This is a genomic window from Sphingobacterium sp. UGAL515B_05 (genome assembly GCF_033097525.1).
Classification (GTDB): Bacteria; Bacteroidota; Bacteroidia; order Sphingobacteriales; family Sphingobacteriaceae; genus Sphingobacterium.
In genome coordinates, this window is sequence record NZ_CP109907.1 from 2,710,562 (window position 1) to 2,768,232 (window position 57,671).

Annotated in this window: 49 protein-coding genes (1 of these 49 cut by a window edge); 20 read left to right on the top strand and 29 right to left on the bottom strand. The window is 38.3% G+C overall.

From position 1 onward, the window contains the following. Positions 1-148 precede the first annotated feature (148 nt). A complete protein-coding gene (locus OK025_RS10850; RefSeq protein WP_317669470.1) occupies positions 149-592 on the top strand; it encodes a MarR family transcriptional regulator in 444 nt (147 codons plus the stop codon). 102 nt (positions 593-694) lie between these two features. Here the strand turns inward: OK025_RS10850 and OK025_RS10855 are convergent, their stop codons facing one another. The 4 genes from OK025_RS10855 to OK025_RS10870 all read right to left on the bottom strand — a co-directional run bounded on the left by OK025_RS10855 (position 695) and on the right by OK025_RS10870 (position 6,085). Next, a complete protein-coding gene (locus tag OK025_RS10855) occupies positions 695-2,251 on the bottom strand; it encodes an FMN-binding glutamate synthase family protein (RefSeq protein ID WP_075994264.1) in 1,557 nt (518 codons plus the stop codon). 186 nt (positions 2,252-2,437) lie between these two features. Continuing rightward, complete coding sequence (locus tag OK025_RS10860; protein WP_317669471.1) at positions 2,438-3,199, bottom strand: Rossmann-like and DUF2520 domain-containing protein; 762 nt, start codon at positions 3,197-3,199, stop codon at positions 2,438-2,440. Further along, positions 3,199-5,658, bottom strand: a complete 2,460-nt coding sequence (locus OK025_RS10865) for a heme lyase CcmF/NrfE family subunit (protein WP_317669472.1) — start codon at positions 5,656-5,658, stop codon at positions 3,199-3,201. The genes OK025_RS10860 and OK025_RS10865 overlap by 1 nt, the downstream gene beginning before the upstream one ends. A 19-nt stretch (positions 5,659-5,677) precedes the next feature. Continuing rightward, entirely contained in the window at positions 5,678-6,085 is a 408-nt protein-coding gene (locus tag OK025_RS10870; protein ID WP_317669473.1) for a cytochrome c maturation protein CcmE, read from the bottom strand. A gap of 385 nt (positions 6,086-6,470) precedes the next feature. Here OK025_RS10870 and OK025_RS10875 point away from each other — a divergent pair, with 385 nt between their 5' ends. Next, the gene (locus tag OK025_RS10875) at positions 6,471-7,430 is read left to right on the top strand and encodes a lipid A deacylase LpxR family protein (RefSeq protein ID WP_317669474.1); all 960 of its coding nucleotides are present in this window, start codon (positions 6,471-6,473) and stop codon (positions 7,428-7,430) included. Between the two features lie 88 nt (positions 7,431-7,518). Here the strand turns inward: OK025_RS10875 and OK025_RS10880 are convergent, their stop codons facing one another. After that, complete coding sequence (locus OK025_RS10880; RefSeq protein WP_317669475.1) at positions 7,519-8,769, bottom strand: dicarboxylate/amino acid:cation symporter; 1,251 nt, start codon at positions 8,767-8,769, stop codon at positions 7,519-7,521. Between the two features lie 560 nt (positions 8,770-9,329). On the opposite strand from OK025_RS10880, the gene mnmD reads away from it, so the two are divergent. Further along, positions 9,330-10,001, top strand: a complete 672-nt coding sequence (mnmD, locus tag OK025_RS10885) for a tRNA (5-methylaminomethyl-2-thiouridine)(34)-methyltransferase MnmD (RefSeq protein ID WP_317669476.1) — start codon at positions 9,330-9,332, stop codon at positions 9,999-10,001. A 352-nt stretch (positions 10,002-10,353) separates the two neighbouring features. Here the strand turns inward: mnmD and OK025_RS10890 are convergent, their stop codons facing one another. From OK025_RS10890 to OK025_RS10905, 4 genes are all read right to left on the bottom strand, one after another. Further along, a complete protein-coding gene (locus OK025_RS10890; protein WP_317669477.1) occupies positions 10,354-11,043 on the bottom strand; it encodes an SMUG2 DNA glycosylase family protein in 690 nt (229 codons plus the stop codon). 103 nt (positions 11,044-11,146) lie between these two features. Then, the gene (locus OK025_RS10895; RefSeq protein ID WP_046672788.1) at positions 11,147-11,644 is read right to left on the bottom strand and encodes a peptidylprolyl isomerase; all 498 of its coding nucleotides are present in this window, start codon (positions 11,642-11,644) and stop codon (positions 11,147-11,149) included. A gap of 37 nt (positions 11,645-11,681) precedes the next feature. Further along, positions 11,682-13,682: a thioredoxin domain-containing protein gene (locus tag OK025_RS10900; RefSeq protein WP_317669478.1), complete on the bottom strand. Its 2,001-nt coding sequence runs from the start codon at positions 13,680-13,682 to the stop codon at positions 11,682-11,684. Positions 13,683-13,732: 50 nt separating this feature from the next. After that, positions 13,733-14,575 (bottom strand): hypothetical protein, encoded by an 843-nt coding sequence (locus OK025_RS10905; RefSeq protein WP_317669479.1) that lies wholly within the window; start codon positions 14,573-14,575, stop codon positions 13,733-13,735. Positions 14,576-14,766: 191 nt separating this feature from the next. Between OK025_RS10905 and OK025_RS10910 the strand changes: the two genes are divergently transcribed. The 7 genes from OK025_RS10910 to OK025_RS10940 all read left to right on the top strand — a co-directional run bounded on the left by OK025_RS10910 (position 14,767) and on the right by OK025_RS10940 (position 25,778). Then, positions 14,767-15,381 (top strand): RNA polymerase sigma-70 factor, encoded by a 615-nt coding sequence (locus OK025_RS10910; protein ID WP_317669480.1) that lies wholly within the window; start codon positions 14,767-14,769, stop codon positions 15,379-15,381. Positions 15,382-15,383: 2 nt separating this feature from the next. After that, positions 15,384-16,394, top strand: a complete 1,011-nt coding sequence (locus OK025_RS10915) for a FecR family protein (RefSeq protein ID WP_317669481.1) — start codon at positions 15,384-15,386, stop codon at positions 16,392-16,394. Positions 16,395-16,412: 18 nt separating this feature from the next. Next, entirely contained in the window at positions 16,413-18,983 is a 2,571-nt protein-coding gene (locus OK025_RS10920; protein WP_317669482.1) for a carboxypeptidase-like regulatory domain-containing protein, read from the top strand. Then, positions 18,980-19,807, top strand: a complete 828-nt coding sequence (locus tag OK025_RS10925; RefSeq protein ID WP_317669483.1) for a DUF4249 family protein — start codon at positions 18,980-18,982, stop codon at positions 19,805-19,807. The genes OK025_RS10920 and OK025_RS10925 overlap by 4 nt, the downstream gene beginning before the upstream one ends. Positions 19,808-20,049: 242 nt before the next feature. Then, entirely contained in the window at positions 20,050-20,607 is a 558-nt protein-coding gene (locus tag OK025_RS10930; RefSeq protein ID WP_317669484.1) for an AcvB/VirJ family lysyl-phosphatidylglycerol hydrolase, read from the top strand. A 67-nt stretch (positions 20,608-20,674) separates the two neighbouring features. Then, complete coding sequence (locus tag OK025_RS10935; RefSeq protein ID WP_317669485.1) at positions 20,675-23,179, top strand: DUF5686 and carboxypeptidase-like regulatory domain-containing protein; 2,505 nt, start codon at positions 20,675-20,677, stop codon at positions 23,177-23,179. 115 nt (positions 23,180-23,294) lie between these two features. Continuing rightward, the gene (locus OK025_RS10940; RefSeq protein WP_317669486.1) at positions 23,295-25,778 is read left to right on the top strand and encodes a flippase-like domain-containing protein; all 2,484 of its coding nucleotides are present in this window, start codon (positions 23,295-23,297) and stop codon (positions 25,776-25,778) included. A gap of 131 nt (positions 25,779-25,909) precedes the next feature. Here OK025_RS10940 and OK025_RS10945 read toward each other — a convergent pair whose 3' ends face one another. Continuing rightward, the gene (locus tag OK025_RS10945) at positions 25,910-26,401 is read right to left on the bottom strand and encodes a SixA phosphatase family protein (protein WP_317669487.1); all 492 of its coding nucleotides are present in this window, start codon (positions 26,399-26,401) and stop codon (positions 25,910-25,912) included. Positions 26,402-26,737: 336 nt separating this feature from the next. On the opposite strand from OK025_RS10945, the gene OK025_RS10950 reads away from it, so the two are divergent. Genes OK025_RS10950 through OK025_RS10965 form a run of 4 tightly spaced genes read left to right on the top strand, consistent with a single transcriptional unit; the run spans position 26,738 to position 31,511 of the window. Further along, positions 26,738-27,967 (top strand): hypothetical protein, encoded by a 1,230-nt coding sequence (locus OK025_RS10950; protein ID WP_317669488.1) that lies wholly within the window; start codon positions 26,738-26,740, stop codon positions 27,965-27,967. 52 nt (positions 27,968-28,019) lie between these two features. Further along, complete coding sequence (locus OK025_RS10955) at positions 28,020-29,078, top strand: glycosyltransferase family 2 protein (RefSeq protein ID WP_317669489.1); 1,059 nt, start codon at positions 28,020-28,022, stop codon at positions 29,076-29,078. Next, positions 29,075-30,331: a glycosyltransferase gene (locus tag OK025_RS10960; RefSeq protein WP_317669490.1), complete on the top strand. Its 1,257-nt coding sequence runs from the start codon at positions 29,075-29,077 to the stop codon at positions 30,329-30,331. Before OK025_RS10955 ends, OK025_RS10960 begins: the two co-directional genes overlap by 4 nt. Then, positions 30,324-31,511, top strand: a complete 1,188-nt coding sequence (locus tag OK025_RS10965) for a glycosyltransferase (RefSeq protein ID WP_317669491.1) — start codon at positions 30,324-30,326, stop codon at positions 31,509-31,511. The genes OK025_RS10960 and OK025_RS10965 overlap by 8 nt, the downstream gene beginning before the upstream one ends. A 67-nt stretch (positions 31,512-31,578) precedes the next feature. Here the strand turns inward: OK025_RS10965 and OK025_RS10970 are convergent, their stop codons facing one another. Together OK025_RS10970 and OK025_RS10975 are read right to left on the bottom strand one after the other, a co-directional pair. Next, entirely contained in the window at positions 31,579-32,874 is a 1,296-nt protein-coding gene (locus tag OK025_RS10970) for a glycosyltransferase (RefSeq protein WP_317669492.1), read from the bottom strand. Between the two features lie 463 nt (positions 32,875-33,337). Further along, positions 33,338-34,363 (bottom strand): hypothetical protein, encoded by a 1,026-nt coding sequence (locus OK025_RS10975; RefSeq protein WP_317669493.1) that lies wholly within the window; start codon positions 34,361-34,363, stop codon positions 33,338-33,340. 146 nt (positions 34,364-34,509) lie between these two features. Here OK025_RS10975 and OK025_RS10980 point away from each other — a divergent pair, with 146 nt between their 5' ends. Then, positions 34,510-35,508 (top strand): hypothetical protein, encoded by a 999-nt coding sequence (locus OK025_RS10980; protein WP_317669494.1) that lies wholly within the window; start codon positions 34,510-34,512, stop codon positions 35,506-35,508. A 26-nt stretch (positions 35,509-35,534) separates the two neighbouring features. On the opposite strand, the gene OK025_RS10985 is transcribed toward OK025_RS10980, so the two are convergent. Continuing rightward, the gene (locus OK025_RS10985; protein ID WP_317669495.1) at positions 35,535-36,548 is read right to left on the bottom strand and encodes a hypothetical protein; all 1,014 of its coding nucleotides are present in this window, start codon (positions 36,546-36,548) and stop codon (positions 35,535-35,537) included. Then, complete coding sequence (locus tag OK025_RS10990; RefSeq protein ID WP_317669496.1) at positions 36,545-37,300, bottom strand: glycosyltransferase family 2 protein; 756 nt, start codon at positions 37,298-37,300, stop codon at positions 36,545-36,547. Before OK025_RS10990 ends, OK025_RS10985 begins: the two co-directional genes overlap by 4 nt. A 356-nt stretch (positions 37,301-37,656) precedes the next feature. Here OK025_RS10990 and OK025_RS10995 point away from each other — a divergent pair, with 356 nt between their 5' ends. Further along, positions 37,657-38,322 (top strand): glycosyltransferase family 32 protein, encoded by a 666-nt coding sequence (locus OK025_RS10995; protein ID WP_317669497.1) that lies wholly within the window; start codon positions 37,657-37,659, stop codon positions 38,320-38,322. 30 nt (positions 38,323-38,352) lie between these two features. Then, the gene (locus OK025_RS11000) at positions 38,353-39,312 is read left to right on the top strand and encodes a glycosyl transferase family 90 (protein WP_317669498.1); all 960 of its coding nucleotides are present in this window, start codon (positions 38,353-38,355) and stop codon (positions 39,310-39,312) included. Here OK025_RS11000 and OK025_RS11005 read toward each other — a convergent pair. From OK025_RS11005 to OK025_RS11015, 3 genes are read right to left on the bottom strand one after another with little or no spacing between them, the layout of a single operon-like run. Continuing rightward, a complete protein-coding gene (locus OK025_RS11005) occupies positions 39,307-40,416 on the bottom strand; it encodes a glycosyltransferase family 1 protein (RefSeq protein ID WP_317669499.1) in 1,110 nt (369 codons plus the stop codon). The genes OK025_RS11000 and OK025_RS11005 overlap by 6 nt on opposite strands. Beyond that, complete coding sequence (locus OK025_RS11010) at positions 40,413-41,438, bottom strand: glycosyltransferase family 9 protein (protein ID WP_317669500.1); 1,026 nt, start codon at positions 41,436-41,438, stop codon at positions 40,413-40,415. The genes OK025_RS11005 and OK025_RS11010 overlap by 4 nt, the downstream gene beginning before the upstream one ends. 3 nt (positions 41,439-41,441) lie before the next feature. After that, complete coding sequence (locus OK025_RS11015; RefSeq protein ID WP_317669501.1) at positions 41,442-42,047, bottom strand: DUF4254 domain-containing protein; 606 nt, start codon at positions 42,045-42,047, stop codon at positions 41,442-41,444. A gap of 227 nt (positions 42,048-42,274) precedes the next feature. On the opposite strand from OK025_RS11015, the gene OK025_RS11020 reads away from it, so the two are divergent. Further along, positions 42,275-43,687, top strand: coding sequence for an MAC/perforin domain-containing protein (locus OK025_RS11020; RefSeq protein WP_317669502.1), 1,413 nt, complete (start codon positions 42,275-42,277; stop codon positions 43,685-43,687). Positions 43,688-43,956: 269 nt separating this feature from the next. Here OK025_RS11020 and OK025_RS26770 read toward each other — a convergent pair whose 3' ends face one another. The 12 genes from OK025_RS26770 to OK025_RS11075 all read right to left on the bottom strand — a co-directional run bounded on the left by OK025_RS26770 (position 43,957) and on the right by OK025_RS11075 (position 56,435). Then, a complete protein-coding gene (locus OK025_RS26770) occupies positions 43,957-44,058 on the bottom strand; it encodes a hypothetical protein (RefSeq protein ID WP_411567694.1) in 102 nt (33 codons plus the stop codon). A 289-nt stretch (positions 44,059-44,347) separates the two neighbouring features. Further along, positions 44,348-45,832: an NADH-quinone oxidoreductase subunit N gene (locus OK025_RS11025; protein ID WP_317669503.1), complete on the bottom strand. Its 1,485-nt coding sequence runs from the start codon at positions 45,830-45,832 to the stop codon at positions 44,348-44,350. Between the two features lie 6 nt (positions 45,833-45,838). Continuing rightward, on the bottom strand, positions 45,839-47,440 hold the full coding sequence (locus OK025_RS11030; RefSeq protein WP_317669504.1) for an NADH-quinone oxidoreductase subunit M: 1,602 nt from the start codon (positions 47,438-47,440) through the stop codon (positions 45,839-45,841). Positions 47,441-47,443: 3 nt separating this feature from the next. Then, the gene (locus OK025_RS11035) at positions 47,444-49,498 is read right to left on the bottom strand and encodes an NADH-quinone oxidoreductase subunit L (protein ID WP_317669505.1); all 2,055 of its coding nucleotides are present in this window, start codon (positions 49,496-49,498) and stop codon (positions 47,444-47,446) included. Positions 49,499-49,501: 3 nt separating this feature from the next. Next, positions 49,502-49,810, bottom strand: a complete 309-nt coding sequence (nuoK, locus tag OK025_RS11040; protein ID WP_046672767.1) for an NADH-quinone oxidoreductase subunit NuoK — start codon at positions 49,808-49,810, stop codon at positions 49,502-49,504. Further along, a complete protein-coding gene (locus OK025_RS11045; protein ID WP_317669506.1) occupies positions 49,807-50,352 on the bottom strand; it encodes an NADH-quinone oxidoreductase subunit J in 546 nt (181 codons plus the stop codon). The genes nuoK and OK025_RS11045 overlap by 4 nt, the downstream gene beginning before the upstream one ends. A gap of 3 nt (positions 50,353-50,355) precedes the next feature. Next, the gene (locus OK025_RS11050; protein ID WP_288066690.1) at positions 50,356-50,919 is read right to left on the bottom strand and encodes a NuoI/complex I 23 kDa subunit family protein; all 564 of its coding nucleotides are present in this window, start codon (positions 50,917-50,919) and stop codon (positions 50,356-50,358) included. A gap of 4 nt (positions 50,920-50,923) precedes the next feature. Beyond that, positions 50,924-51,997: an NADH-quinone oxidoreductase subunit NuoH gene (nuoH, locus tag OK025_RS11055; protein ID WP_317669507.1), complete on the bottom strand. Its 1,074-nt coding sequence runs from the start codon at positions 51,995-51,997 to the stop codon at positions 50,924-50,926. A gap of 250 nt (positions 51,998-52,247) precedes the next feature. Beyond that, positions 52,248-53,534: a citrate synthase gene (locus OK025_RS11060; protein WP_317669508.1), complete on the bottom strand. Its 1,287-nt coding sequence runs from the start codon at positions 53,532-53,534 to the stop codon at positions 52,248-52,250. Positions 53,535-53,724: 190 nt separating this feature from the next. Then, the gene (locus tag OK025_RS11065) at positions 53,725-53,970 is read right to left on the bottom strand and encodes a hypothetical protein (protein WP_317669509.1); all 246 of its coding nucleotides are present in this window, start codon (positions 53,968-53,970) and stop codon (positions 53,725-53,727) included. Between the two features lie 81 nt (positions 53,971-54,051). Next, on the bottom strand, positions 54,052-55,059 hold the full coding sequence (locus OK025_RS11070) for an SPFH domain-containing protein (protein ID WP_317669510.1): 1,008 nt from the start codon (positions 55,057-55,059) through the stop codon (positions 54,052-54,054). A gap of 5 nt (positions 55,060-55,064) precedes the next feature. Next, positions 55,065-56,435, bottom strand: coding sequence for a hypothetical protein (locus OK025_RS11075; RefSeq protein WP_317669511.1), 1,371 nt, complete (start codon positions 56,433-56,435; stop codon positions 55,065-55,067). 332 nt (positions 56,436-56,767) lie between these two features. Here OK025_RS11075 and OK025_RS11080 point away from each other — a divergent pair, with 332 nt between their 5' ends. Beyond that, on the top strand, positions 56,768-57,130 hold the full coding sequence (locus OK025_RS11080; RefSeq protein WP_209580554.1) for a BlaI/MecI/CopY family transcriptional regulator: 363 nt from the start codon (positions 56,768-56,770) through the stop codon (positions 57,128-57,130). Between the two features lie 4 nt (positions 57,131-57,134). Beyond that, positions 57,135-57,671, top strand: partial view of a TonB-dependent receptor plug domain-containing protein gene (locus OK025_RS11085; protein ID WP_317669512.1) — the 5' portion only. 1,788 nt of this gene lie beyond the right edge of the window; only the first 537 of its 2,325 coding nucleotides appear in the window; its start codon is at positions 57,135-57,137; its stop codon lies off the right edge, out of view.

Below are 57,671 nucleotides of genomic sequence, written 5' to 3' on the forward strand. Positions count from 1 at the left end.
TTGATAAAATTTTGTTTGAGACAGTTAGATTAAAGCGTAATTTAGGCTAACTATTAGCCAAAATACGTTTAGCTTTTTCTCAAATTATATGAAAGACGACGTTTTATTATTGCAATAAGTTGCGTAAACAACCATAACCATTATTCATATGTTAGACCAAGATTTAGTATCACAAGAGTATTTTTATAATTTCCTAACGGGAAAATACTCAATTGCAGTTATGCGGAGATTACAACGTAATCTCAAGGAGGCCGGGTTAAGCATTACTTCTGAACAATGGAGTATCATGTATAACCTGTGGGTAGAAGAGGGCCTAACCCAGCAGGAACTCGCTATTCGTACATTTCGAGATAAGCCGAGTGTCACGCGATTAATTAATAACCTTGAACGGGTAAATCTAGTGATCCGCGTCAATGATAAAAACGACAGAAGGTCCAATCTGATCTACTTAACAAAAACCGGACGAAAGATGAAGGATGAAGGAATGAAGCAGGCAAAAAATACCATTGAACAGGCTTTAGGGGGATTAGCCGACGATCAAATTGCCTTGTCAAATACCATTCTGCATCGCGTATTATTTAATTTGAAATAAAGATACTTAGTGGGGTTTATTTTATAAGGGAACTATCAGGGTATAAAAAAGGTCCCCTATGTATTCAACATAGGGGACCTTTTTTATATGAATTTCTAGCAGTTAATCTTCGAAAAGTTTGCTTTCGAAATCTGTATGGCTATTGACCAATTTACCTTCAGTTCCGAAATAGATTTCCTGAAAACTTAATGTACGGATAGCGTCTACCTTACGATAGAATTTATCAGCCGATACATCCGAAAGTGTTTTGAAACCACAAGCTTCCATAATTTCGACTGTAGCACGTAATGTGTTGCGGTGGAACTGAGCTACGCGTACATATTTATCATTTACGTCGAGCCCTTTGTATAAATGCGGCTGTTGCGTGGCAACTCCAACCGGACAAACGTCTTCATTACACTTAAGTGCTTGAATACAACCTAAAGCGAACATCATACCGCGAGCACTATAACATGCATCTGCGCCTAAGGCAATAACTTTTAAGATATCGAAACCCGTTACAATACGGCTGGATACGATAACTTTAACATGTTTTTTCAAACCAAAAGCAATCAAGGTTTTCGTTACAAATGCCAATGCATCGTATAGTGGCATTCCTAGGTTATCTGTAAACTCTAGTGGCGCAGCTCCTGTACCACCTTCTGATCCATCTACGGAGATAAAATCCGGGAAGATCTGCGTGTTTTGCATGGCGTGACAGATGTCGATAAACTCATGTTTATCGCCGATACAAATTTTGAAACCGATAGGCTTTCCACCCGATAGCTCGCGCAGCTGTTGTATGAAGTGCATCATTTCAGTCGGTGAGGAGAAAGCGCTATGTGCTGGAGGCGACATCACATCTGTTCCTGGAATGACGTGACGAATAGCCGCGACCTCAGGGGTGTTTTTTGCCGCTGGAAGGATACCCCCATGACCGGGTTTAGCACCTTGCGAAAGTTTCAATTCGACCATCTTCACGTTTTCACGATTGGATTTTTCTCGGAAAAGTTCCGGATCAAATTTTCCCTCCTTATTACGGCACCCAAAATAACCTGTACCCACCTGCCAGATTAAATCACCCCCATTGTTGTGGTAATCGCTGATTCCCCCTTCGCCGGTATTGTGTGCAAAGTTTTGAAGTGCAGCACCCTTATTTAATGCCGTTATCGCTGTTTTGCTCAATGCACCATAACTCATTGCCGAGATGTTGAACACACTTAAGCTATAAGGCTTTTTACAGGCTGCATTTCCAACAGTGGTGCGCAGGTCGTGGTTTTCGATATGGCAAGGGAAAACAGAGTGTGCAGCCCATTCGTTCCCGACTGCCTGTGGATCGGTCTGCATACCAAATGCTACAGTTTCACGTTGATTTTTTGCACGTTGGTATACGATCGAACGCTGTCTTCTGTTGAAAGGACGTCCATCCATATCCGATTCCCAAAAATATTGTCTCAACTCAGGACGGATAGATTCGAAGATATAGCGGAAATATCCAACTAAGGGATAATTGCGTAGGATGGCATGTTTGGTCTGGAAACTATGGTATAACGCAATCAATAGCAATGGAAATGGGATGATAAGCAGCCAAAACCAGCTTGATGTAAATATAAATCCAAATGATACAATGATTAAATTAATCACAATCATTATTGAAAGAATGAGTTTTCTAACTTCCATAGAAAATACGATTGTTTAGTTTTAATTCGCTATTTTAATGTTTAGCCCAACTGATTATTTTATTACTCAATTAGCATTCCAAAATGCGCTTTTGGACGAAGCAAATGTACTAAAGTTCCTGAAGTAAATGGATATATTTACCCCTTGGAGGTAAGTTTTGATAAGTTTATAACCGTTTCTAACAAACTATTTTCTTTTAGTAATCTCCTGCGACAAAAGTTGATAGATTTGCTGTAAATCTGGTTTATTGCTAATAAATTGCAAATGTTTTTGCATTGTTGTGCTGTCTTGTCGGATCGCTGGTCCTGTCTGAACTGTTATTGGAATATGATTTTGCACTTTTTCTGCCGTTTCCAGGATAATTGGTTTGATTAAATCAAAGGACAACTTGTTTTCTTCCAATAACTCATAAGCCATCTGATAGAGGATATTGGAGAAATTATTGACCATGACCGAGGCCAAGTGAATGGCTAAGCGTTGCGTTGAGTTACAATAGATACTCCGCGGTGCAAATGTCTGTGCGAGCTGAAGTAGCGCGGCACTATTTTCATCGGTGTTACCTTCAACACAAAGTGGGACGGTCGAGAAATCGACTGCTTTATTTTTGGACAGCGACTGTGGCGGATAGAGGACTCCTGTATTTTTAAATCTAGTCAGTACAGATATATCCGTTGCGCCCGAACAATGGATAACAATTCCTTTTAAATCTTTTGGTAGCGCTTCTACCAGCGATACAATGGCCTGATCGGTAACGGCAATGAGGTAAAGATCGGCATGTAGGTCTAGTTCAGATAGTTGGTCAATTGCTGGGCAATGAAGAGCAAAGGCCAATGCATCTGCATTGGCCTTTGTTTTACTGTAGATCTGAACGATATGCTGTCCTGTTTTTTGAAACTGTTGTCCAAAATGTGTAGCGGCATTACCGCTTCCTAAGATCACAATGTTCATTATTTAAGTGCTTTTCGTTTTTCCTCTTTATTTCTTCTCACAATGGACATGATAAAGCCGATGGTCATGACAATCGTTCCACACCAGAAAAAGTTGATGTATGGGAATTTAATGGCTTTAAATACCACCCATTTCTTTTCTGGAAGCGGCTTTTGATAAACCATGATTTCCAGTTTATCCTTGTCAGGTTTAATTCCCGTAAATCTGAATTTAAGTCCTTGTTCGTTGACATCTTTATTGAAGTCATAAACACCACCGTCTTTAATTAAGTAGATTGGTTGTACCTCATACTGTTTGTTGTCGGCCGAAAATACTTTTATTTTCAATCCAACCATGACATCACTAGGACCTTTTGGGATTTTCTCCAGGTGAGCCTCTTTGTTTAAGCCTTCAATGACATAATATCCATTGCGGTAGCGTAGGGTATCACCGATATTTACCTGATACGTTGCCGGCTCCTCATAGTCTTCGAAACCAGTTTTGTCTTCTGCCGGAACTTTCGCATGCGTTGCTTGGCTTTCAGCTGCAGCGGCGGTAATCAGCGTATAAACATCGTGCGTAACATAATGTTTGGTCGCAGGAGTACCAATCAAACCGCCCATTTTCGCGTTGTTTTGTGCAAAAGGTTGTAGCACAAAATGCTCCTTCACTTTACCTGTTTCTTCGTCGATCCGCTCGTATTTTATTTTATAAAACGTATTTGGAGCCACAATGCTATCACCGATATAGGTTATTTTGTATTCCCCCATTTGTACAGGTTCACCTTCGGTCAAGAATAAGTTGTCGCCAGGTTTCTCCACTTTGTCAAATCCCGATACAGCAATGTAACCTGTGTTGTTGACCGAGATGACCTCGTTGGTTGCTGCGGCCACCATGGCACCGATAAGTAATAATCCAAAGCCGATATGGGCTACCGAAGAGCCGGCCAGCTTCCATTTACCTTTGACAGCATCCCCCAATACGCGGATATTCGCCAAAATACAGAAAATACTTGCGAAGGTGATCAAAATATAGATCAGGTTGGTATAAGTCTTTGTAAAATAGACGACAGCAGCCGTTAGAATGAGAGACACAACTAACGATGCTACCGTGGAAGCCAAAAACTTGCGGCTATCGGTACGTTTGTATTTTAAGAATTGTGTAAATCCGGTTAAGATCATAACGATCACTGCAAAACCCGATTGCCACTTGTTATAATGTTGGATCGGATCCAAAGGTGGAGCTACCTTGGTGCCAAAGATCTTGTTGAACACTGGAATTGATGTTGAAGCAATGATCTGTGCACAGGCGACTGTCAATACCAAAGCGCCAATAAACATCCAGAATTCTCTTGAATAGATATCCTCATCCTTTTCTGTGATAGGCATCTCTTTCTTTTTGACCGTAAGAAATACCACCATGATAACCAAAAAGACAACATTGAATAAGATCAACTGTCCGCTCATTCCCAGATCGGTAAAGGAGTGTACAGAAGTCTCTCCAAGGACACCACTACGTGTCAGGTAAGATGCATAGATAACAAGTACAAAGCTGATCATCGCCAAAAATGTAGCGGTGAAATAAGAGTGACCTGAATTCTTGTAAGCAATCATGACGTGGACAGCAGCAATCAGGGTAAACCAAGGAATAATTGATGCATTTTCTACCGGATCCCATGCCCAGAAGCCACCGAAGTTAAGTGCTTCGTAAGCCCAGAATGACCCCATGATAATACCTGCACCTAAAATCATCACGGCAAATAAAGCCCAAGGAAGTGCTGCATTGATCCATTCTTTGTAACGTTTGGTCCAAAGAGCACCTGTTGCATAAGCAAAAGGAACGATCATTGACGCAAAGCCAAGGAACAGTGTTGGTGGGTGAATCACCATCCAGTAATTTTGAAGCAAAGGGTTCAAACCATTACCGTCGGTGATAAGTGAAAGATAATTAGCTTCTCTAAAGATCGGAATATCCATTGCTTCACGCAATAGAATAAACGGGGAGCTACCGATACGCAGACCGAATATTTCCACACCAATAATCATGGAAGCTAAGAATGCTTGACATAACATGACGAAAGTCATGACAGACGATTCCCAGCTTTTTGCTTTAAACAGCAAAACAGAACCCAATACTGTTTGCCAGAACATCCAGAGCCAAAAACTACCCTCCTGACCTTCCCAAAAACTGGAAATGATATAGTACGTAGGGAGTGTCTTGGACGAGTGTGCCCAAGCATAATTATATTCAAAAAGATGATTGTATATAATATAAAATAAAGTTGCACCAATCGCCACTACGGAGACCGCATTAGTCCAAAAGGCAATACGTGCAATTTTTTTCCATGAATTCTCTTCAGGGTATTTTGTTGCAAAAAAGTAACTGATAAAGGATAGAAGTGCAGCACCAAAAGAAAGTACAATAAAAAATTGTCCGATCTGCCCTGGCAGCAGGTGCTCACCAACGTAATTAACGTCCATTGAAAATTGATTTTACGAATTAATTATTGAAAGCAGTAGCATTGATCTCGGTGACGACCGATTTATCGTTATATTTTGACGGACATTTCATCAATATCTTACTTGCCCTAAACACATTTCCGTCCATTTTTCCTGTCAATACAATTTGCTCTGAACGTTCAATATCTTGAGGTTTGGCGCCTCTAAAAATCACTTCACATTCTGTACCATCGTTGTCACGCATGAAAAACGAAAATTTGTTGGCGTCAGTTTTGGGATCATAATGAAGCGCTTTGTCTTTATTCAATTGACCTACCACATATAGTTCGGTTTTCTTTTCTTTAGCTTCGCTAAATGTCGAATAGGTACTTGAATCGGTATAGATAACAAGTATCATAGCAATTGCGACAGCAATGATAGCGATTAGAATAATTGAACTTTTTTTCATTTGTATTTACTTATTTTATAAGTGTTTGATCTCATCGTATAAATGAGCTCGTTTCACCCGGTTTGTTTTTTCTTAACGTTGAATAGCTGTTCCGATCTGCCAGATATCCTCCTGTTTTTTCAGAAAGATTATTACCCAAATCTGACAACGTTGTGCTCGCTAGAATCCCACATTGATTACATTTGAGACCTAATCGAATGCAAAATTACAAATAGATTCGCTAAGAAAGGAATAATGCAACTTTTCCATATTATTTATATCTATTCTAAATAGTTTGAATTAATTGGAAAAATAAGCTAGATTCGAATGCTTTTGAATAATTTGAAGTGAAATTTGCTATTTTGGTTCTAATGATATCGCATGAATTTTACAATTGCCTGTTAATATGAGTGTTGCTTTGCGATTTTTAGGCCTCTTTTGGGCTGTTATATTTCCCTGCTTTTTTGTTTTTGGACAGGTAAAATTCCGTAATCAGGAAATTGCTATCCAAAATGACAATGACGTTTATCTACTGACCGGTCAGGACCGCTATTATACCAATGGTATCAATATCAACTATAGGATTGCGTTGCCAGGGAAACCGGATAGAGAGACTTCAAATACGGTATTGGATTTTGAAATAGGCCAACGGATTTACAATGGTATCAGTATCATTGACTATAGACGGCAGGAAAAGAAATACGATAGACCATTTGCAGGTTACCTCTATTTGAGTGCTGGGGTAACACGGTTTTTACCGCACGATCAGGTTGTTGAGTTCAAGACTGAATTGGCGCAGATCGGTCCTAAATCCTACGGTGAAGAAGCACAGAAGTTTATCCATCATCTCTTTGGGATGTATGAGGCGACAGGTTGGGATACGCAGCTTGGAAATTCCTTCGGTATTGATTTAAGTGTAACCTATAAAAAAGGACTATACCGCAGTCAAAACCAGCAATTCGATGTGGGAATTATAGGTGAGGGAACCATTGGGCTAAATAATACCAATATGGGGATTGCGGCCCCGCTTCGGTTGGGGAAGCTGAAGTCCTATCAGGCATCCACCTTTACACATGGGCATTTGACACTGGGAAGAGCAGACAATGATAAAGAATGGTATTTTGTCTATCAACCAAGCGTGTCTCGTATTTTTTACAGCGCAACAGTAGAAGGCGGAAGAGGTAAAAATGATCCTATAGGTAAGTTATATACTGTTCAGCCTTGGATGCTTAGTCACCGCATTGGTTTCAATTGGTCTAATCACAAGATCAATTACGGTATCAATTACATCTTCAATTCGAAAGAGCTCAAATCGGTGTTTCACCGGCATCAATATGGCGAGCTATTTTTTGCCTATCGTTTTTGATCAGCCGGCCATACGTAGGACCTACATGGATCCGCTTGATAGGTTTTTCGTTGGTCCAGCGTTCAAATGTTTTTTGTTTGGAGCTTGTTTAACCTGGGTTTTCGGGAATAGGGTCGGCCAGTTTTTGCCCGATCCATCTGGTGGTGAGCATAGCGGCTACGGTATCTCCAGTGGCATTGAGCATTGTTGCGAGGGGATCGACCAGGGTTGCTATGATCATAATGGAAGGGATCACCTCCGTTGGCATCTGATAAACCGATATGATCAGCATTTCTCCGATGTAGCCACCATTAGGAATACCTCCGGCTACGATGCTCACCAGTAAAGTAATGCCAACCGCCATAATCAGATTGGCCGGGTCAAAAAAATCCTTGCCACTTAATAAAAGTGCAATATAGATTTTAAAAATACAGGCGATCGCCGATCCATGTTTGTGCAATGTTGTGCCTAGGGGAATGACGACACTAGCTACACTGTCGGGAATTCCAATTTGCTTGGCTGCAAGTAAGTTGGCCGGCATGGTGGCGAGGCTACTGCAGCTGCTCAATGCGGTCAAGGAAGGCAATATGTTATTTTGCCAATAACGTTTGACACCCTTTAGCCCGAATGCTAAAAAAGCGAATAAACTGAATACCGTGAAAAAATAGAAGATTCCAAAAAAGTAATATAGACCGATAGGTTTGGCATAGAAACCAAAGAGCTGCGGACCTAAGGTTCCGACTTGGTACGCGAAATATGCACCCAAACCAATGGGAGCGAGATTCATGACCATCACGAGTAAATTGCCCATCACAACATTGCCTGAATTGATGAATTTACGAAAAACTTCTGCGGATGCCGCCGATTTACGTGTCGCAATACCAACGAGAAATGAGAAGATGACAAAGGCCAGCATATTTTGACGCGACAATAAACTTGAGAATTCGCTGACGGTTAAAAAGCGGACCATTTTTTCACCCCAAGAATCATGAACAACTGTTTCCATGATCTTGTTTGTTTGTTCAATAGCCAGTGGAGCATCTACTGGAAAGAGGTAAAGGAAGCAGATGCTTGACAGTCCGGCGACGACAATACCCAGTACAAATACAAACGACATCATGCCGATGATTCTACCTAATACGCTGTCCCCATCGATATTGGCAACAGATGAGGATATGGCAAAAAATACAAGTGGTATAACGCTGACAAAAAGCAGGTTTAGAAAGATGTCGCCAATCGGTTTCAGGTTGTTGACACTATTCGGAAGAAAGATACCGATCAAACTTCCAATACTGATCCCAAGGAGTAGAAGTAAGATACTACCGTAGTTCTGTACAAAAGTTTTTGTAGTGTGTTTCATAGGTATGTGATTAATTATTGCTTAAGAAGCTCATTTGTATAAACGAACTGCGGTAATTTGCTTTCTGAATCTCGGTGCATTAGTGATATCCAATTCCATCCTATTATATCTATTCATCGTATTGAATCTACTTGATAGGTCTGGATATTTCATTAGGTTTTATAACTATTTACTATTTAGAATGCTAAAATAGTGTTTTTCTCGAATAGCTCGATTAAAAGGAAGTGAATTTATGCGTGTTTGTTCGTTTTTGTGTTCTTTTGTTGAATGAATCAGATTTTTTTTTCTGAACTCTTATGTATTTATTGATCCGAATTTTCATTAAATTCTTAGGAAGATCGCTCGGTTTGGGTTATTAAAAAAGAAGCATTTTCAGTCCGCTTTTACAGCTGTTGATGCCGTTGAAATCAGGAAGGTTTTGGAACTCGAATTGGCTTTTTTATCTTTGGACAGTAGCAGTGATAAGTGTCATGGGTAAGGAATGCGCCATTTGTTTGGATTACTGTTTAGTTGGTTAGACTTAATGTGTGAAAATTGGAACTTAAAGTATTTGTATAAAAATGGAATTTGTAACGACAGGAGATGGTTCAAAAACGTTGTTTAATGCTGAAATAGGAGAATGTTATCATTCTAAACACGGTGCAGTACAGGAAAGCAGGCATGTTTTTATAAAAACAGGGCTTGACCACTATGTACAAACAACAGCGGCAACCGACGTCGGGATCCTGGAGGTTGGGTTCGGGACAGGTTTGAATTTTTTGCAAACAGCTGACTTTCTTAGCGATAAATCCGTTCAGGTGGAATATGTCGGAATAGAAGGATTTCCCTTGCCTTTGTCTACTATTGCCGCAACGGGCTATGAGGCGACGGTACATCCGGCCGTATGGGCAAGCTATTTGAATGCATACGAGCAGGCTTTGTTGGGAAACGTAGAGATTAACGCGTACTTAAAGCTTCATATTGATCATACCTTATTGATGAATTTCCAATCGGATCGCTTATTTGACGTTGTTTATTTTGATGCTTTTGCGGCAGTGCATCAGCCTGAGATGTGGAATGATGCTGCCTTGGGACATATCGCGCAGTTTGTTAAACCTGGCGGTGTTTTTGTGACTTATGCTATTACCGGAAACCTCAAACGCAGTATGAAAGCATTGGGCTTTTCAATAGAGAAGACGCCTGGTGCGCCAGGCAAGCGTGAAATGCTTCGTGCGACAAAATCTCCTTTTTGAACTAGACCATTATGAAATTTGCAGAGGACTTTCGGTTGACTATTAAGTAAGGATCTATGATGAATTTGCTATGGACCAAGAACGTTCGATTCGAGGGCCTTTCATATCTCTTTCGAGACATCTTCGTGTCTCGGCTAGGCAGTATCCGTGGTTAGGGTGGCATAAGTGCATGGTGAGTTTGAGCTTACCCGCTGAGATAAGTTATCAGCAAAGCTTTCAGGAGATGCTCTTCCTTTCTCGCAAGCAGGAATAAGGCCCGAAGAAGATGCGGATCATTGTCGAAGCAGAGGTAGATAAGGAACTTAAAACTGATTTTTGATGAAAAATAGTAACCGTAAAGCTTAACCATCTTTTATAGGCCATTTAATAATCGGATATAATTGTCAATATATATTATTTTGTCTTTGGATTTATATTGCTGGATATAGCGTGGATGGTCGAGGACGGTCATTTTTCCAAACAACTTTTCTTCCTTGTTGATCTTAGCGAGAAAGGTTGCATTTTTCTTTCCGAGGACAAAGACCTCGTCCGTTTTTAAGCCCATGGAAATGTGCTGTTTTAGGGAATCCAACATAAAGGGCCGGACCATGTCAAAAAGTTGCTTGTCGTCGTAATAGTTTGCATTGATCCAGTTGTTGGGTTTTGTTTCTCGGACAATCGCAAGGGGAAAGGGCGAATTGATATAAAATTGTTTGTAGAAAATATCGGCGCCACCATAGGCCTCAATCATATCGTACATAAAAACCGAAGATATTTCATGGGTATGTGCAGAATGCATTTGTATGCCACATACACTGGATAGTCTTTTGGTATCGGTAAAAGGAACTCCCGTTACACCCGCCCCGTGTCTGCTCGGATTAATGCCGATAATGAATTTTCTAGTTAGATTATCATTGTAATATTTGTGGTAGAACTTTTCCATCACTACCAATGTTTCAGGGTTGTCAAGATAGGGATTAATTACGTTGAACTCCGGAGGTAGATTCCCTTTGTAATGAAGTCGTTTGTTAAATAAAACTACTTTTTCCGCAAATTTTAGCATCGTTTGTGTGTTTAAAAACAAAATACGATTTTTTAAAGTGGTAAAAAACAAAGCCGGGTGTCATTTGACACCCGGCTTTGTTTTTTTGTATCTTGAGTCAAGATTAGTGACCTTGCGTACCGTCTACACCATGTGAGTGTCCATGGGACAACTCTTCTTCAGTAGCAGGACGTACAGTTAAGATTTCGATATCGAAATTTAATGTTTTGCCAGCCATTGGGTGGTTTAAGTCAGCAACAACTACTTCTGGAGTAACCTCAGCTACTACAGCGCGGAATTGGTTTCCTTGGTTGTCTTGTAAAGGCAATACTTCTCCTACTGGAGGTAAACCTGTTTCTTTGAACATATCTACTGGCAATTGTGCGAATGCTCTGTCGTCTTTTTGACCGTAAGCATCATCCGGTGCCAATTCAAATGAAATTTTATCACCAACGTTTAAGTCTGCGATGTTTTCTTCAAATTTAGGTAACATCATACCTACACCATATAAGAAATCTAAAGGTTGTTCTGCAGTTGTTTCTTCAACGAAAACTTTTTCACCGTTTTCTACTGTGTGAAGTCTGTACGTCAATGCTACGACGTCGTTTGCTTTTATAGCCATCTGATTTTGATTTTTGGAAGCCCGAGGCTACCGTTTATTAAATATAATTTATTAACGCTTGTATTGAATCCTGTGGTAGACTGCAGGTCCTGTTTTTACAAAGATATGCTTTTGTCTCCTTTCCGACTCTATGTTCTAGCAATGGAAGATTTTCTTTTGTACCGCCAAGAACAATTTTATTTGGAATATAATAGTTGCCGAGTTCATTTTTGAAAGCCATCGCTTTATCCCCCGTCAATGCAATTTCATTGATTCCATATATTTCTTCTAGCAATAATATTGCCCAATTTGAATAGGCAGAGCCATAAGTCTTGATTTGAGGGAATACATTTGCCAGTAATTGGTCTGTAATGGCGATGTAATTTTCATCATCAAAAAGCAAACCTAATCTTTTCAGCTGACGAGCCATCGTCGACGAAGAGGAGGGAATTACATTATCCATAATTTCACTTTTCCGTGCGATGAGTTCCTCTGCCTGCGACGAGGTGTAATAGAATGTTTTTTGTGATCCATCGTAAAACAATGCAATGGCCTTATCGGCTAGCTGTCGTGCTTTGGTTAACCAATTGAGCTCAAATGTAGCCTCATATAATGCAATAAAGGCTTCAATCGTGAATGCATAGTCATCTAGGAAGCCTTCAATTATCCTATTGTTGTCTTTTGGTTGGTGCAATAACTGGAGATCGTCTTGAATAAGATGGGTGCATATAAACTCGGCATTGTTTAAAGCGAGTTCAAGGAAATGGTTGTTTCCAAGACTGTGGTAGGCATCGATGAGCCCTTTCAAAAATAACGCATTCCAGCTTGTCAATTGCTTGTGGTCGAGCCCTGGACGTTCTCGTTTTTCACGATAGTCGTATAATTTTTTCTTTGAAATTTTTAAAAAATCTGCCCATTCGTCAGCTGACATATTGACCTTTGTTGCTAACTGGTCTGCATTTATGGCGCAAATGGGAATGTTGGTTTTTTCCTCTTCCCAGTTGCCCGCTTCTGTTATGTTAAAATATTGCCCGAGTAGGGGGGGATCGTCGCCCAGTACGCAGTCAAATTCGGCTTTGGAGAAGGAATAGTATTTCCCTTCGATCCCTTCACTATCAGCGTCTAATGCGCTGTAGAAGCCGTGGTTTGGTGCTAACATTTCTCGTTCGGCCCAGTCAATCGTTTCTTCGATAATCCGCTTATAGAACGGATCTTGACTTTGTTGATAGGCTTCGGCATAAAGGGACAGTAGCTGTCCGTTGTCATAGAGCATTTTTTCGAAATGAGGAATATGCCAATAGTGATCGACCGAATAGCGCGCAAAGCCGCCGCCGATCTGGTCGTATATACCACCCGATCCGATCTTTTTTAACGTAAAATGGACATGATCTAAGATCTCCCGATCGTCGGAAAGTACGCCATATTTTAGGAAGAACAACCAATTGTTCGGAAGCGGAAATTTGGGCGCCCTTTGATACCCGCCATCTTTTTTATCGAAGGTTTCGGTCCAAGTGGTAATAATTTCATTTAAGTCGTCGATCGTGTATTGCTCTGGAATAGGGAGGATGGGAAGTTTCTCTGCCCTTTGAATGCCATTGTTTAGCTTTTCGGCATAGTCAAATGCAACTTCGGGTTTCTCCGCCCACATTTGTGCAATTTGCAATAAGATATTCTGCCAGTCGTGCGGTTTGAAATAAGTACCACCGTAAATGGGTCTCCCATCGGGCAGGCAGATACAATTCAATGGCCAGCCCCCTGCATTGGTCATCAGTTGCACAGCAAGCATATACACTTGATCAATATCGGGGCGTTCTTCACGGTCGATTTTGACTGATACGAAAAACCTATTCATGGTTTGGGCGATGGCTGAGTTTTCAAAACTTTCACGCTCCATCACATGGCACCAATGGCAAGCCGAGTAGCCAATGCTTACGATGATCAGTTTATTTTCGTCTTTTGCCTTTTTTAAAGCTTCCGGTCCCCAGGGCATCCAATCTACTGGATTGTGTGCGTGCTGTTTAAGGTAGGGTGAATTTTCAAATTGCAATTGATTCGCCATAAGACGAAGGTAGTAAAAAAGCCTCCATGATGGAGGCTTAAATGTGTTTTTTAATGTTTGGGTTCTGCAACGATCTGATAGGTCTTAATGGCATCTTTCGGAGTTCCAATTAAAGCGATTGACGATTTACCTCTTTCCCAAATTGCTATCGGCAGGTGATTAAGCTTATTTTTGAAGAGCTTATTGTACTTATCGTTAAGTTCAGCCTGTTGATTGTTTGTCGTGGTAAGTGTGGGGCTACCAAAAGATTCGCGTGCCACTTCCATCAAATATTCTTTCTCTTTTTCAGGTGTTTGTTTTCGAAATTGATCGCCATAATAGAGATTGACATAGCTATAGGGGTATTGCCCTTTTATATAAGTTTGATCGATGCGATAACCCTTTTTGTAAGAAAAGGATTGGCCTACAATGCTTCTTGTGGGTGGGTTTTCCCAATTGACATTGAAAAAATCTTTTCCAGCAATAGCCCTGATCGTTAGGTTGGCTTGTTTTACCACCTTACTATCTTTGTAAACCAATAAGTTAAATTTGTAATCGCCCGGTTTGTTGAATGTGACACCTGTCATATAACGAAAAGGACTAACGCTTGAACTGTAATGCATAATATCATCGATATGCCAAACAATTGAATCGACAACCTCTTTTTCCCAAAGAAAAAAAGTGAAATGATCCTTATGATTATCTTTTTCGTATAAACGGATCTCCCCTTGTTCAAATACATTGATAACCCTATTGTCAGTCCAAACATCCATGTTTTTGGTCATTCTTGTTGTAAGGGATTCCGCTTCTTTTTCTTCAGGTTTTATTACTTCTGGTGTTTCAGGGTAATTTTCTTTTGTACAAGAAAAGAAAATAAAAGAAATGCAGCTTATAAAAAAATATTTTTTTAACATTATTTTATGTTTTTGCAAAAATAGAAAAAATACGAGAAACTTTTTTGTGGTGTGGCGTTTCACTTTTTAGTTGCGTTAACTAATTGGTTGTCGGCAAGCGTTTATAGCTTGAAAATTAATTAGATGTTATTAAATGTCCGATGAATTTGATTATTTTTACATACGTTTATTATTAGCTTTACCGAAGTCCTATGTCAAATGACATTGATCTGCTTAAGAAAATAGTCCAAAAAGATAGAAATGCTTTTGAAGCTATTTATAAGAGCCATTTCCGTAAATTATATATTTTGTCTTTTCGGTATGTGCGAGAGGAGGCAATCGCTGAAGAGCTCACCAACGACGTATTTATGATGTTATGGGAAAATGCGGGCAAATTGGCCATTAGTCAATCACTTGGAGCTTACCTATCACGCAGTGTTATCAACCTTTCACTTACCTATATCAAAAAGAATCAGCGTTTGTTGGAACGAAGCAATGATTATATCAAGGAATTAGATCTGACAGATGAAGAGGATCAGACTGATAGCGCCGCACTTTACGAATCCAAATTGTTGATGATCGAAAGCTTACTGGAAGGGTTACCGCCACAGTGTCGAAAAATTGTTCTCATGAGTAAGTATGAAAAGATGAAACAGCAGGAAATTGCGGACCAGTTGGGAATTTCCATTAAAACTGTGAAAAACCATCTGACCATTGCTTACGATAAAATCCGGGTTGCCTTGGCAAAACAAAAAACATTTTTACTACTTCTGATCGGCTTTTTATTTTTTTCATTGGGACTTTTTGTCCAGTTTATTATCTTATAAATATGGAAGAAAACAATACTTCAAGATTTATTCCTTATGACTTGATTCAGAAAGAGCTGGATGGGACTATTTCCGAGAGGGAAGGAGTGTTGCTTGAACATTGGATTTCTGAGGATACAGAGAACCATGAGTTTTATAATGAGATTAGAGCAATAGCGGACGATCTTATGGTTTTGGAACATTATAAAAATGTAGATACCGACAGCCAATGGGACAAATTTAGTCGGCAGCTGGATAAAGCTGGTGACGATCAGCTACAAGATGTTGCTATATCCATAAAAACGATCTGGAAACCCTGGGTGAAATTTGCGGCCGCGGCAGTGTTGCTTATTATTGGCACTAATTGTTATCTGAACTTTGATCGCTGGATGGGTTATGAAGTCCGATTATACGGATCGGCGGCACAACCGTCTACGGTACTTCCCGATGGTTCTATCATGACACTACAGGCGGGAGCCGAGGCGATATTCAACAAAAGGACATTTGCACAGCAAAGAACTGTCGAGCTAAAAAAGGGAAAAGCGCTATTCGATGTCAAACATCAAACAGGAAACCCTTTTGTGGTCGATCTGGAGAATAATTATGTGCGGGATATTGGAACGATCTTCGAAGTCAATTTAATAGCAGATGATGTTGAGGTACTTGTCAAAGAGGGAATAGTCGCATTGAGCAGTGGAAAGGGCGATCATGCAAAGGAACTTGTTTTAAAGAAAAATCAAAAGGGACTGTATGAAAGACAAACAGCTTCCTTATCCAAAATCGATCTGCAAGCGGACAATGAGACAGATGTCGCACAAAAGTTGAGCTACTCAAATGTTCGGTTGGACAGCATCTGCGCGGATCTAGAAAAACATTTTCGGGCAAATATTACTGTCGTTGGAGATAGTCTAAAAGCACGTAAACTCAGCATGTATTTTGATGGGCAAACGCTCAATGAGATCGTTCAGATTCTGTCCAAAACCCTAAACGTGAAATGGAAATCGGGTAAAAAAGGATATAGTATCTACGAATAGACTCTTCGCGTTGCTGATATGAAAGATAGGATATTGTATCGTCTGCTCTTTTTATGCTGGTTGGTTATAGCGATGTGTCCGAAAGCCATGGGGCAGAACTCCCCTGCCGAATTACGGGTCTCAATTGACACACATAACAAACAGATTATTCAGATACTAGCCGAAATTCATAAAACATACGATATATCCATGTCCTATGATGAGCAGATTTTTAACAAGGACATCATTTATGGTCGATCATTTAATAGATCGAGTTTAGAAGAGGTTCTTAATTATTTGCTGAAAGATTCAAATGTTGGATTTACGATTATCAATAGGGCGCTGATCTTCTACGAAGACGATAAAACTTTTACCATTAAGGGGCGAGTTGTAGATAGTCTAAGTGGTGAAAACTTGATTGGAGCGACCTTGTTGATTGCCGAGAAAGGTAAGAGTAGTTTAAGTAATAAGTATGGATTCTATTCACTGACTTTACCACAGGGTGAATATAGCTGTTATGTGAGCTATCTGGGGTATAAGACAAGGATCGTAACATTAAATCCCAATTTGGAAAATGATTATCTTGTCATTAAACTTGCTCCTGTGGATTTTAATTTGAGCGAGGTAGTCGTTCAGGTTGACTCTTCGTTAACGGCTCAGCATATGGGAAGTTTCACAGATAAGATCAATTGGTCGCGAGCACGACGAAATGCCTTTTATAAAGGTGAGGCCGATATCATGAAAGTGTTACAGATGCAAAATGGAATTAACGGATTGACAGAAGGCGGCAGTAATCTTTTCGTAAGAGGGAGTGGTAAAGATCAGAATCTTATTATATTGGATGAAGCTGTTGTTTATAACCCATCCCATCTGTTCGGTCTGACTTCCGTATTTAATTCGGACATCTTGAAGAATACACAACTTTACAAGGATGCTATCCCTGCCAATCTAGGGGGGCGTCTATCTTCCATCATGGATATGAGTACCAGAGATGGCGATGCCAATGCTTTTCATGTTTTTGGTGGGTCAAGTCTATTGATTGCTCGCATTGGTGCCGAGGGGCCCTTTATAAAAAAGGGAAAAGGTGCCTTCATTGCCACTGCGCGGGGAAGTATATTAAATGCTTTTAATACGGATTATCGGTTGTTTAATGTCAAAGGTAAGTACAGTGACTATAACGTGAAGTTCAATTATTCTTTTGACGAGAAAAATCGGATTTACCTTTCTGGTTACTATGGGCAGGATAAAGTTATTTCACCGAATAGAAATACCAACCGTTGGGGGAACTGGACGTCTACTTTGCGATGGAACCATGTGCATAGTGACCGGTTGTTTATGAACCTTTCGGCCATATTCAGTGATTATCATAATAGATTGGATGTCAGTAAACCCGAATCGAGTGACAATCAAATCTGGTTGACACGGATACGTGACTTTAGTTTGAAATCCGATTTTACGTATTTTATGGGATTGGACCGCACGTTGGATTTTGGTCTTCAGGGAACCTTACATCGTTTCAATCCCGGAGAGATATCACCGATAAATTCAAACACGGAAGATAATATTTTTAGGGCGCAAGCTTATGATTATACGGGGTATGTTTCTTTTAATTGGAAGATCGATTCAGCTTTCCGGATCGTTGCGGGAATGCGGGCGAATGCCTTTTTTAATGCCTCCTTTGGACGCTATTATTTATTGGAAGGCAGCTCGTATAAGCCATTGTCGAACGATGCCGACAAGAAAAAGTCGTATTATGGTTTAGAGCCACGTCTGTCCTTGCAATATAAAATGGGCAATGACTATGCTTTCAGATTGGCTTATAATCGGAGTTATCAATATTTGCAGTTATTACAGAATGATGAACTTGCTTTTTCCTCATTGGAAGCATGGGTGCCGGCAGGATTAAATATTAAACCACAATATGTTGATGCTATTTCTTTTCGTATCAACAGATTATTGTATCATGGAAATATTGGACTCGAAGGGTATTGGAAGAAGATGGGCAATCAGGTCGAACTGATCGATCATGCGCAACTGATACTCAACCCATTTATCGAAACGCAGCTGCGCCAAGGCAAGGGGCATGCTTATGGACTTGAATTATCTGTCAATCAGCGTATCGGTGACCTTATGGGTAGTATTTTCTATAGTTGGTCGAGATCTTTTCGTAAGATCAATGGCATCAATAAAGGAAAAGAGTATGCGGCTAACTTCGATATTCCACATGTGCTTAAGAGCAACTTGTCCTACGATTTGGGAAGGTCGGTGCATCTCAATGCTTTTTATACAATTCATACCGGAAGGCCCTTAACCTATCCGGTAGGATTTATGGAATATGAGGGCATATATGTTCCAGTGTATTCAAGTCGTAATTCCCATCGTATGCCTACATTTAGTCGTTTTGACCTGAATTGTTCGGTGGATCTGGAAACGATCAAACAGCGGGAACGTGGTAGAAGACATACCTTGAATTTTGGATTATATAATGTGTTTGATCAGCGTAATCCGCTCTATTATAGTTTTTCCGAAGATAGCAATGGGAACTTAGCTATTCAGAAAACATCATTTTCTGGGAGAATACCTTCAATTAGTTATACAATGAGATTTTGATTCATATGAGGCTCTTGTTGATTTTTGTGACTTATTTTCTAGTGGTTTCTTGTCAGAAATCAGCGGTAGACGAAGGACAATCGTACGATATGATTGTCGAGGGGGGGATCAATACGATGTACAAAGAGCAGTATATCCAATTGAAGAAATTGGATGGAATGAAATCTAACACAGGTACTATAGGAATTAGTGGTGCTTCCGTGCGTGTCACGAATGGCCCCAATATGATTGAATTCAAGGATTTGGGAGAAGGACTTTATCTTGGTGAGCTTTTCAATCTGAAAGATACAGTAGGGAATGTATTTCAGCTTACAATTACTTTGAATGGGAAATTGTATGAAGCACAAGATCAATTGATACCTGTGGTACCAATTGAAAATGCCTTTCTACCGGTAGAAAAAAGTAAAGTGAATAATACTTGGGAAGTAAAGGTCAGCAAGCATTTATTTGGAATGCGAACCTCAAACAAATGGCTTATTTTACCAAAAAAGGATTTTTCTGAAGATGATATTTCCTCTTTTCGCTCTCCTTTTAGCTACAGTTATCGTTTGGGGGCACCCAATGTCCTGAATAACTTACTTGGGAAGACCTATAACTATGAAGTTTCGTTGAAGGACAGTTTAATCGTCTCTAAGTTTTCTGAATCGCCACGTTACTCCCGTTTTATTTATAATCTATTTCAGGAGACTGAATGGAAAGGATTATTGTCTGCAGTACCTGCCAATGTTGAAGGTAATATTTCGAATAATGCCCTTGGCTTTTTTTATGTGATGGACGGTGTGCGTAAATCAATTCCAATGAAGGACATTAGAACCAGCAAATAGGATTTTTTCAAGATCTAAAACTGGAAACAGGCACAATGGAAGATCGGTGGATCGAGGATATTCAAGTCATTTAAAGCAAATATTTATACATACTTATACATATGAAAACTGCACAATATAGAGCAGAAAGGGTAATCCTATTTCTATTTTTCTGGCTATGCTTAGCCATAACATCTGCAAAGGCTGAGGTTTTTCCAAATTATGTTATACCACTTAAGGATATAAACAGCAAACAAAAAACAATGCTTGTATTTATTACGGGCGACGGCGGCTATAATGATTTTAGCAAAAGTCTTCTTTCCTATTTTTCCCAGGAAGGATATCCCCGTTTGGTCATCGATGCAAAAAAATATTTTTGGAAAAAGAAAAATCCACAGGAAGCAGGAAGAGAATTTGAACGGTATATCGACCATTTCAAAAAGGAGTGGGATTGTGATCAGATTTATTTGGTTGGACATTCATTTTCGGCAGGCGTGCTGCCTTTTATCCTGAGTAATTTCTCGGATCCATTGAAAAAGTCAATCCGTCATGTTACCTATTTGTCACCGGATCAATATGCGAGCTTCGAGGTGACCGTATCGACTATGCTCAACTGGAAACAGAAGCCTAATGGTTACGAAGTGCTTGCTGAAGTCTTGAAGCTAAAGCAATTTCCTTCTACTTATGTCTTTTGTAAAGAGGGCGAGGAAGATCTCGTGAAAATGTTTCGCAATGCGGGACTAAAGGTTGATGTACTGGCGGGGCCGCATAATTATAATCGCGATTTTAAGACTATTTATAATACAATTCGATTAAGATAGCATTCCTATTAGGACCTTTTTATAAAAACCTTGTCATCCTACTGAATTTAGATGCAAGGTTTTTTTTATGCAATATCGTTTTTTATTGGTTTTATTGTTCTTTACTTCTCGACTATTTGGACAAGGAGCTTCATTAACAGGGATTGTCCTCGATGCCTCAACGGCAAAACCTATACAAGGTGTTACTGTAAAGCTTTCCAATACGGCAAAATCTGTAGCAACAAATAAAGAGGGGCACTTTCAGCTGCCGGCAGTACCTGATAACTGGGAGTTACTATTTAGTGCGGTTGGCTATAAAAAACAGGTATTCCCGATGAGTGTCGCACAGGGCAAGAAAGTTCTTATTATCCGTTTGGAAGATGAACAACAAAGTCTCGATGAAGTTGTCGTGAATGCGCCTAAAAAAAGAAAATACACGAATAAACATAATCCAACAGTAGATTTAATCCGTAAAGTAATTGAAAAAAGAGATGAAAATAATGCGTTAAATGGAACGGGAGGTAACTACCAGGAATATGAAAAGTTATCAATGTCTTTGTCTATACAGAATCAAAAGGTGGATAAATCCCGTTTACTGAAACGATTCGGATTCCTGAAGCAGGGGATGGATACACTAAAATATCCAGGAAGGTCGTTGGTGCCCATATTTATGGATGAAAAAATAGGGCAGCGAAAATTAGATCCAGTTAAAGGTTCCGGTTTTGTTTTATTGGGTGAGAATCAGTCACGCGTAGATCAGTACCTGGATGAAGATGGTATTGATGAGTATTTGGATAAAATCTATGGTGAAACAGATATCTATGATACAGATGTCTCTATTGGGAATAGACGTTTTTTAAGCCCTATAGCAACGTTGGGACCTTCGTTTTATAAATATTACTTGGTTGACACCTTGAAGGATAGTAAACCTTGGCATGCAAAAATACGCGTAGAGCCAAGGAATAGGGAGGATGCACTTTTTTCAGGCTTCATCTATATCCGCTTAGACGGGAGTTATGCATTGGATCAAGCGGAGCTGACGATCAACGAAGCGACCAATATCAACTGGGTAAAGGGTTTAAATATTGTTTTGAATTATTCGGAAAATCAAGCGCATCGTTTTTTTCTGAGCAGGGGAGTACTGACGATAGACATGGGGATTTTTAAGGATGGTATGGGCTTGTTTGGGGAGAAAGTGACCAATAGGTCTTTAGTTGATGCAAATCAGTTGATTGTTAATGGTAAAGCATTGACGCGAACTGGACCACAAAATCCAAATGGAATTGACTGGAATCTTGCAAGACCTGAGAAACTGAGTACGTTGGAGGAGCAGGCCTTTACGAATATCGATAGTTTAAAACAGTCAAAATCTTTTAAAAATTTGATGGCTTTGGGCTCCTTCATTATGTCGGGTTATTATGGTCGCGGTGTCATCGAAATAGGGCCAGTACCATCATTTTATAGTTTTAATCCGGTAGAAGGAAGCCGATTTAAGTTCGGCGGCAACACAACGGATCTTTTTAGCAAAACATTGGTACTGGATGGCTACGGGGCCTATGGGACGAAAGATAGGCAATGGAAATATAATGTGGGTGCCACTTACTCATTTAATGGTGAATCGGTGTATAAATTTCCGGTAAAGTTGGTCTCTGCTAAGGTTAGCAAAGAGGTACAGGTGCCGGGACAGGATCTAAATTTCATTGACAATGATAATTTTCTGCTTTCATTCAGAAGAGGGGAAAATGACAAAATGTTTTATCTACAGCGGAGGCAGATCGAATACTGGCAGGAATTTGAAAACCATCTATCCTTTAAAGTAGGGTTCTTCAATCAAATCCTTAGTCCAGGTGGTATTTTGGAGTTCGATCGTCGAGCTTTTCGAAGAAGTAACGGTAATGAGCTATGGACTTCTGCTTTCACCGGAGAAATTCGCTGGGCTCCACATGAGAAACTATACCAGGGGAAACGTTATCGGCGTATTATCAATACAGGTCAGCCTGTTTTTACCTTAGCCGCACAGGTTGGCGTGAAAGGTTTATTGGGTGGAGATTATAACTACCAACGTTTTATATTAAATGCCAATAAGCGATTTTTTGCCTCCCAATTTGGTTTTGCGGATGTTGTGCTTGAGTCGGGCATTCAATTTGGGAAAGTTCCTTATCCCCTGATGATTATTCACCGTGCAAATCAGACCTATTCGTATCAGCTCAATTCATACAATTTGATGAATTCAATGGAGTTTATGAGCGATAAGTATGCTTCATTATTGGTTCAACATTCATTTAATGGTTTTTTTCTGAATAAAGTTCCGCTTCTGAAAAAACTGGATCTCCGGGAGATCGCCTCTGTAAAGATGTTGTATGGAGCTGTCGACGCCTCCAATAGATACACGAAAAGTTTTGATGAATTACCCAAGGATCCTCGCGAACCGCAGCTGTTCTCCCTCAATAATGGGGCTTATATAGAAGGGAGTGTCGGCTTGAGTAATATCTTTAAAATTCTACGTGTCGATCTGGTGCGTCGATTTACTTATTTGGATAATCCAAGTGTATCTCCTTGGGGCGTAAGGGCAAAGATCGGTATTGATTTTTAATACGCTAAAAAAGACAAATAATCTTGGGACTATTTTAAGGTAATGATGTCATTAGTAAAAGTGATTTAGAAAAACGAAATAATTGGGTTTGTCAATTTGAGAGGTAATTATGCTGATGAAAAACAAAATGTTGATCTGGAAATCCTTATTGGGCCTATTGGTCATTTTGGGTGCCGTATATTTTTTTGCAAATCAGAGACAGGAGTTGGCATCGTCGGTAGGGCTTATCCAGTCAAGTTCATTGTTTTGGGTCGCAATCGGGATCGTGGTTTCTTTGGCATACATCGCAATGCAAGGTTTGGTCTATGTCTATAGTTTTAAGGCTTTGCAACAGAAGCTATCACTAGGTGGAGCTACCCGTTTATTTCTGAAGAGAAACTTTATCAGTGTCTTTCTTCCGGTAGGCGGATTTACCTCACTGGCTTTCTTTAAGAAAGAAGTTAATCAGGAGGGAATTGATGATGCAAACGCCAATCTTTCTTCTGTTATCTACGCAGTCATTAGCCTAGTGTCCTTATTTATACTCTGCCTTTTTGTTTTTCTGTTTGTAGGAATCGCAGGTCTTGATGTGCAGATCATCGGGATTATGCTTGTTTTTAGTGTTCTATTGCTGGGGTTTGGCTGGTACTGCAGATCATTTTACCGTGGGGGAGTAGCATACAATTTTACAGTACGTCATTTCTCCTCAGTTGCAGGTACCTGGGATGAACTCCATAAAAAGGGTGTAGATTTTTGGGCTGTATTGCAAAGTCTCATTTGGGCGACAGTCATTGAGCTAGTAGGGATTTTACATATCTATATTGCTATGCTTGCTTTAGGCTTTGAAACATCGCTATTGGCCTGTACGGTAACGTATGCTGTCGGAACGTTGGTCTATTGTTTTTCACCATTGATGAAGGGGGTGGGACTAATCGAAGTATCTATGGTTGTCATGCTGTGTAAGTTTGGCTACAGCGAAGAACAGGCTATTTCTATATCCCTTTTATATCGTTTATTTGAGTTTTGGGGTCCATTAGCATTGGGGGGAATTAGTTTCTTCGTGAATAAAAACAACATCTTTGTTCGGATACTTCCATCAGTTTTTATTTTTGTGATGGGGCTTATTAATATCATCTCTGTCTTGACCCCAGCCATCCATAGCCGTGTCACGGCATTAAAGCAATTTATATCCTATGATGCTTTAAACTTTTCAAATGCAGCGGTACTTTTCTTCGGTATATTATTGGTGATGTGCTCCGGCTTTCTGTTGAAGGGGCTACGTATGGCTTGGTATGTTGCGGTTGCGCTATGTTCGCTTTCCATTGTTGCTAATCTTTCCAAAGGGCTGGATTTTGAAGAAGCCTGGTTCGCTTTTTTGGTGCTGTTGATGCTCCTTTATTCATCAAAACACTATTTTGTACAAAGTAATAGGAGATTCAGCTCCTTAAACCTCAGCTTGGTTTTGTGGCTTATTGGGGTTGTGCTGTTGTATGGAATTACTGGGTTTTATTTTCTGAATGCGAAGCATTTTAATATGGATTTTACCATTTTAAATGCGGTAAGCAGTACGCTGCACGGTTTTGTGCTACTTAATGGTGATGTTGCGGAACCTCAGACAACGATAGGACAGTATTTTTTGTATTCCATTAATTTTTTTAGTGTGATCAGTCTGTCTGCATTGTTCTACTGGATGGTCAATCCGTGTCAGTTAGCGGAAGAAGAAGTAGATGGGCAGATTGAAATTGCACAGCGCCTCTTGGAGCGTTATGGTAAATCACCTGTCGATTATTTTAAGACCTATGGGGATAAAGATCTTTTCTTTAACACGGAGCGGACGGGCTTTATTGCGTATAAAAAATGTTATGGTTTTGCGATGGTGCTTGAAGGACCCGTTTGTGAGGATACTGAAGATGCGATGAAAGAATTGATTAATTCCTTCGAACGCTATTGTCGCAAATCGAGTTTAAAAACAGCCTATTACCGCGTTGACGGTAGGCATCTAGGGATTTTTAAGCAGTTGGGTAAAAAATCTTTTCTGATCGGAGAAGAGGCCATTGTCAATGTCGATAATTTTTCGCTGGAAGGAAAGAAACGTAAATCACTTCGAAATGCGGTGAATAGCATTGAAAAAAAAGGTTTTGTTTCGAATTTATATCGCGCACCGTTATCCAATGGTTTGCTTCAGAAACTGCAGGTTGTGTCGGATCATTGGTTGAGAGACATGAAGCGTTCAGAACGTGTTTTTTCTCAAGGCATGTTCGATGTTGGTAAGATTAAAAATAGCCATGTAATTACTTTGGAGGATAACGAAGGGCGCATTTTGGCCTTTTTGAATATCATTCCCAATTATGCTCCAGACGAGGCAACGTATGATCTTATCCGGAAATTGCAAGATGCGCCAGGGGGAAATATGGATGTATTGATTATCCGTTTTTTAGCGTATTGCAAAGAGGAAGGTTATTCTTTTTTAAATATGGGACTGGCTCCTTTTTCGGGATTTGACAAGAAGAAAGGGCTTGTTGAGCGCTTAATCAGCTTTCTATATGAAAATAACCCTTACTTCCGTCAACCAAAGGGTTTGAAAGAATTTAAGGAAAAATTTGATCCATGTTGGGTCTAGAAATTTGTGGTGTATTCGCATGATCTGGATTTGATTTCAGTGCCTTTGGTGATTGATAAGGCAATGAAATCAAATGCGGGTAAGTGATAAGCTGATCTTATCTGAAGATAAGTTTGTTCTTTGATAGAATTTTAATCAATTATTTGCACAAGATCGGCGCAATTGCCGCTGAGCATATGAAAGGTAAAACCTGCATCGAGCTTGATCTCTGCACAGGATGAGGTGCGTAAATAGGCCGCTTTTCGGGTCAGGTATTCCACTAGATCAGTCAATGTGGGATTGTGTCCGAAGAGCAGTACATGGTTAATATGATCGGGAATTGCATTGATGATGGATAACAAGTGTTTGTAGGTGCATTCATAAATTGTTTCTTCAATCTGAATGTCAAAAGAAGAAGAGCCCATCACATCCAGAAAAATACGTGTTGTTTGGAGTGCCCGGTTGGCTGGCGAACTGATCACGATACTGTTTTCATCTAGGGTCAATTTTGCCGATAGCTTAGTCGCTACTTGTTTTGCGTGTTGTATGCCGTCGGATGTAAGTGCGCGATCAAAATCGTTTATGCCCGGAATAGTTTCGGCTTTGGCATGTCGGATGATATAAAGTTTTTTACTGTTGTCCATGATTAAAATTTTTGATTCTATACTAATATAAATAATAACGCTTGTTGTTCCGGTTCATTGTGTTTGTGCAATGAGCAGGCTTGCGTATGAATACAAATAATAATACAGGAAGTTTTGAAAAGTATATACTCTATGAACAGTTTTTTTACCTCAAGTGATACGTTTAATAACGTATCAAAGCTAAATCATTGTTTTATTTTGATAAAATTATGCTAATTTCGCAGCGAAAAACAATAAATTTTTTTATACATCTATTTGCCGTCAGCTTATTTTATTTATTGAAAAACATCGTTAGCCAAGTCGCGTTTTTTTGTTTCTACCGTTTGATTTTTACTTATGATTCGTAATTTTTTGATACTTCTTTATGGAAGTATTTTTCTAGTGGCTTGCAGCCGTCCAGAGGATTTTTTTGCGGGGGATGTTGAAGCTCCTATTTGGACTGTTGAGCCCATTGATTCCGTTACTTTTGATGGTGATGAAGGTTTGGTCAATATACATACTGTTGCTGACGCTAATTTTAAGGGACTAAAAAATGCCAACGATTTTATAGATATCTCGGGCGCAAATGCCAGTTATTGTCATCCAGATGTTCTTTATTTTCCCAATAAACTGAATGGGTATAAGTATTGGATGGTTTTTACACCTTATTTTGGCGCAGTTGGAACCAATCAAAATTCAAAGAAATTTGAAAATCCAAGTGTTGTTGTATCAAATGATGGTGTTGATTGGGTAAATCCTCCGGGATTGAGCAATCCAATTATCAATGCACCCTTCCCGACAGAAAGTTTCGGTGAAAACAAGGTTGATCCGATTCAAGGATTTTGGTCAGATGTCGATTGGATATACTTAAATAATCAGTTTTATCTTTACTATAGGGGTAGTTTTATTACTGCTCAGGCTTTGAAGGGCAAATGTGTGTTAAGTAATACAAATTTTGATCGACTGAAACAAAACGCACATCGCACTATTGTGCAACAAACATCTACAGATGGTATAAAGTGGTCGAATCTGAACGTCGCTTTTACCAGCAATCCACCTTTCACCCCCAAGGATGACCATTTATTGTCTCCCTCTTTTATCCATGATGGGAGCGAGTTTTTGAGTTATGAAATCGAACTCAATCTTAATCCCAAGAATTTTAAAGGTAAAGACCCCTCTTATGTTGTTCGTAGAACGTCGACTGATGGGATTAATTTTACAGGGTTTCGCGATAGCAAAATAGTTAATTTCTTTAATAAACCCTGGCTGAAGGAAGGTAATGGTAATTCGCCATGGCATATTCAGGCAACATATGCTGACGGTTATTACTTTTTATGTATTGCTGTTGGTGAAGTGAAAAGATACACGGCAGAGTTATTGTATGTGGCTTATTCGAAAGATGGATTAAATTTCAAGGTATTCCCGAAGCCCTTATTAAAAAATAATGCCTATCGAAGTTCTATTTTTCCAATGGGCAGCAATGAATCTTTAATCAAAATGGGGGCAATGATCGGGAATAAATCAGGAGAATTCCGATACCGGGAATTTACGTTAAACAAATATAGGATCGAAAAATCTTTAAAATGATTTCGGTATTTGATATATAATTCGTCTTGCTATTTTTGTATATTGAATGTCAATGATGGAAAAAAATGGTAGTACGAAGGGGACTTTTCCCGTTGCTGTGTCGGTAGTGATTCCGGTATACAATGTCGAAAAATATTTAGATGAGACAATTCAAAGTGTGCTTAATCAAGAATTGCAGGATTTTGAAATTATTCTTGTCAATGATGGTAGTCTGGATTCTTCTGCAGTAATATGCCAAAAATATGCATCCTTAGATCCGAGAATTTATTTTTTTGATCAGGACAATGCTGGTGTTTCCGTTGCGAGAAACAATGGTTTGAGTCATGCGCGAGGAGAGTATGTCTATTTTTTGGATTCTGATGATACGATTGAATCCGAATTCTTGACTGGAGCTTATACATTAGCAAAACAAGATGATCTTGATCTAGTCGTTTTAGGAGAGATATATTGTTACAGAGCAAAACGATTGACTGCTGTACCTACTTGTGGATTGTTTATAAAAAAGTCATTATTGGACAGCTATCCTGATATTCGCTTTCCCGTGGGAATCCAACCTTGTGAGGACGGTTTGTTTTCACATTGCCTTTTTTTAATGACTGATAAAATAGGATTCAATCCGGATGCAAAATATTTTTATAGACAACACGAGAATCAAAATCATGTACGCATCAATAGAGAAACAGCTCGCATCTTAAAACAGATACCTAATTGGTTGGAACTTTTAAAAATATTCTACGATCAACATGATATTTTTACCTCGAGAGCACTCAAACTAGCTTTGTTTATTGAACATGAACCGTTTGAGTTGCGTTACATAAAAATGCCTTTTGATGAGAATGAAAAAGAAGCACTTTTCAGATTATTGCAAAATTTTATGCGACAATATGTCGAGCCATATTTATCCAAAACAGATATAGAGGTATTATCGGTTCCATTTAGGTATTTCATGACAACGGGAAATCATGTGAATTTTGATAATTTTTATAAAAGCTATCGAACGAATAGAGCCCAGCAGTTTAAACATGCATTGTTTTGGGTTAAGTTTATTCCAATTTCTAAATTAAGGAGGAAACTTCGCAAAAATATCAGAAATAAATATATTGATATATGAAGATTCTATTAATACAACATTTGTATTTTTTAAATGGAATAGGAGGAACAGAAAAAATCTGCTCAATATTGGCTAACATTTTATCCGCCAATGGTTATGAAGTCGAAATAGCCACTAATGAAAATATAGTTGGTAAGCCAGTGTTTACTTTGGATAAAAGCGTACGTGTTACAAACATATATGACGTAAATCTGGAACAAAAAGAGGAGATCCCCTTATATAATTATAAAGGCAGAAATCCTTTTCTTTGGATAAAATATAAGATAGAAAAGAAGTATGCTAAATGGTATAATCGCCGTTTAATAAAGCGTATGGAAGGAGAGGATAAACTATTTCAGTATAATTTGAGAAACCGGGCGATTGCTTGGAAAAGTTACATTGATCTAGTTAAACCAAATTTGATTATTACAATGTCTATTGGTTCATTGTTGGAAATTACCTATGGAAACACGCTGACAATACCAATTTTAGATTCGGTGAACGGTCGGCCAGATTATGATTACTCCAATATTCTGGGCGGAAGGAAATCGTATATGGTTGATTTATTGACGTCAAGTTTTAGTAAGCTTGATGGCATCCAAATTCTTTTTGATAGTTATAGAAAATTTTTGCCCGATAATTTTGCCGGCGAATGCCGTGTTATTACGAATCCTATCGACGAGGTAAGTGACACCGATTTGGTTCTACATAGTAATGAAAAATCGAGATTTAAGATAATTCATATTGGACGCTTGGATACTGCGTGTAAACAGCAACATATAGCTATAGATATTTTCTCTAATTTGGCAGAAAAATACCCGACATGGGATTTGGAATTTTGGGGTATAGGTAATGACTTTGAGCGATTGAAATTACAGATTATTGAACTGGGCCTATCCAAAAGAATTTTCCTTCGCGGATTTACTGACGATCCCATCGCAAAGATGAAGGATGCAGATATCTTTATTTTTCCAAGCAAATATGAAGGGTTTGGGCTTGCTTTGGCCGAAGCAATGTCCGTTGGTTTACCTAGTATAGGTTTTGCTACATGTTCTGGTGTGAACGAATTAATAAAGCATGGTGAGAATGGGTTTTTGGCGAACGATCGAGAGGGTATGGAGCTTCATCTTGAGCAATTAATAAATAATCCACTTCTTCGTGAACAAATGGGGATAAAAGGGAAAATTTTTATAAAAGATTTTAATCTTGATAAAATGACGAGGGGATGGTTGGAGTTGGTTAATGCTGTAATAAATAAATATGACAATGTCTAAAAGGAAACGAGTACTATATTTTATGCCGGTTAATCCGATGAATGATCGCGCAGGAAATATCACGAGATGTATACAATTGCTAGAATATTTTGAACGTAATAGCTCTTATGTAGAAACAGCTTTTGTTTCATTTGATCATTGGGCGCAGGCGGACAAAATGTCTTTTGAGCAGAAATTTCCAAATATTCGTTTAATACTTATACAGCATAGGGAAAATAAGGGAAATTATCTAAAATATTTCTTTCGGGATAAGCTTTCGAGATTATTCTTAAAAAAAGGATTAGATCAGGTAACGCCTTTCCATTTGAAACAAATAAGAAAGCACCTTAGCGGCAATTTTGATGTTACATTGATAAGTTACGTTGAATGGGGGAGATTTGTTGAGGCAGTTCCATCTAAACGTACCATAATAGATACACATGATTTAATTACATCTCAATATTTAACGCGGAGTGGAGATAGAAAGTCGATAGGGCAGGTTTTCCAAGAAGAACTTGAGATTCTTAATTGTGCTGATGAGGTATGGACTTATTCAATTGAAGAACAATATATCTTCGAGCAGTTTCTCACAAATAAAGTGAGATTGCTTCCAGTTTCATCAAGTATTCGCAAAAAAGAGAAAGTAGAAAATAGGATAGATCATGAAATTCTATATGTTGCTAGTGATAATGGCCATAACCAAAGAAGTATTGAGTGGTTTATTCAAGAAGTTCTACCTTTGGTTAATGAACGTTTTTCATTGACAGTTGTAGGTAAGATTTGTGATAAAATCGAGAATAACAGTCGAATCGAGAAAGTGGGTGTGGTAGATGATTTATCCGATATATATAATACTAGCAAGATTACTATTTGTCCAATGCTATCTGGGACAGGAATTAAAATAAAAGTGTTGGAATCGCTTGGTTACGGTCTACCCGTTGTGACGAATAGACGAGGTGTTGATGGCCTAGTCAACAAAGTTTCAAATGGTTGTTTAATTGCGGATGACCCTAATCAATTTGCTTTTTATATCAACAAGTTATTGAGTGATTTTCAGTTTTATAATCAATTACAAACCCAAGGTGTGCAGTTTTATGAAAGCTATTATGCCCCAAATAATGAAATCAGGATACTCGATGAATGCTTTTTAGGAAAAGAAAATATAGATATAGAGGAGTCTAATTTGAGAGATATCAAGTAGAATTTAATATTTTATTGCTAAATATCTGTTTCATAAAATGCTGAACCGCTTTATGAAACAGATATTTTTATTCCTCCCAGATATAGGTCTTGTTTTTACCGAAGACTTTATTTGTAAAGTTTTTAAGCCTTAACTTCCATTTAACAACCTTTGTTCTTTTTAAAGCATCTAATTTACTTGTAAGAATTGTGTTTTCTTGCTGAAGGTTAAAAACCGTTTGGTTTATATCCATCTTAATTTTGGGTACGCAAAATTGATAAATATAATCTAATCTGTTTTTGATAGCTAGTCCTATATTTTCCGGATCTAATCGGTGTTTTACTTCATTTTGGGCTCTTTCTCCTATGCAAGTCCTAAAGCCTTTTTCATTAAACAACTTTAACATCAGTTTACTTGCATATTCAACATCAGGATCTGCCCAATGTGTCTCGGCATTTTCAGTATAGACATAATTATTTTTAGTGGATATTAGTTGATACGGGACAAGACAACTATTTTCAAAATTCATAAAATCTAAATTACCGGAATAGGCGGTCGCAATAACAGGCTTACCTAGAGACATTGCTTCGGCTAAAGTCAAACCAAAACCTTCGGATCGATGTAAAGAAACGAAAACATCACAATTATTAATCAACGCGTCCAAGCTTTCTCTTGGCAGAATTTCTTCGATTAAGATAATGGCCGGATTTGTTCTTATCCGATTCTTTAATTTTTCTCTCATTTCCTTGAACTTATCTCCAACAGATGTTTTTATGATTAAAACAGCTTGTGTATTGTTTTCACCAAAGGCCTTTTCGAAGGCTGAAATAGTGGAATAAGGATTTTTTCGCTCTAATATACTGTGATAATCGAACATTGAAAGAAAAATGAATTTTTCTTTTGGAAGATTAAGTGCTTCGCGAGAAAGTTGTGTAGTCGGGATTTTAATGGAGTGCATAAACCGAAGTACCGGCTTGTTTGAAACTTGGGCAATGGCATTTTGACAGAAATTACTTGGTACCCAGATTTCGTCTAAGATTTCAATATAATCCTGAAAGTCTGTCGGGAAATAATCTAACTCCCATGCCCAAAAACCAATGTTATATTTCCCCTTCAAATAGGATTTATTATTTGATGAAATTACTTTTGAAAAATTGTCAAAATTTATCTGTATCAGATTGACCGAATATGGATTTTCATCGATAATCTCAATAGAGTTATTACGTTCTTCTTTGATATCAGGAGATATCTCAAATTTTACATCATTGATAACATAAGGGATATTGGCACTTTTGATAGAACGGATATTGCTCCGAACGGCCTCACCTAGTCCAAATTGTTTGTGAATATAACCAAGAATATTAATTCCTTTTGCCTCTGACATGTATGATTTTTTTGTTTTATGAACATATAAATATGTCATAGTTTGTTTACTAATGAATATTTATATGTTGTACAATTTTTAAATGAATTAACAAGCTCGCTAAGAACTAAAAAAGTAGTATTTCTACACGATAAAACTATCAATATATAGAAATGCTAAAAATAAAAAGACATTGTGTAATAAATGTAAACGTTTTTAATCAGATTTTGCCACATATATAATGAAAACCATTTAGGGGTAGATTAGTATATATGTTAATGTTTAACTTTTATTCATCGATTTTCTAAGATTATACAGCCCGTTTTACTACTGAATCTAGCCTTCCTGTTGAGACGAATCTAGTATTTTAACCTGTTGCTTTAATTTTTTAAAAAGTTGAAACAATAGTACGGGATAGTCTGAAAAAAGCATTTGCTAATATATATATTAAAATTATTGATTGATATATGTATGTTATGCCAGACTATTTTTTTGGCAATGAAATGGGATCGAAATCCTTGGACTTTAAAACAAATTTTATCCAATTATCTAATGCATACTTTTCTTTAATCCTTTTTGGTAATTTCTTGTAGGGAGTATGATAAAATTTTAAAAATTCTTGAGGAGATTGATTGTTCCAAATGAGAATGTTATTAGGGTCATAAAATTCATAATTTTCTATATCTTTATTAGTCGTAATCAGCTTTTTTTCATAACCAATGGATTCAAAGATACGGAACGATAAACCAGATTGGCTTTGTATTTGCACATCGATTAATAATGACGAGGCCAAAACATTTTGCAGATTTTCTTGATAATTGGTCATTGATGATGTTGTTTTAAACCCTAAGTTATAGGCCTCTTTTATTTCGTTTTTGTTTTTCGAATAAATAATAAAATTGAATGGAAACAAAGCAGATTCCAATGTGTTTTTAATTTCAGTTAGAGGTATAATTTTATCTTTTTGATAAGAATTGATGGAGTATGCACTTACTGTTTCTATATAATTTAAAGACGAAACAGTGTGGGGAAGATAAAAATTTGTACAACCAAAAACATTAAGTTTAGATTTTAGATCTATTGGGTCGAAAACATAAAAATCGGTGAAATAAGGAATATAATCGGTGACACCCTCATAACGATCAATGCCATCCCAATGGTAACCGACTATTTTACTGAATTTATTTTTGACTTTTTTAAAGAAATCCAACGGAAACAGATCTGGACGAATGAATAATGCATAATTTAAATTAGGATATTTATCGAGTTCTTCGATTAAATTTTCTGATATTACCTTGGAACGAATTGTCGATTTATATTTTTTATCCTTCAGAAAAGTTTTACGTACTAGGTTCACAATCCTAGTTGAAAGATTAGGGTATTTAAAATTATTATTTATTTTAGAGAGATCTACCACATGATATCCGATCTTGGTAAGCTCATCCTTTATTGCATCTGAAAAACCAAAATCCTCAGGAGCACCAAAGACTAATGTTGTTCGTTCTTGCATTCTTTTAACTTTGAAAACGGACTTGAATGGGTAAAATACGATAACATCTTATATAAAATATCTAGACGTTAACAAAGTTACGATTTTATTTTATTCTGTTTGATTCAAACGGTAATTTTGGAATTCCATCAACTAAAAAGAATAGGATGAGCGATCGAAAAAAAAGAATTATACTTGGAATGCCAAGAACCTTCAGTATTTATAAGGTATTGATAAGTAGGCTTGACCAGCTCGGATTTGAGGTGATTGATATTAGCTATGATGATGATGTTTTCAAGTACCGAAATCTTTGGGATAGACTTGTTAACCTGTATCGGAAAACAGTCCTGAAAGACAAAGGGTACAAAAATCGATTGAAGTTTAAGGCATTGGGAGAAAATGTGATGCGGCGCTTGCAGACGATGAAGCATCCGACAGATTATTGCTTATTGATTCGACCTGATATTTATCCCGAGGAAATTATTGATCAAATAAAGTCGAAAACAAATAAATTGATCGCTTATCAATGGGATGGCATTGATCGATATCCGGCAGTAAAGCGACTTGTCTCAAAGTTTGATCGCTTTTTTGTATTTGACCGTAAAGACGCCAATCGGGAGGATGATAGATTCATTCCAACTACCAATTTTTATTTTGGGCATTTCAATAGGCGTGAAGTAATACCAAAAAAATCTTCTTTCTTTTTTGTCGGAACTTTTATGAAGGTAAGGTGGTCGCAAACTAAAGATGCTGTTGACCTTATTGTGCAAAACAATGGTACACCTAATTTCTATTTATATACTGGAGAGCGGGATTTGCCGAGCGAGTACCAGTTAGCGGGTATCACATATATTAGTTCTCCTTTGGCCTATGAAGAAAATATTCATTTAGCGTTGCAGAATGAAATCCTTGTCGACTTTTTAGTGGATGCTCATAGTGGATTATCTTTTCGTGTATTCGAAGCAATTGGATACAGTAGAAAGCTGATAACCAATAATAATGAAGTTAAGAGCTATGATTTTTATCAGCCGAATAATATCTATGTTTTAGATGATGATAAGCGTACTTTGGATGAATTCTTGAACGCCCCTTACACTGAAATTCATCCAGAAATAGTTGCAAAATATAATTTTGATAATTGGATATTTCGGATTTTGGAGAGTTAGAATAATATTTTAATTTAGTACATCCCCTAATAGTTGGAGATCATATTTTTAGATTCAAAAGTCGAAGAAATTCCAAAAATATGATCTACCCAATGATTAAGGGAATATTTTTGATATAAGCTTGTCGGAATTCTCTGATATGACAAAGTGAAAAATTGATTACTAATATTGGAAAGATCGTCATTAACAATCAAAAAGTTTTCTGGTTTATAAAAATCATAGGTCTGAATAGATTGATTATCAGTTATAATCTTTTTTCCGAGAGCCATCGCTTCAAAAACCCGAAAACTTAATCCAGCCTGTCCTTCGCGCATTAAATCGATGATAACTTTGGATTTTTTATACTCTTCTAGTATTGTTTCATTATTTATTGGCTTTTTCCGGAATTCTATGAGCGTTGAACCAACCGGTCTTAATATAAAGTTACGTAGTTTCTCTTTCCATACTTGTTTTCCAACTACAATAATCTTACTCCGTACTTCCAATGCAGATAGACGAACCGTGAGTTTGCGAAGGAGCTTAATACGTCGTTTATCATAGGAAGTAATGTAGAATAAGTCATTTTCGATTTCTTCGGCCTGAATAGGTTGTTCTGCAAGATAGTTGTAGTTTGTTATCTTTTCAAAGCCATATTTTTTTACATCTTTGTCCTCAAATGAGTAGATCTTATCAAATAACTTAAGACGGTCCTCTACAGGAAAACGCTCCAGGTTGTCATAGAGATAAGAAATTAAGTAAGGTGTATATGATTTGATCTCTTTGATGGTCTGATAATCTAATGTATGAGGATTTAAAACGAGTATCTGATCTTGGGGACCTAGTTTTTTCAGTGTGTTTATTACGTACTCCTGACGTTTTACATGTTTGATGTTTTTATTCAGAAAAATTTTGCTGATTGCATTAGAAGCCCGCTCACCGAAGTTTTTGTATTTATAGGCACCCATATTGATATGTGATGCATCAATACCCTTCTCTTGCAATTTCTTTACAATGTGGTGATCGTAATTCCAGTAATCAAAGCTTATAATGCAAATCTTCATTTTTTTTCTTCTCTTTTCAATGACTTAAAAGTTTCATGTACACTGAGACTCTGTAAGTAGCAAAGTTGGTATCCTCGTCGCCCATCTAATATTCCTAGTTTCAAAAAGTATGCCTTAAAAAATTTAAAGGACACTTTCGCCAGGTGACTTAAGAGCGAGTACCGCTTATTTTTAGCGTAAAGTTCTTTCCCTTTAAGCTGACCATAATGGACCATTTTCTCTTTGTAACTCGCGTAGTCTGCAAAGGAATAATGCCATATCTTGTTTTTTAAGCTACCAATCGTGCCATTAACCATTAATGTCTCGTGCACCTTTTTTTGGGTGTCGTATGTTGCTTTACTTTTTTTGAACAATCGGAAATTCTTATCATTTTGTGTTCCCGAAAAATTAATCCGTTCACCGCAAAAGAAAAATAAGCGATACATGTAATAAGCGTCTTTCGCTTGAGGATCGTTTATTGTCGATACGATTTCCATCTGGCATGCTGAAGTCAAACGCTCGTCGGCATCCAAAAAAAGCACCCAATCGTTATTCGCATAGGTCAGGGCCAAATTGCGCTGCTTCGTGAAATCCTCAAATTTATGCTGATAAATTTTTACCTTGGGGTGCAGACCGGCCAACTCAATGGTTCGATCTGTACTGAATGAATCCACAAGGATAATCTCATCTGCAAATTCCATACTCTTTAGGACCTCTGTTATATTACCCTCTTCGTTGTATGTGATGATTAAAGCGCTTAATTTTTGACTCAAAGTATACGATATAATTGAAAAATTGGACCATACGCTATTGTAACGTGAAAGCTCACTTATTCGTTACAATTTAATTGAAAAAATGACATTTAATGTTTTCACAATGTAGATCACCATGGTGGACGTTATTGCTTTGTGACAAATATATTACATATTTTTTGTAATAAAATATAAAATAAATGAAATGTTTGTGAAGTACAAGTTTATTCTCGATTAGCAGATATTTGATCAACTAAATAGAAGAAAATACGTGTTTGTAAGGGATATATCGTTATTTTTGTATGTTTTATAGTTTTGAATCTTTTTTTACAATACTGTATAAGCTATTTATTACCGTAATTTAATTTTTAATCCAAGTGGCGATTCCAAAAGTTATTTATCAGACTTTTAAAACCAATAAGATACCCTTGTTGACGAAGTTTTATATTTGGCGATTTCTAAAACGAAATAAGGGCTATAGCAGACGGTTTTTTGATGATGGGCAAATCGATACGCTTATCAGGGAAAATTTTGATCAACGTACTTACGAGGCCTTTGCCCGGTTGCAAATCGGTGCGGCTAAAGCGGATTTTTTTAGGTATGCGGTTTTATATATCCATGGCGGTATCTATTTGGATTTAGATAGCGATATTATTGGCATTTTGGATGAGGTGATTAAACCCGAGGATACTGCTGTTATTACGCATGAGAAAAATAGAAGCCTTTATGCACAATGGGCATTGATCTACGATAAAGGACACCCATTCCTGAAGAAGACGATTGAATTGATCGTACGAAATATCGAGGAAAATAAATATCCACATGATGTCCATCAGATGACAGGGCCAACGGTATATACCGAAGCCATAAATCAAGTTCTAGAAGAAGATCCTCAGGTTGCCTACCGGCGGATAACCGACGATTATCAGGGACTTTTGAAATTCAAGTATAAACTAAGTAAAATTCTGATTTACGGCGATCGCTCACTACATTGGAAAAAAATGCAACTTCGTGTACCTGTGGTCAAACCTAAGGATGATTAGATAACGACAGCTCTATTTCTTATATATGCTATGAAGTTGAATTTCAAGAAGATCTTTTCAAAAAATAAGAATGTTAAATTCTTTTATTATTTGAGTGTATTTGGACGACAGCTGAGACCAAAGTTTCTGTTACGGAAAAAGGCCTCGGTGCTGCTGAACAGAAATCTGGCCCAGCAGTCTGAATGGGTCCGGTTTCGGATAAACTATTATAATAAACTAGTTCCGCAGCAGTCTTTGTCAATCGATGCGATTCCGATCAAAGATTATAAGATGCCCGAGAAGATTCGTGTTTATTATTTTGATAGTAAACAATTTCTTGATTATTTCAATCAGCAACTGAAATTTCAGATCCTTCCAGGGGATATTACTGCTATTCCGGATAAACCTGCTTTGGTGAAAAGTAGGCCAATCGCAGGTGACAATGCGAACTCGGTATTGTTGAACCTGGATAAGAGCCGACACTTTAACTTTATTACCGACCATGTTCCTTTTCGGAAGAAGAAAAATAGACTTGTCGGAAGAAGTGAGTTTGCTCAGGCACATCGGGAACTATTTTTTCAGCAATACCATAGTCATCCCTTATGTGATTTAAAAAGAGCGTTTAGATCTTCTGACCCCGATTACCTTTCTATCACTGGACATTTAGCTTATAAATTTATTCTTGCCCTGGAAGGAAATGACGTAGCTACCAACTTAAAATGGATCATGTCGTCAAATTCCATCGCTGTCATGCCGATGCCAACGTATGAAACCTGGTTTATGGAAGGAACCTTACTTCCGGACTATCATTTTATCTGTATTAAAAACGATTATTCGGACCTGGAAGAAAAATTACAGTTCTATATAGATCATCCCGACGAGGCTGAAACAATTGTTAAACAGGCCAATGCCTATGTGAAATTATTTATGGATCGGGCACAAGAAGAGTTCGTTTCTCTTCATGTATTGAAGAAGTATTTTATTTCAACGGGTCAGTCGGTCGATTTATAAGCTGGCATAAATAGAAGCCATCTGTTTGGCAACACGGTCATCATTAAACTTCTGAACAAATTCCAATCCTTTTTCGATCATTTCATCTCGCTTGGAGGGATTACTAAGTAATGATGTTATGGCATGGCGTATCTGCGAAATATCGGTAGGGTCAATATAGCAAGATGCCGGTCCCCCCGCTTCTGGGAAGACGCCCATTTTACTGGTGATCACAGGTGTACCAGAGTAGAGTGCCTCTATAATAGGAATGCCAAAGCCTTCATAAATTGAGGGATAAATGAAAATCGTTGCCGATGCATAAAGAACGGCCAATTCTTCCATTGCTAATCCTTGGAAAAAGAATATTCTGTTTTCCATGTTGTTTTGTTGCATATAGGCCATGATCTCTTGAGAGTAACGGGTTGGTTTACCGACGATAACAAGGGGGATATCAAGGTCTTTTATGGCCTTCACTACTGGTAAAATATTTTTACGCGGTTCAATGGTTCCAACATTTAATAAGAAATCCTGCGGTAATTTTAATTTCTCTCGAAGATTTGCTTTTTGTTCTTCTGTCTTGATAGTTTTGAATGATTCATGACATCCCTGATAAACGACATCAATTTTTTCTTCGGGTATATGAAAGAGGTCGACAATATCGTTTTTAGTACATTGACTGATGGCAACGATACGATCGGAAGTCTCACATGCATGTTTGAATTTCTTTTTATAAATCCAACGGTCAATTGGATGATAAAGTTCAGGGTGTCTCAGAAAAATTAAATCATGAATGGTAACGATAGATTTAATATGTGCCTTTGCTAAACCTAATGGAATTTCACCCGATAGTCCATGGAAAATATCAATTTTATCCTTTTTCAAATCATGAACGATACGTTGGTTGCGCCAGAGATTGGGCCAGGTGCTATTGATAAAGCCTTGTGGCAACCGGATATTTTTTTGAGATGCTGGTTGATTGATATATTGATCACCAGTCTTGGGTGTATATTTGAGATACTCATTTTCGGGAGCATACTTTTCGAGCATACGAATTAAGTCCCGGCTATAATTCCCAAGACCGGTCTTGTTTAAAAAATAGCGTTTTGCATCGAACCCAATCCTCATCTTATTCCGTTTATTTTTTCGATCACCATTTCCGGTGTAATTAAATCAATTGCTTCTATCCCATCACAATCACAGGGCTTGTTGCCATACACTGAACTTGGTCTATTGGGGTGCTCAACTTGAATGCAGTCTGTTAATTGTTGTCCATATCCCGTGAATCCCGCATAGGGATGCGTTGCTCCCCACAAAGAAAGACATCTTACGCCCATTAACGATGCCATATGAAGCCCCGAAGAGTCCATGCTGATCATTACATCCAGGTTGGAGATCAAATCCAGCTCCTCCCGCAGCGAAAACTTGCCTATCGTATTATAGGTGTTGGGAAATCGCTCTGTCCAGTTTTGGGCAACTTGGAATTCTTGTTCACCACCGCCAAATAACAAAACGTCATAGCCATTATGCGTGAGTTCGTCTATCACATTTTCCATCTTGGTTTGAGGAAAAATCTTATAACGATGTTGCGCAAATGGAGAAATGCCAATTTTCTTGCGGTCGAAATTTGCAAACATACTAAATGCAGCTTTGGGTACATCTTGCAAATTAGAAGCCAATTTGTTGCTGAGCTCAAATTTGAACCCTAAAGCGCGAAATACATCAGCATAGCGTTCTACGGTTAGTTTCAGTGGAACTTTAATCTTGTTGTTTTCCCGGGTTAAGGCTTTTTTTTCCGCCCTGCCTTTGTCAAGTTGTTTTACTTTTACGCCCGATAAGGAAAACAGTAGATCAATTACACGCGAACGCAAATTGAAATGTAAGTCGGCTATAGCATCTGCGCCGTATTGAGCCAGTTCCTTTTTTAGCTTGACTAATCCAAAGAAACCTTTATGAATTGTTTTGGGCTCAATGGCGTGAAACCGTATATTTTTTATTCCATCAAAAAATGGGGCAAAGAATTGCCTGCTGACCATAATGATCTCCACCTCAGGATATTGAACGTAAAATTCTTTCAATACTGAGGCGACCATGGCAACATCACCCATAGCTGAAAATCGCGTTACTATGATCCGTTGCGGTAAGGACATGTGTTATTTTCCTGATGAATATAAGACAGGGTTCAATGTTGGATCGTTATACATTTTCATCTGTTTGTATACTTTCATGTATTTATCGCCAGATGCAATGGCGGTCATCAACTCGTCAATACTTTGGGACAAATCTTTCCTTTGTTCCAATAAAACGTTCAGTTTTTCCTGGCAGGAAATGATATGTGCTTCGGAAGCATCTGTGCGCAATGTTTCCTGTTCCATATGGTAGATTTTTAAAGCCAGGATAGAAAGTCTATCAATAGCCCAGGCCGGACTTTCAGTATTGATCGTTGCCGTAGGGACAGCCTGTACATCCTGAAATTTTTGAAGGAAATAGCTATCAATATACTCTACGGTATCGGTACGATATTGATTTGATTCATCAATACGTCTTTTCCAATATAAGCCTTCTTTAGGGTCAATAGCCGGATTACGTACAACATCTTCCATATGCCACTGCACCGTGTCGATCCAGCATTTTAAATAGAGGAGATGTTCTATGGATTGTTTGTCATACGGATTTTGGATTGGATGATCAATCTGGTCGTATACGTGGTAATCCTGGATAGCACGCTGAAAAATTGGATTTGCTATTGCACTAATCATGGTACAAATATAGTTATTTTAATGTTGAAGATTATTGGGATGTGATCTTTTAAGATTTAGTTTCAAAAGCTTTTAGTCCTATCAGGTTTGGTTAAGTTTTGATGAATTAAATGGCTTTTAATTTAATATTTATTTAACTATTTTGTTTTTTTGATTTATTTTTTTCCTTTTTTAATTGTATTTGTTGTTGTTATTTTTAATTTTGTGAAATAAATTAAATTTAAGTAATGAAAGGTAAGTTTTTAGTGCCATTATTGGCAAGTGCTATTGTTTTCTTTAGTTGTAGTAAGGATAGATTAATTGAGAGTCAATCTACAGGTAGTCTTGAAAAAAAGGCTATAGCAAATTTACAAGCTGGAAAGTTTGGTAATGGTATATTTAATGATCTTGGAAGAGGCTATGATATGACTGGACAGTTTGCAAATGCTGAAGCCGTGGCAAATAGAGTTCTCAATATTGATGCATTAAATGCATCCCAGGCTGGGCGAGTAATAGCAGATTCTATTTACTCTCAGGAATATGAAGAAAATTATGGTGAAAACGCCGAATCATATTCACAATCATTGACATCGAAATTAAATGCAGGATTTTCTTTACCGTTGTTTGGTAAAACTCTGACGAACTCATTTAATTCTTCTGATTCAAGTCAACATGCTTTTAATTCAAAATATATTTATGGAAGTTGCAATGTTGTGGTCAAGCAATTGAGACATAGAATTAATGCTCCTATTAATATCTTATTAACCAGTCTTGATGCTAACTTTCTACAAGATATTAAAACATTGTCTGCAGAATCTATTGTAAAGTCATACGGTACACATGTTTTAGTCGATATTTATGCTGGAGCAGCAATGGATGTTTTATTTCAGTCAGAAACTAAACATGAAAATAGGTTTAATGCTGCCAAATCTGGCGCATCATCAGCAATGAAGGATGTGTTTAATATCAGTATAGCGAATGGTTCAGAAACTTCCTCATCAAATGATAACTATAATAGAACACTAAAATATAAAACAAGAGGTGGCGATCCCTCGAAGGCATTAGTGAACACAATTAATCTAGATATTTCCAAACCACAAGTAAGTTTTGCTTCATGGCAAGCGAGCTCCACAATTTCGAATTCTGTTTTAGTTGACATTGCGCCCAATGGATTAATATCTTTAGATGAGTTTATAGCAGATCCAACAAAGAAAAGTGAAGTTAAGGCTTATATTTCTAAATATCTTCTAGATAGGAAGACAAAACTTTATCATGAGCGTGTCCCTATTTACTCTTATGTCAAAAATGGCGGAGGCATTCATCTTCTGTCGCAATCTGCATATGAGGGCAGTTATTGGAAGAATGAAACAATTGGATTTTATGCTTATGCGAATCCAGTTAATAATAGTATTCCAGTGCGTTGGTATACGACTTCTCCTACAATGAGAGATAATCTTTACACGCTGAATTTTGGTGACGGTTATTGGAATGACTTTAAGGGTGTAGTTTTTTATGCATACAGAAACCAAGAACCAGGTACGGTTCCTATTTATGAATACACCAATAAGGATGGAAAAGACCATTACTATTCTTCGAATATAGAAGGAGATCCTTACTGGAGACGCAGAGGCGTTGCATTCTATGCATATCCAAAAAAATAAACTTTTGATATAAAAGAGACCGTCTCATAAGTAATTTTGAGGCGGTTTTTTTGTCCAGTTAATGCTATGGTATAGTTTTATCAATCGTTTGATTTCGTCATTTCTTGTGTATTAAACCTTTGGGGTTAGGAAAAGTTTAACAAGGCTCTATACCTGCTTTCTGAGCTTACAAGCTATTGATAGTACCCGTTCAGCATGCTGATCCTCTTTCATATGGATCAAGGCAACGTCTTTTTTATGTGCCTGTTTATCTGAAAGAGACCGGTTGATCATTGCAATATGAAGTAGATGTTTTTCCGAATCTGTTCTTTAAGCTTCCAACTTGAATAGGCGTTGGTCAGGTAGCCATAAACCAGCAGGTTCAGCAACATCCTGTGGCTTCACTTCCTTTATACATACGATTGACCGAAGTATTGTCAATCTCGTCAATAATATTCTTAACAATACGTAAGGAATGATTTTCTTATATCAGTTCTTTCAGGCCCAATTGAATTCCCTATATTTCGCCAGAATCTAAGGCTTAAAATACTGGCGTACTTCCGATGCCTTGGAAAATGCGTAAAATCTCACAAACTAAAGCGAATATATCCTCATTGAGATAACCTCGTCTTTTATCCAAAAATCATTTTCTATCGATAAAACCTGGCATTTATAAAATGCTCAAAATATCTTTAGCAGTAAGGCTGGAAATAGCCCTAATAGGACTAATAGAATCGTACACAATAATGCAATGCTGAGAAGGAAAGGATTAAATTTTTGCACAGACTGAACAGTATTATCCCTTAAAAACGCATTCAGTGGTATTTTAAAATAATAAAATAGGGAGATAACTGATGTCAACGCACCGACAATAAGCAATACCAATAAACCGAAGGATTGGAAGTTTTGGTATTGTTCGAACACTTTTGAAAAGACCAAAAGTTTTCCAACAAAACCTGCAGTAGGGGGTAGTCCCACCAAAGCGATTAAAACAATTGAAAACGAGGTGAACAGCAGTGGGTACTGCTTTCCTAAGCCGCGATACGATTCAATTGAAGTATTTCCTAAACTAGCTTCCAGAGCATCAATAAAGATGAATACCGCAATATTCATCAAAGCATATATGGAAAGATAAAATAATAGCACGTTGGATTCATTATTCTGATAAACCAATACAGCCATAAGGAGTATGCCGGTATGTCCAATAGAAGAATAGGCCATCATCCTTTTGGCATCCTGTTGACGTAAAGCGGCTAAGTTACCGATCAACATCGTTGCTACGGCGATCGCAATAATCACATAAGTCAAGAAATCACTAAAATAAAAGGACACGTTAAGCCAGGCTGAAAGTATCTTGGATAATAGCACAACAACAGCAATTTTGGGTACTGTAGCGAGATAGGTTGTAATCACTGTAGGTGCACCTTGATAAACATCCGGGCTCCAGACATGAAAGGGAAAAAAGCTCAGCTTAAAACCAATACCCGTCAACAAAAATAATAAAGCAATGCTGATCATGATCTGCGGGGCTTCCATTAATCCAGCAATATGACTTGGAGCATCAAAATTCAAGTTTCCCGTGAAACCGTATAGTAAAGACAAACCGTAAAGCATCACTGCCGCACAGATCGATCCAAAGAGTACATATTTTAAAGCAGCCTCCGATTGAATTTTAGTGGTGGAGAAATAACCCACCATGATATAGGAGCTAATCGAAACCGTTTCGACAGCAATAAATATCATCAGCCAATTGCTCGACATGGTCAATAGATTCAGACCCAATGTCGCCGTCAGTAAAACAGCGTAAAGATCTCCTAAGGGGCGGCCATGCGATTGATGGCGTTGTTGAATGAATATGCAAATGAGGATTGTTGATAGCAGGATAATCAGTCGTGCCGAAGTAGCGAAAGCGTCAACCCGGATCATATCAAAAAAGCCAGCCATCTCTACCTTACTGAGTCCCTGGCCCACAAGGTAACAGCCACTGAACAATAGTCCGATGATAGTAATGACAAAAGATGTATTCTTCCAGTGTTTGTCAGCAAAAAGACTAGCGAGGATAGTACTAATAAAAGTAATGATTAGTATCAGTTCGGGTTTAAAATATGGGATACTGACGATAATCTGATCGATGAAAGAACTGATATATGGACTGAATGTGAGCATGCCAGATTAGATAAATTGTTGGATAAAGCTCACAAGATTCAGAACACTTGCGTTTAAATTGTTAAATACTAAAGCAGGCATAATACCAAGTAATAAGGCCAGGGCTAAAGTTGGAAATAGGATCACTTGTTCGCGTAAATTCACATCTGTTAGCGTATTGCTCCAAGATTCGCCGCCTTTTAAACGTATTTGCCCAAAAAACATGCGTTGCAAGGTCCAGAGTAGGTAGGCAGCACTTAATAGTATACCTATAGAACCTGCTATAGCCATCCAACGGGGCAGTCCTGTGCCAACACTCTCGGCATTGAACGAACCGATAATGACAAAGGCCTCTCCAATAAAAGCTGAAAAGCCTGGTAAACCCAAGGAAGCAAAAAATGCGACAGCAACATAGCCTGTATATTTGGGCATAATTTGAGCTAAACCACGGAAACTATAGATATTTCTGTCATGTACTCGGTCATAGACCACGCCAACAAGGAAAAAGAGTGCCGCTGATAAGAATCCATGGGAAATCATCTGAAACATGGCGCCAGAAATACCTTCTGCAGTCAGCGATGCAATACCAAGCAGCACAAAACCCATATGAGATACCGATGAATAAGCAATCATTCGTTTCAGGTCTTTTTGTGATAAGGCATTCAAGGCTCCATAAATAATGGATACAACACCGATCAATCCAAGCCACCAATTGGATAAGGCTGCCATATCAGGAAAGATACTATAACAGATACGGATGATACCGTAACCACCAATTTTCAGAAGGATACCAGCAAGAATAATAGATACTGGTGTCGGCGCTTCAACGTGCGCATCCGGTAGCCAAGTATGTAGGGGAACAATGGGTACTTTAATGGCAAAGGCAAAGAAGAGCACAATGAAACCGATCAGTCGAGCCGAAACACCCAAAATTTCCTGGTAACCCTCCCAGCCGAAAATAGAACCCTCAAGATAATTCTGTGGATTCATCATATAGATCATGTTGAAGGTATGTGCTCCAGTCAAAGGGTTGATTACTGAAAAATACAATCCTACGATAATCAACAACATAAATACAGACCCGAATAGGGTATATAGAAAGAATTTTATAGCCGCGTATTCGCGTCTTGCACCACCCCAGATACCGATCAGGAAGTAGAGTGGCAGTAACATGACTTCATAAAACAAATAGAATAGGAAGAAATCCAATGCGCAGAAAATCCCCATAACGGCCATATTGAGTACCATGAGCAAGGCAAAGTATCCCTTCGGACTTTTCTGTATATTCCAAGAGGCGCCTATAGCCATTAGCATAACGAAAGCACTCAGCAATAACAAGGGCATGGAGATCCCATCAATACCAATAAGATAATCGATCTCTAATTTACCTATTGATCCTAAATCTAATCGGATCCAGGAAAGCTGTTCAACAAATTGATAGCCCGCCAGATCTTGGACTCCTGTTTTGCTTGCATCAAACTGTGCATAACATATGCCGGCCAGTACAAATTGTATTGCTGTGAATGCTAAAGCAATATATTTGTAACTCGATTTATATCGTGTTGGTAAGGCGAGAATGAGCGCCGTAGCCAATAGCGGTAAAAATATCAATAAGGATAAAATAGGCATTTCCTAAAAAAATATAAGATAAATTAAACCAAGTAAAACTAATAAAAAGACGGAATACAACGCTGTCTGTAGCTTCCCATTTTGGACCAGGCGGACTTGATTGCCGGTCCAGTAAGCCGCAGAAGCAACCGTATTAACAAAACCATCTACAATATATTTGTCTATCCATACACTTAGCTGAGAAAGGGATAAGACGAGAAACTGAATCAAAGAAACAAAGGCGTCAACAACGTAACGGTCAAACCAGTAGCAGAACTGTGCCAATTTTAAGGTGCCATTGACAAATACTACTTCGTAAAACTGATTGATATACCCTTGATTGAAAGAAATCTTCAATGCCCAGTTAGCAGGGTTTAAAGGGTATTTATTCTGTACATACCATTTCCAACCGATGATCCAGCCAATAGCAGAACCAAGAAGCAGTATTGCAGGGATAATAAGGTGTGCACTGTGACTCGGCGCAAAGGCATATTCATCCAATAAAAGGCCGTCCATCAACCAGGAATCGTGATAAGAAAAAGGATTGAAAGAAAAGAGCGGAAATAAGCAGAACAGTCCCAAAAAAAACATGGGGAACAACATGGTCTTTGGCGCTTCATGCAGTGGATGACCATGCAGTTTGCCTTGTAGCCGGTCGGCGAGCCTAAACTCTCCAAAAAAAGCTTTAAATAGCAAACGCCCAATATAGAAAGCTGTTAAAATACTTACGATAATCAAACTTATGGGGATGATAAGGTATAAGTTACCTTTCGAAATAGCCCATTCAAAGGAAGAGATAACGATACTATCTTTGGATAGATAACCTGAAGTCAACGGGAACCCTGCGAGTGCTAGCGAAGCGATGCCCATTAGCACAAAGGTCTTGGGCATATATCGGCGTAGCCCGCCCATGTTCCGTAAATCCTGCGGATCAAAGTCCATGTGGCTATGTTCTTTAAAATGGGCCATTTCATGAATGACGGCTCCGGCAGAAAGAAACAACAGACACTTAAAGAAGGCATGGGTTGTCAGATGAAATAAAGCAGCATCCCATGTTCCAATGCCAATACCAACCATCATAAAACCCAACTGCGAGATGGTCGAAAAAGCAAGAATACGTTTGATGTCGTATTGGCCAAGGGCGAAGTACGCTGCCGAAGCAGCGGTTATTGTACCAATGATGGCAATAAATAATAAGGCAGATTCATTAAATAATGGAAATACGGTAGCCAGCAGGAATACACCAGCAGCAACCATTGTTGCCGCGTGAATCAATGAAGATACTGATGTGGGGCCTTCCATGGCATCCGGAAGCCATACATGTAATGGAAATTGTGCAGATTTAGCCATGGCAGCCAAGAAGAAGGCCAATCCAGCAAGGGTAAGCCAAATCTGAGGTAAGCTATTGACCGGAGATATCCATAATCCTTGGTCGATTGTGGATTGATAGATTAAGCCATTATCGCCAAATAAATCGACTAAATTGAGTGTTTTGAACTGCGTAAATACGATCGCAAGACCGATTAGGAAACCGAGGTCGCCGATGCGATTAACCAAAAATGCTTTTTTATTGGCTTGTGCAGCTGTTTCGCGGGTAAACCAAAATCCGATGAGAAGATAGGATGCAAAACCGACCAACTCCCAAAAAACATACATCAACAGGAGACTATCCATAATGACCAATCCCAACATCGCAAAACAGAATAAGCTGAGATACATCCAATAGCGGTGAATACCGGGATCGCCTTTCATGTAGGCTCGGGAGTATATATGTACGGGTAAGGCAACAGAGGGTACCAAAAAAAGCATTAAAGTGCTCAAATTGTTCAGTAGGATACCAACTTTAAAGGATGTTTCACCAATCGTGAACCAATTTACTTGAATAGATACCGCGGGATTATTCCATATGGACAACCAAGTGAGCCCGCCAGCGATAAAGCTGAGGATAATAGCCGTGAGAGAAATAAGGCCGGACTGGTCGCGTTTGCCTACTAGTGCTTGATATAGGAATGCCGCGAATGGTGCCACTAAGGTAAGCAGCGCAGTCAGAAGGGGCGATATGTGAACAAATTGATCCAATGTTTACTTGTCTTTTAATTGGTTTATCTCATCCGGATTAATGGTTTTGTAATGTCTATAAACATTTAATACAATCGCCAATCCAACAGCGACTGCGGCCGCAGCGAGAACAATGGCAAACAGTGCGAAAATTTGCCCGCCATAACTGACCTTATCATATTTACCAAAGGCAACAAAATTCAGGATAGCTGCATTGATCATCAACTCAATACCGACCAAAATCATGATCGCATTTTTTTTGGAAAGCACGGTATAGAGCCCAATGCAAAAGATGCAGGCACTGACAACCAAAAAATGCGTCAGTGTAATCATATCGCACGCTCCTTTCTGGATAAATGTGATGCTCCGATCAAGGCCATCATCAAAAACACGGATATGATTTCAAATGGCAATACATAAAAAGTCATAAAACGTAATCCGATCTGATGTATATTATTGTCTGTTGCGAGGATCTCGGTATTATTTTCCTTGGCATTTAAGATCCACCATGCTGGAGAAGCTTGTTGCCATTCGACGATGCCATAAAGCATCAGTAACAGGAAACCAAGCACGATTGGAATAGTCTGCCATTTGGGTAGGCTTAAGAATGAACCGCTACTATTTTGAAGATCTTTTAAAAGCTCTTTATTGGAAAGCATAAAGGCAAATAACATCAATATGAGCACGCCGCCAACATATACCATAATTTGTGTAATAGCTACAAAATCGGCTAAAGCAAATAAGTAAAGTCCTGCCATTGCAAATAAAACAATAAAAAACAGGAATAGAGCGCGTGCAATATTTTTAAGATTAACGAGCAAGAGTGCTGAACCGACTGCTAGGGTAGCAAAGGCGTAGAATAAAATACTTTCCATCTTTTATTTTTGCTTTGCTGCCTCCTTGTCAGCTTGAAACTTGGTCCATTCTGCTTTACGTTGTGCGACCTCGCTATCGGTCATGTCGGAGAAACCATAAATAAGATCAGTCAGTTTTTGTGAGCTGCGGTCATATTCGTTAGTCATGGTGATACATTCTGTGGGACATACGACAGTACATAGTCCACAATACATACATTTAGCCATATCAATGTTGAATTTGGCTGGGTATAGTCGTTTAACGCTACCATCGGAAGTTTTTCCAATCGCTTCCGGAGATTTGATTGCTTCGATTTCGATGCAGTCTACAGGACAAGCCTTTGCGCATAGATCACATACAATACAGTCCTCAATATCGACTTGCAGCTGATAGCGGGCAACCTCGGGGATCGGCATTTTTTCACGTGGATACTGCACCGTGACAATTCCCTCCTGCTGATCAAAGTAGTTATCCTTTTTGATATTTAATTCCGTTCGCGAACGTCGGGCACCAAACAAGTGTTTAACAGTCAAAGATAAACCCTTGATTGCCGTACGAAATGCATGCGAAGCCGTTTTAAATATCATAATCTTATGCTATAACTAAAATTCGCCAAATTGCAGAAATGGCCATACAAAGAAAAGCCAGCGGCGTCAATACTTTCCAACATAAACTCATCAGTTGATCTGCACGCAACCGTGGTAATGTCCATCGGATCCACATTTGTATACCAACAATAAACAATGATTTGGCCAAGGTCCAAAATATTCCCCACACTAAGCCTGTGGTCCAATCGGCCAAACGTATTGCACCTATGTTGGGTAACGGTGTATTCCAAGCTCCTAAGAAGAGAACAACGCCCAACATGGATACCAAAAACATCATGGCATACTCCGCCAAAAAGATAAAGGCAAATTGTATCCCGCCATATTCCGTATGGAAGCCACCGACCAATTCAGATTCGGCTTCCGGAATATCAAAGGGAGCACGATTACACTCGGCAAGGGTTGCGATAAAGAATATGATGTAGGTGATAATCAAATGTGGAGCCTGAAAAATATTCCAGGCAAAGAGGCCCCCAATCTCATTGACTTCCCAAAGACCCAAGAATTTAATGCTTCCATTGGTTAGGATGCCCTGTCCAATAGCGATTTCATTCAAATTTAGGGTTTGGGTGAGCATAACGACCGTAATCAGTGAGAGGCCTACCGGAATTTCATAGGATACCATCTGTGCAATCGCACGCATGGAGCCTAATAGAGAATATTTATTGTTGGATCCCCAACCTGCCATTAAGATGCCCAAAGCATCAATGGAGATGATAGCCATAATGAAGAACAAGCCTGTATGTGTATCCGCGGGAATAAAGTCCTTTGCCCATGGGATAACAGCAAAACCTGTAAATACAGCAACGAAAATAACGATAGGTGCAAGCCTAAAGAGAATTTTATCGGCTGATGAAGGGGTGATTAATTCTTTTTGGAGCAGTTTGAGAATGTCGGCGATTGTTTGGAGACTACCATACTTTCCTGTTTCCATCGGACCGAGTCGATCCTGGACAAATCCCGCAATCTTTCGTTCAGCATATACTGCAAACAAGGTGAAAGCTGCTATAAAGGTGAAAATAGCAATGGGAACCAAGATATGTAGTATTGTTTCTAACAAGTCTTATTTATAATGATTTTTAATAAGAGACCAATGAATACGCAAACTTAACGAAAAACAGGGAATTTAGATAAGGAAAAATTAAAATATACTTAACAAGTAGATTATCGTGACAATAGCGTAACAACGAGTAATCATATCGTGTTCGAATGGGTGGCTTCGGACAGCTGTAAAGCCATCCCTGTTAGCTCAGATAAAAATAAAAAAGCACCCCGAAGGATGCTTTTTATGGATATAAATCGAAATCGAATTAACGATTTGAAAATTCAACGTAGTCGCGTTCTGTGTGGCCAACGTATACTTGTCTAGGACGACCGATAGGCTCTTTGTTTTCGCGCATTTCTTTCCACTGTGCAATCCATCCTGGTAGACGGCCTAAAGCAAATAATACGGTAAACATGTCTGCTTTGAAACCTAACGCACGGTAGATGATACCTGAATAGAAATCAACATTTGGATAAAGTTTTCTGTCAATGAAATATTGGTCATTCAATGCTGCTTCTTCCAGTTTCTTCGCGATATCCAATACAGGATCTTGAACACCTAATTTTTCTAAGATATCATCACAGGCTTTTTTGATAATTTTAGCACGTGGGTCGAAGTTTTTGTAAACACGGTGACCGAATCCCATTAAGCGGAAAGGATCGTTTTTGTCTTTTGCTTTAGCAAGATATTTTTCAGCATCACCACCATCATTTTTAATGGCCTCTAACATCTCGATTACGGCTTGGTTTGCGCCACCATGTAATGGTCCCCATAATGCGTTGATACCTGATGCAACAGAAGCATAAAGGTTTGCATTGGATGAACCTACAATACGGACAGTAGATGTTGAACAGTTTTGCTCATGATCAGCATGTAAAATCAACAATTTGTGCATGGCATCAATGACGACTGGATCGAATGTTTTTTCATCGTTAACTTCTCCGAATAACATGTTTAGGAAGTTGTCGATATAGCCAAGGTTGTTTTTAGGATAAACAACAGGGTGACCCAATGATTTCTTCTGAATCCAAGAAACGATTGTTGGCATTTTTGCCAAAAGATTGATGATCGTTTGATCTTCTTCTTCGTCTGTTAAGTTTGGATTTAAAGATTCTGGGTAAAACGCCGATAATGCACCAACTAAACAGGAAAGTTGACCCATTGGATGTGATTTGGAAGGAAAACCAGCGAAGAAGTTTTTCATATCTTCGTGAATCATCATTTGTTTTTTGATGTCAGCTCTGAATTTTTCCAATACCTCTTTTTTTGGAAGCTCTCCATAAATCAACAAATAAGCAACTTCCAAGAAAGTCGATTTCTCTGCCAATTGTTCAATTGGATATCCTCTATATCTCAATATACCTTTTTCACCGTCAAGGAAAGTAATCGCACTCTTCGTCGCACCAGTATTTTTGTATCCTGGGTCTAATGTAATAAATCCACTTAGATCTCTTAATTTGGAAATATCAACTGCTTTTTCATTTTCAGTACCGACAACGACCGCGAGGTCATAGGAAGTGCCGTCTAAATTTATAGATGCTTTATCTGACATGTTTATATATTATCTTATATCTGATTTGTTATGCTAATCTCACAAATTTAACTATTTGATATTTAAAATTGAAAGTTCTTTTGGAATTAAAATGACATGACTGCGTCATTTTGGATAATATTCACTAATTATTTACTTAAATAAGCAAATAATTTATTCAAATTTAACATTATCTTATTCTGCAAAAATATTAATCTATTTTTCGTTGGGCGACTTTGCCTTTGTCTTCATAGTTCCCCTGTTTGCCTGACCCGAAAAATGGAAGTATAACAAAACAGACCAGAACAATAGCGGTTGCTGTCAATATTCCCGTAGTCCATAAGATTTTACTGAAATTTTCAGCGTCTAGTAGCTGAATGCCCCACAACCCTAAAAGGAAATAGGTGGCAACGAAAAGGATCACCAAGGTGAATAATATACCGAATATGTATTTCATAGCTGAATTAATTTATGTGTTATGAATTGATTCACCTCGGTATAATTGAGCTGAATCGTGATATGAATATCCCCGCATGCATTATATTTTGTTGAGAATCTGTTTTTTGAGTGTATCGAATTCTTCCTGACTAATGATGTTTTCACGGAGCAGCAGCTGCAGCTTTTGAAGTTTCTCGACAAAGTCGCCTTCTTGCTGAATATGATCTTTGATCTCCTCTTTTTGGAGGTCAAACTGTTTTCCGAGTTCCATACCGACGCCCAGTTGTGCACCTACACCCGCGATTCCCCCTTCATTTTTAGCGGCATCACGGAGCGCACGTAGTTTTTCTAATTCAACATAGCTCAGACCTGCCTGTTGTGCCGCTTGATTTTGTGTGCTTAAATCGGCGATTTCTCCGATTCTTCGTTGTGTATTGGCATCAAATTGAGTTCCTAAGATTTTGAAATCCGTAATGTCGAGACCAAGGTCATTAAAATCTTGTTCAACCGCAGTCTTGATGTCGTGGGATAACAGTCCCAGTTGACTGTCAATTTCATTGTAACCCAGTTTCTTTTGTGCAATCTGCGCAATAATTTGTTGTGGGATCCGATTATTGATGATGTCTTGAATGACAGCTGTGCTGACCGTATTTTGATTTGCGACAATATTTTTATAGAAATGTACGGGTTCCTTGATCAGGTAGGAAAAGGTGCCGTTTAGTCCGATTTCTATCGGTAAATTGTAGTGTGGGTCGACGTATTTAATCGGAGTTCCTGTTCCCCAGGATTGATTGACGATAGCGGCCGTACGAAAAAAGTAAATGTAAAGTTTGTGTTCGGATTCAAAATTCTGCCGTAAACGCGCTAAAGTGGTAAAGAAGGGATGGTTGTCCGTTTTGAGGTTGTACGTTCCTGGTTCGGTCAGCAGGTTTTCACCTTTTCCCTCATACACAAGGATGCAGCCCTGCCCTGGAGCGAGGATCAGCTTGCTGGAATTTTTGATCTCATTCCTTTCGGATGGAAATTTATACCATAATAATCGAGGGTCTTGGTTTTTCCACTCGATGACTTCAGAAAGTTGGTTGTTAAAAAGATTAAATAGTCCCATAGTGATTAATTTAGTGTGTCGAATTTGGGGTTATACCCTTCAAACTTGTTGATTTGTTTTCCATTATTATCAAAATAATAATAGTCGCTGGCGCCCTTTATAATAAAACCATCTTTGAGTAGGCTCCCATTTCCATACATGGATTTAAGATCTGTAGTCACTGTTTTTTGTATGGCGCCAGTTGTTACATCCAATAGTTGGACCTGGAAAGGGTCGTCTTCAGCAGGTGTTGGTTTATACGCGATGAGTAGCGTTTTGTCATTCTGCGCAATGATTACAGGCTGAAAGTAAAGTCTTCCTGGCGTAAAGTCCTTGAAGCTAATCAGACGGGCGCCTTTAAATTGCCATGGATTGATCAATACCTTTTTATAAGGATCACGGTCGGTAAAAATACCCGAACCGCCATAGTCTTTATCCCAGGAAAAGCGCGGGCTATCTTTAGGAAATCCATATTGATATTGGTAACTGTACTGGATTAACTGGATTTTTTCTTCCGGATAATAACTGGATTTACTTGAAAAAGCGAATTCCGTTTTTGTCGTTGGATTGGGAAGTTTTTTCCTTCGCTCATCGTAAAGCTGTTTATCGGGGATAGATTTATTAATTAAGGGGTAATAAGCTAGATTTTGACCCTCATTGTTGACAATTTGATAGGCTGAGCCATAGTCTTCGTATTTAAATTCAACCTTAGCGATGCCTGTGCTTAAAGATGGCGCATCTTTCACATAGTTCTCAAGCACACTTTTATATGTAAGTGTATTTCTGTCCAGCTGATAAATGTATTTGGCTTTGACGATAATATAGAGATTCTGGTCTTCAAATACCTGAAGTTTGACGTCGCTGCTCGACAGTTCGACAGGTGTTTCCATCAATGCCTTTACCCATTCTTTTTTACCTGTTTTTGGATCGAAAAGCCCAATATAAACCTTATTATCCTTGTTTTCGTCCATTCGTTTTCTGAAGGTTCCGACATTACCGACGACAACAACGTGGGGCGTATTATCTTTGTCCAAAAATAGTGTGTTGCTTGCGTAATTCCATTCAAGAGGTTCTACCTCTTCTTTTTTCTCTGCTGTATTAGAGGTGCTGTAAGTTGAATAATTGGGCGCTGGCTTTTTGGAAAAAATAGCGCTTAGGGCTCCAATGACAAACATAAGAGCAATAAAGCCCACGACAGCAAATAATACAATCCGTACGGCTTTATATTGATCCGGATTGTTGCGCGGATAGTTGTAGTTGTGATTGATATTGATGTCGTCGCTATCTAAAAAAAATTCTGTTCCACAGCTATCGCATTTATAATAATCGGGGCGTAGTGTGGTGATTTTTATACTTCCGCAATGCGGACATTTAATCGCTTTGATATTTTTAGCCATTTATCTTACCTGTATTTTTTTGAACCATCTTTTGGCGCATACAACCGGACTGATTCCAGGGGATTCTATCCATTTGAAAGTTCTGCCTTTTCAATTGATGAAACGATTTATGTGTGAATTTAGAATTAAAATAATCGTATAACAAATTTTCTGCCAGCTAACTTATATTCGTCGAATCTGAGTTTAAATACGCAGGAAATGAGCCGTTTGTTTTTTTTAAACAAGGGAGACGGCGCTGTTCACTATTAATTTGTAAAACAAAGAGAAAATATTTTTGGTATTTACGAATTATTCGTAGATTAGTGAAAGATTAGAAAAAGGAATAAATAGCTATGGAAAAATTAACAGCACAGGAAGAGCAGGCAATGCAATCTATTTGGAGTCTCAATGGAGGTTTTATAAAAGAGATTTTGGATAATATCAAGGGTGAAAAGATGCCTTATACCACCTTGGCTTCAACAGTAAAGAATCTGGAACGTAAAGATTTTGTGAAAGCAGTACGTTATGCCAATGCCAAGCGCTATGAACCGATGGTGAGTGAGGAAGATTATAAAGCGAAATTTATGAATTCCTTTGTGGGCGATTATTTTAAAAATTCCTATAAGGAGATGGTATCTTTTTTTGTGCAGGAAGAAAAACTAACGGCTGATGAATTAAAGGAAATTATGGACATGATTAAGCATAATAAATCTTAATAACATGGAAAGCTTACTGACCTATATTATTCAAGTCAACCTGCTCTTGGGGATTATCTATCTGGGATATATTGGACTATTGAAAGGGCTGACGTTCTATGTGCTAAATCGAGTTTACTTTTTGGCAGGAGGGCTATTTGCTTTTATATATCCATTTCTGGATTTAAAGTCTTTGTTCGTGCAGCGCGGGCTGAATATGGGGGCGGTAGGCGAGCAGATTTCGCTTTATATTACTGAGCCGGAAGTGCAGCAACAACTGACCTTGGGAAGGTTGGTGGAAATTGTGTTTATGGTTGGTGCGATTGTATTGTTATTGAAGTTTGTATTTCAATTATTGAGTTTATTACGGATTCATTTGAATTCAAAGTCCGATCAATGGCGGACGTATCTATTTCGGAATGTGCTTATTCCTATTGTTCCATTTTCGTTTTTGAATAAAATCTATGTCAATAAAGGACAGCATGCTGATGCTGAACTTAAAGATATTTTTAAGCATGAGGATATTCATGTGAAAGGCCTTCACAGTCTGGATATTTTATTG

Coding starts and splice junctions, on each gene's coding strand:
- OK025_RS10850 (WP_317669470.1), top strand. CDS start 149: ATGTTAGACCAAGATTTAGTATCACAAGAGTATTTTTATAATTTCCTA.
- OK025_RS10855 (WP_075994264.1), bottom strand. CDS start 2,251: ATGGAAGTTAGAAAACTCATTCTTTCAATAATGATTGTGATTAATTTA.
- OK025_RS10860 (WP_317669471.1), bottom strand. CDS start 3,199: ATGAACATTGTGATCTTAGGAAGCGGTAATGCCGCTACACATTTTGGA.
- OK025_RS10865 (WP_317669472.1), bottom strand. CDS start 5,658: ATGGACGTTAATTACGTTGGTGAGCACCTGCTGCCAGGGCAGATCGGA.
- OK025_RS10870 (WP_317669473.1), bottom strand. CDS start 6,085: ATGAAAAAAAGTTCAATTATTCTAATCGCTATCATTGCTGTCGCAATT.
- OK025_RS10875 (WP_317669474.1), top strand. CDS start 6,471: ATGAGTGTTGCTTTGCGATTTTTAGGCCTCTTTTGGGCTGTTATATTT.
- OK025_RS10880 (WP_317669475.1), bottom strand. CDS start 8,769: ATGAAACACACTACAAAAACTTTTGTACAGAACTACGGTAGTATCTTA.
- mnmD (WP_317669476.1), top strand. CDS start 9,330: ATGGAATTTGTAACGACAGGAGATGGTTCAAAAACGTTGTTTAATGCT.
- OK025_RS10890 (WP_317669477.1), bottom strand. CDS start 11,043: ATGCTAAAATTTGCGGAAAAAGTAGTTTTATTTAACAAACGACTTCAT.
- OK025_RS10895 (WP_046672788.1), bottom strand. CDS start 11,644: ATGGCTATAAAAGCAAACGACGTCGTAGCATTGACGTACAGACTTCAC.
- OK025_RS10900 (WP_317669478.1), bottom strand. CDS start 13,682: ATGGCGAATCAATTGCAATTTGAAAATTCACCCTACCTTAAACAGCAC.
- OK025_RS10905 (WP_317669479.1), bottom strand. CDS start 14,575: ATGTTAAAAAAATATTTTTTTATAAGCTGCATTTCTTTTATTTTCTTT.
- OK025_RS10910 (WP_317669480.1), top strand. CDS start 14,767: ATGTCAAATGACATTGATCTGCTTAAGAAAATAGTCCAAAAAGATAGA.
- OK025_RS10915 (WP_317669481.1), top strand. CDS start 15,384: ATGGAAGAAAACAATACTTCAAGATTTATTCCTTATGACTTGATTCAG.
- OK025_RS10920 (WP_317669482.1), top strand. CDS start 16,413: ATGAAAGATAGGATATTGTATCGTCTGCTCTTTTTATGCTGGTTGGTT.
- OK025_RS10930 (WP_317669484.1), top strand. CDS start 20,050: ATGCTTGTATTTATTACGGGCGACGGCGGCTATAATGATTTTAGCAAA.
- OK025_RS10935 (WP_317669485.1), top strand. CDS start 20,675: ATGCAATATCGTTTTTTATTGGTTTTATTGTTCTTTACTTCTCGACTA.
- OK025_RS10940 (WP_317669486.1), top strand. CDS start 23,295: ATGAAAAACAAAATGTTGATCTGGAAATCCTTATTGGGCCTATTGGTC.
- OK025_RS10945 (WP_317669487.1), bottom strand. CDS start 26,401: ATGGACAACAGTAAAAAACTTTATATCATCCGACATGCCAAAGCCGAA.
- OK025_RS10950 (WP_317669488.1), top strand. CDS start 26,738: ATGATTCGTAATTTTTTGATACTTCTTTATGGAAGTATTTTTCTAGTG.
- OK025_RS10955 (WP_317669489.1), top strand. CDS start 28,020: ATGATGGAAAAAAATGGTAGTACGAAGGGGACTTTTCCCGTTGCTGTG.
- OK025_RS10960 (WP_317669490.1), top strand. CDS start 29,075: ATGAAGATTCTATTAATACAACATTTGTATTTTTTAAATGGAATAGGA.
- OK025_RS10965 (WP_317669491.1), top strand. CDS start 30,324: ATGTCTAAAAGGAAACGAGTACTATATTTTATGCCGGTTAATCCGATG.
- OK025_RS10970 (WP_317669492.1), bottom strand. CDS start 32,874: ATGTCAGAGGCAAAAGGAATTAATATTCTTGGTTATATTCACAAACAA.
- OK025_RS10975 (WP_317669493.1), bottom strand. CDS start 34,363: ATGCAAGAACGAACAACATTAGTCTTTGGTGCTCCTGAGGATTTTGGT.
- OK025_RS10980 (WP_317669494.1), top strand. CDS start 34,510: ATGAGCGATCGAAAAAAAAGAATTATACTTGGAATGCCAAGAACCTTC.
- OK025_RS10985 (WP_317669495.1), bottom strand. CDS start 36,548: ATGAAGATTTGCATTATAAGCTTTGATTACTGGAATTACGATCACCAC.
- OK025_RS11000 (WP_317669498.1), top strand. CDS start 38,353: ATGAAGTTGAATTTCAAGAAGATCTTTTCAAAAAATAAGAATGTTAAA.
- OK025_RS11005 (WP_317669499.1), bottom strand. CDS start 40,416: ATGAGGATTGGGTTCGATGCAAAACGCTATTTTTTAAACAAGACCGGT.
- OK025_RS11010 (WP_317669500.1), bottom strand. CDS start 41,438: ATGTCCTTACCGCAACGGATCATAGTAACGCGATTTTCAGCTATGGGT.
- OK025_RS11015 (WP_317669501.1), bottom strand. CDS start 42,047: ATGATTAGTGCAATAGCAAATCCAATTTTTCAGCGTGCTATCCAGGAT.
- OK025_RS11020 (WP_317669502.1), top strand. CDS start 42,275: ATGAAAGGTAAGTTTTTAGTGCCATTATTGGCAAGTGCTATTGTTTTC.
- OK025_RS26770 (WP_411567694.1), bottom strand. CDS start 44,058: ATGTTGCTGAACCTGCTGGTTTATGGCTACCTGACCAACGCCTATTCA.
- OK025_RS11025 (WP_317669503.1), bottom strand. CDS start 45,832: ATGCTCACATTCAGTCCATATATCAGTTCTTTCATCGATCAGATTATC.
- OK025_RS11030 (WP_317669504.1), bottom strand. CDS start 47,440: ATGCCTATTTTATCCTTATTGATATTTTTACCGCTATTGGCTACGGCG.
- nuoK (WP_046672767.1), bottom strand. CDS start 49,810: ATGATTACACTGACGCATTTTTTGGTTGTCAGTGCCTGCATCTTTTGC.
- OK025_RS11045 (WP_317669506.1), bottom strand. CDS start 50,352: ATGGAAAGTATTTTATTCTACGCCTTTGCTACCCTAGCAGTCGGTTCA.
- OK025_RS11050 (WP_288066690.1), bottom strand. CDS start 50,919: ATGATATTTAAAACGGCTTCGCATGCATTTCGTACGGCAATCAAGGGT.
- OK025_RS11060 (WP_317669508.1), bottom strand. CDS start 53,534: ATGTCAGATAAAGCATCTATAAATTTAGACGGCACTTCCTATGACCTC.
- OK025_RS11065 (WP_317669509.1), bottom strand. CDS start 53,970: ATGAAATACATATTCGGTATATTATTCACCTTGGTGATCCTTTTCGTT.
- OK025_RS11070 (WP_317669510.1), bottom strand. CDS start 55,059: ATGGGACTATTTAATCTTTTTAACAACCAACTTTCTGAAGTCATCGAG.
- OK025_RS11075 (WP_317669511.1), bottom strand. CDS start 56,435: ATGGCTAAAAATATCAAAGCGATTAAATGTCCGCATTGCGGAAGTATA.
- OK025_RS11080 (WP_209580554.1), top strand. CDS start 56,768: ATGGAAAAATTAACAGCACAGGAAGAGCAGGCAATGCAATCTATTTGG.